Genomic DNA, 47,095 nt, shown 5'->3' on the forward strand with positions numbered 1-47,095 from the left:
GGGGAACTGCGCGACCAAGCCCCACCGGCCCGCGGGTTGATGGATCAGGGGCGCGTCACGTAAGTGGACTAGACCTTTCCCGGGTCCGGGGGCCACACTGTCCCCCGTGAGACATGTCATCGCCCTCGACGTGGGCGGCACCGGGATGAAGGCCGCCCTGGTCGCGGCGGACGGCCGACTGCTGCACCGGGCGCGCCGGGCCACCGGCCGCGAGCGCGGCCCGGACGCCGTGGTCGAGGACGTCCTCGACTTCGCCGCCGAGCTGCGCGCCCACGGCGAGCGCAGCCACGGCGAGCCCGCCGCGGCGGCCGGCGTCGCCGTCCCCGGCATCGTGGACGAGACCCGTGGTGTCGCCGCCTACTCCGCCAACCTCGGCTGGCGCGACGTGCCGCTGCGCGACCTCATGGCCGAGCGGCTCGGCGGGGTGCCGGTGGCCCTCGGCCACGACGTGCGCACCGGCGGGCTCGCCGAGGGCCGGATCGGGGCCGGCCAGGGCACCGACCGCTTCCTGTTCGTGCCGCTGGGCACCGGCATCGCGGGCGCCATCGGCATCGACGGCCGGGTGGAGGCGGGCGCGCACGGCTTCGCCGGCGAGATCGGCCACATCGTCGTACGGCCCGGGGGCGCCCCCTGCCCGTGCGGTCAGCGCGGCTGCCTGGAGCGGCTGGCGTCGGCGGCCGCGGTCAGCGAGGCCTGGGCGGCCGCCTGCGGCGACCCGGACGCGGACGCCGCGGACTGCGCCAAGGCGGTCGCGTCCGGCGACCCCCGTGCCGCCGAGGTCTGGGGCGAGGCCGTGGACGCCCTCGCGGACGGCCTGGTCACCGCGCTCACCCTGCTGGACCCGCGCACGCTGATCATCGGTGGCGGGCTGGCCGAGGCGGGGGAAACCTTGTTCACACCGCTGCGGGACGCCGTCCGGCGGCGCACGACCTTCCAGAAGCTGCCGGACATCGTCCCGGCGGCCCTCGGCGACTCGGCCGGCTGTCTCGGCGCGGGCCTGCTCGCCTGGGACCTGCTGACCGCCGACGGCACCACCGTGACCGACGGCTGACCCCGGCCCGGAACCCCGTCCCCGGCCGGCCCCCATTCGCCCACTCCCCAACCCGCATCGATCCCTCGGAGGTAACCGCCTGATGGCCACAAGGAAGGTGCTCGCCGGCGCCAGGGTGGTACTGCCCACCGGGATCGCGGACGGCGGCCGCGTCGTCGTCGAGGGCACACGGATCGCGGAGGCGGCCCCGGCCGATCCGGCCCGCGCGCGGACCGCGGTCGAGGACACCGCCGCCGCGGACACCCAGGTCGTCGACGTCTCCGGGCACTGGCTCGTCCCCGGCTTCGTCGACCTCCACAACCACGGCGGCGGCGGCGCCTCCTTCACCCTCGGCACGGTCGACGAGGTGCTCACCGGCATCCGCACGCACCGGCTGCACGGCACGACCACCCTGGTCACCTCCACCGTCACCGACGACATGGACGCCCTCGCGCTGCGCGCCGGGATGCTCTCCGAACTGGCCGAGCAGGGCGACATCGCCGGCATCCACTTCGAGGGGCCGTTCATCTCGCCGTGCCGCAAGGGCGCCCACTCCGAGGGCCTGCTGCGCGACCCGGACCCGGCCGACGTGCGCAAGCTGGTCGACGCGGCCCGCGGCCACGCCAAGATGGTCACCCTCGCCACCGAACTGCCCGGCGGCATCGACTCCGTACGCCTCCTCGCCGAGCACGGTGTGATCGCGGCGGTGGGCCACACGGACGCGACGTACGAGCAGACCGTCGAGGCGATCGACGCGGGCGCCACCGTCGCCACCCACCTCTTCAACGCGATGCCGCCGATCGGCCACCGCGCCCCCGGTCCGATCGCCGCACTGCTGGAGGACGAGCGGATCACCGTCGAGCTGATCAACGACGGCACCCATCTGCACCCGGCCGCCCTGGAGCTGGCGTTCCGTCACGCGGGTCCGCACCGGGTCGCGTTCATCACGGACGCGATGGACGCGGCCGGCTTCGGCGACGGCCGCTACATGCTCGGCCCGCTGGAGGTCGAGGTCAGCGACGGTGTGGCACGGCTGGTGGAGGGCGGCTCGATCGCGGGCTCCACCCTCACCCTGGACCGCGCCTTCCAGCGGGCGGTGACCGTGGACGGGCTGCCCGTCGAGGACGTGGTGGCCGCGCTGTCCGTCAACCCGGCCCGCCTGCTGGGCATGTCCGACCGCATCGGCTCCCTGGAGCCGGGCAAGGACGCCGACCTGGTGCTGCTGGACGCCGACTTCGCCCTCAAGGGCGTGATGCGGCAGGGGGAATGGGTGGTCGATCCCCAACTGGGGTGATCCGTCCCGCAGTAGAGCGGCCCGAACGAGACGGCGGCCGGCCCGAGGTCTGGGCCGACCGCCGTCTCTTTGGCATGATCGTGCCTCCGGAAGCGACGACACGCGCCCACCTTCGAGGGAGGTCTGACCAGGTGATCCTCACGGTCACGCTGAACACCGCTCTCGACATCACCTATCGCGTACGGTCCCTGCGGCCGCACGCCTCCCACCGGGTCTCCGAGGTCCTGGAGCGGCCCGGCGGCAAGGGCGTCAACGTGGCGCGGGTACTGGCCGCCCTCGGCCATCCGGTGACGGTCACCGGCTTCGCGGGCGGCGCCACCGGGCAGGTCGTGCGGGACCGGCTGACGCGGACGCCCGGTGTGCTGGACGCGCTCGTCCCGGTGGCCGGCGCCACCCGGCGCACGGTCGCCGTGGTCGACGAACTGACCGGCGACACCACCCAGCTCAACGAGCCGGGCCCGGTGGTCGCCCCCGACGAATGGGCCGCCTTCCAGCGCACCTACGAGGACCTGCTGGCCGCGGCGACGGCGGTCGCCCTGTGCGGCAGCCTGCCGCCGGGGGTGCCGGTCGGCGCGTACGCGGGGCTGGTGCGCTCGGCACGGGCCGCGGGCGTGCCGGTGCTCCTGGACACCGGCGGGGAGCCGCTGCGCCGCGGGGTCGCCGCCCGTCCGGACCTCGTCAAGCCGAACACGGACGAGCTGGCCGAGCTGACCGGTTCGCACGATCCGCTGCGGGCCACGCAGGACGCCCGGCGCCGCGGCGCGCGGGCCGTCGTCGCCTCCCTGGGCGCGCAGGGCCTGCTCGCGGTCACCCCGGAGGGCCGCTGGCGCGCGGCCCCGCCCGCCCGGGTCCCGGGCAACCCGACCGGCGCGGGCGACTCGGTGGTCGCCGGCCTGCTGTCGGCCGAGGCCGAGGGCCTGCCCTGGCCGGACCGGCTGGCGCGGGCGGTCGCCCTCTCGGCGGCGACCGTACAGGCCCCGGCGGCGGGCGAGTTCGACCCCGCGGTCTACGAGAGACTGCTCGGCCGGATCACGGTGACCGACGGCACGGCCGCGGCCTAGGGCGTGTCGGCCCGGGAACGCGGAAGCGTCCCTGGCCGTCTCCGGCAGGGACGCTTCAGGGGCGGCGGTGCTCAGCCGCCGGACTTGACCCAGCCCTTGACCAGCCACACCTGGTCGAGGAGAGCATCGCACTGGTTGCCCTGCTCGCAGGAGATCTTGATGGTGTTGGTGCCCTTGTTGAGCTGGACGTAGTTGTAGGTCCGCGTCCAGCCCTTGGTGTAGTCGCCGTCGGACGCGCCCGCGTAGTTGCGCAGGCTGACCGGGGTGTTGGACGGCGTGCCGTTGACCGTGAGGGTGGCGTTCTGGTCCTTGCCGGGGACGCTGTAGCCGACGTACACGCTGTACTTGCCGCTGTCGGGGATGCCGTCGACCGTCCACGAGACCGACGCACCGGCCTGGTTGAAGCCCGTCACGTAGATCCCGCCGTCGGACTTGGCGCCCTTGACGTCGGAGGACAGGGTGGCGCCGCCGTCGAGGCGCAGGGCCTTCGCGTCGATGGTCGGCAGTTCACCTTCCGCGGACACCGAGCTGGTGCTGGACGGGGTCGGCGAGGCGCTCTGCGACTGCGCCGGGCTGGTGGCGCCGCCGTCGGCCTTCTTGTCGCCGTCGTCGCCGCCGAGCATGGCCACGCTGATGCCGATCACGACCGCCGCGACCACCGCGATCGCGCCGATCAGCAGGCCCTTGGTGTTCGGGCCCCGGCCCCGCCCGCCGCCCTGCTGGGCCTGCTGGCGGGTGGTGGGCGCGCCGCCCGGGTAGGTCTCCGGCGCCTGGTAGTGCGCGTTGGGCTGGCCGTACGGGCTCTGCTGCGGGACGGTCGGGCCGTACTGCGCGGTGGGCGCGGTCGGCGCGGTCTGCTGCGGGCCGTACTTCCGCTCGCCGACGGAGCGCACCCTGCTGACGGCGTTCGGGTAGCCGTACCCGCCGGACGGCGGCTGGGCCCCTCTCGCCTGACCGTCGGCGTAGAGGTAGCCGAACGGGTCGTCGTCCTCGGGCGTGCTCGCGCCGTTGTCGCCGGGCGTCATCCCTTGGTACTCCTCAACAGGTGCGGGCGGATTCAGTACACGTATGAAGTGCGAGCCTACCCGCTCCCGCTGAGCCAAACGGGTGACTCGGCTCGCTTCATCGCACTGACCTGCGCATCAACCCGCGCGACGATGTTGTTTGGGACGAGATCGTTTCTCCACGTACATCCGCTCGTCAGCGGATTTCAATACTTCGTCGGCCGTCATGCCGCAGTGGGCCCAGCCGATGCCGAAACTGGCGCCCACCCGCACCGCCCGGCCCTCGGCCCGGATGGGCTGGATGATCTCGTTCCGCAGCCGCACGGCGAGGTCCTGGGCGTCCGCCTGGCCGAGCCCGTCGGCGAGTATGACGAACTCGTCGCCGCCGAGCCGGGCGACGGTGTCGCCGTCGCGGACGCCGCTCGACAGCCGCCGGGCGACCTCGATGAGCACCGCGTCACCGGCGTTGTGCCCGAACCGGTCGTTGATCGACTTGAAGCCGTCGAGGTCGCAGAAGAGGACCGCGAGCCCCTTGGTGCCGTCGTCCGTCTGGCCCTCGGGCGCGGCGGTGTGCACATGGTGGTCGAAGCCGTCGAAGGACTCCGCGCCCGGCGCGAAGTCGAAGCCGTGGCCCGCCATGCCGAAGGCGGGGTGCCCGTAGGCGGCGTCCAGCGACTCCAGCTCCCCCGCGAGCGCCGACTGCGGGCGCTGGCAGAGCCGGGACGACAGGCGCGAGCGCAGCTCGGCGGAGTTCGGCAGGCCGGTCAGGGAGTCGTGGGAGGCGCGGTGGGCGAGCTGGAGCTCGCGGCGCTTGCGCTCCTCGATGTCCTCGACGTGGGTGAGCAGGAAGCGGGGCCCGTCGGTCGCGTCGGCCACCACCGAGTTGCGCAGGCTGACCCAGACGTAGGTGCCGTCGCGGCGGCCGAGGCGCAGCTCGGCCCGGCCGCCCTCGGCGGAGGTCCGCAGCAGGGTGCCGATGTCCTCGGGGTGGACCAGGTCGGAGAAGGAGTAGCGGCGCATCGCGGACGCCGGGCGGCCGAGGAGCCGGCACAGCGCGTCGTTGGTGCGCAGGATGCGGCCGTGCTGGTCGCCGCCCATCTCGGCGATGGCCATGCCGGAGGGGGCGTACTCGAAGGCCTGGCGGAACGACTCCTCGCTGGCCCGCAGCGCCTGCTGCTCGCGTTCGAGCCGGACCAGCGCGCGCTGCATATTGGCACGTAGACGCGCGTTGCTGATGGCGATGGCGGCCTGGAACGCGTACATCTGGAGCGCCTCGCGGCCCCACGCGCCGGGCCTGCGGCCGTTGCGCGGGCGGTCCACGGACAGCACCCCGAGCAGTTCGCCGTACCCGCCGGAGACGCCGGGCGTGTACATGGGGGCGAACAGCCGGTCCGAGGGGTGCCACTCGTCCTCGAAGCGGGGCGCGGGCCCGTCGGTGTACCACTGCGGGACGTCGTCGTCGTCGAGGACCCAGCCCTCGGTGTGGGGTATGAACCGCAGGTCGCCCCAGGACTCGCCCATGTCCAGGCGCCGGTCCCAGGACTCGCGCGAGCCCACCCGGCCGGTGATGAGGGCCTCGGCGGCGGAGTTCCCGGCGAACGCGGCGACCACGAGGTCGCCGTCCTGGCGCACGAGATTGACGCACGCCAGCTCGTAGCCGAGGCCGTTCACGACGCCGTCGGCAACGGTCTGAAGCGTGTCCGCCAGGCTGCGGGCCGTGTTCATGTCCGCCATGACCTGGTGCAGTTGCCGCAGGGTCGCAAGACGGACATACGGCTCCGACTCGGTCTCCATGCTCGCCCTCCCCCCGAGTCCTCGCAGCGATTCAAGGGTTGTCTTCGGCGCTTGTCTTCCGTGGTGCCCTTGGTGGTTCTTGCGTTCTTCCGTCGTGCCCTGCCGGCTGTCCTCGCCGGTCGTCGCCTGCCGCCCTGCCGGATCTTCCGTCGCGCCCCTGCCGGATCTCCTGAGGCGCCCCCGCGGCCTCCCGCCACTGAATCACAGCGCGCTGCCCACTCGGTACACAGGGTCAACAATTCATGGCCCTTGTGACTCAAGTCACAGCAAAACCTGAACAATTGAGTAGAGATTCCGCGTTTTCCTTGTGCGTTTACTGAACGCGGGTTGTGCGGACCTGACGGCCATGATGCACGAAGTGCTCCTCCGGTGGTCCTAGGTCCTCCCGCCGCCCTTCTCGGCCCGAGGCCCGATGTGCGCCGTGCGGGCCGCAGACTAGCGTTTCCGCGTGCCCCACACCTCCTCCGCCTTCCTCCCCGCCCCCGCCGCGCCCGCTCCCGGGCATATTGAGGGGGTGAGCAACGACGAGTTCCGCGCCGCCATGTCCCGGCTGGCCGCGGGCGTGGTCCTGGTGACCGCCCAGGAGCCGCCGCTCGACCCGGACGACCCCGGCGCCCCCGCCGGCGAGGACGTCGGGATGACGGCGACGGCGTTCCTGTCGGTCTCCCTCGACCCGCCGCTGGTCCTCGTCAGCGTGCGCGAGGGCTCCCGCATGGACGACCTGCTCGCCGAGCAGCCGCTGTGGGCCGTCTCCGTGCTCACCGACTCCCAGCGGCACATCGCGGGCCGCTTCGCCATGAAGGGCCGCATCAGCGACCGGCTGCTCTTCGCGGACCTGCCCGTCACCCGTGGTGAGGCCTCGGACGCGCCTCTGATCACCGACGCCCTCGCCACCCTGGAGTGCCGCACCGAGCAGCGCGTGCCGGCGGGCGACCACACCCTGGTGATCGGCCGGGTGCTGACGGCCCGGGCGCCGGGCGCGGACGGCGGTCCGCTCACGTACTTCCGGGGGCGCTACCGCAACCTGGGCTGACGGCCGCCCCCGCCGCCGGGAAAATCGCGTGGCCCGGACGCGGCGCCGCGCCTACCCTGCCCCGATGACCCGGCACCTGGAAGAGATCACGCCGCACAACCTCGAAGCCGCGCTCGGCATCGAGATCCGCCCCGACCAGCGACACGCCGTCGAGCCCGTGGCGCACTCCCTCGCCGAGGCCTACGTCCGGCCCCCGGGCGTCGCATGGCCCCGGCTGATCGTCGACGACGGCCGCCCGGTCGGCTTCCTGATGGCCTTCCTCGACATCGACTGGTACGGCGACGGCAGCGTCCACCGCTCGGGGCTGTGGCGGCTCAACATCGCCGCCGACGAGCAGGGCAGGGGGCACGGCCGGTTCGCCGTCGACGCGGTCGCCGCGGAGATCGGGCGGCGCGGCGGCCGGGAACTCCACGTCACCTGGCATCCGGGCCCGGACGGCCCCGAGGCCTTCTACCTGCGCCTCGGCTTCCGCCCGAACGGCGAGACGAGCGGCGGGCAGACGGTGGGGGTGCTGGAACTGGGGCAGGCACCCGGCTCCGTGTGACGGGGCGCGCTCGGTGTCGGGGCGCGTTCGGTGTCGGGGCGCGCTCGGTGTCGGGGCGCGCTCGGTGTCGGGGCCCGGCTCGGTGTCGGGGCCCGGCTCGGTGTCGGGGCCCGGCTCCGGGAGGGGGCCCGGCTAGCCCCAGTCGCGGCCCGAGCGGCCGCGCTTGGTGTCCGCGCGCTGCTTCTTCTCGCGCAGGCGGCGTTCGTTGATGCCGCGGGGGATACGGGTGGGCCGGCGCGGCTTGGGCGGCGGTGCGGTCGCCTCCGCGAGCAGCGCGGCGAGCCGGACGGCCGCCGTCTCACGGTTGCGCCACTGGGAACGGTGGTCGGAGGCGCGGACGGTGACCACGCCGTCGGTCAGCCGGGACGCCAGCCGCTCCAGCGCGCGCTCCTTCCACACCGGCGGCAGCGCCTCGGTGTTCGCCAGGTCGAAGCGGAGTTCCACCTGGGAGTCGCTGGTGTTGACGTGCTGCCCGCCCGGTCCCGAGGACCGCGAGAAACGCCACATGAGCTCGGCCTCGGGCAGCGAGACGGAGCCACGGATGGGATAGGGACCGGACATGCCCCCCATGGTCGCGCGGCCGACCCGCCCGCGTCACGCGAAATATCCGCTCACGGCGAACCGGGTAAAGAGAGTAAAGAGACACGGAACCATGCGTACCTCTCCTGACGTTCCTACGGGTGGTTGTAGCTTTCTGCCGTACCGAACCGAGGGAAGGGACTCCCAACAATGGCTGTAAGCCTGTCCAAGGGTGGCAACGTCTCGCTCACCAAGGAGGCTCCGGGCCTGACCGCCGTCACCGTGGGCCTCGGCTGGGACGTCCGCACGACCACCGGCACGGACTTCGACCTCGACGCGTCCGCGATCGCGGTCAACCCGCAGGGCAAGGTCTACTCGGACGCCCACTTCGTCTTCTTCAACAACAAGCAGACGCCGGACAACACCATCGTCCACACCGGCGACAACCGCACCGGCGAGGGCGCCGGCGACGACGAGGCGATCAACGTCAACCTGGCCGGCCTCCCGGCCGACGTCGACAAGATCGTCTTCCCGGTCTCCATCTACGACGCCGAGAACCGCGGCCAGAACTTCGGCCAGGTCCGCAACGCGTACATCCGCATCGTCAACCAGGCCGGCGGCGCCGAGATCGCGCGCTACGACCTCTCCGAGGACGCCGCCACCGAGACCGCGATGGTCTTCGGCGAGCTGTACCGCAACGGCGCGGAGTGGAAGTTCCGTGCCGTGGGCCAGGGTTACGCCTCCGGCCTGGTCGGCATCGCCCAGGACTTCGGCGTCAACGTCTGATCCGAGGCGGACGACCGACGGCACCCGATCCGAGGCGCCCGGTCCGCGTCGCCCGGCCCCGGCCGAGGGGCGCGCCGCGGAAGAGCCCCGGTCCGTCATGGGCCGGGGCTCTCGCGTCCCGCGGGGTACGTTGCCGGGGTGATCCTCGAGCCCCTAGCCCTCCCCCCGGGCCACGACATCCCCGCCCCGCTGCTCACCGAACTCACCGCCCTGTACGCCTCCGACCGTGCGTTCCAGGCGCTCAGCGGCGACTTCCCCGACCCGGACGACATCCGCCCGGACCAGGTGGCGGCCGCCCTCGCGGACGAACTGGCCCACCCGGACGCGGAGGTGCTGCTCGCCCGCAGCCGGGGGCGGCTGACCGGGCTCGCGATCACCCTCGCCCACCACCCCGACCCGGCCGACCCCGACCCCTGGATCGGGCTGCTGATGATCGACGCGACCGTCCAGCGGCAGGGTCTGGGGCGGCAGTTGGCGTCGCTCGTCGAGGACCGGCTGCGCGCCGCGGGCCGCACCGCCGTACGCCTCGCCGTCCTGGACGCCAACCCCAAGGGCCTCGCCTTCTGGCGCGCCCTCGGCTACGACGTGCTCGACCACCGCCCCGACCTGCAACGGGGCCGCCCCTGCACGGTGCTGCGCAAGGTCCTGCGCACGCCCCGCCGCGCCGCCCGCGTCGCCGTCCTCGACCCGCAGGGCGCGGTCCTGCTCTTCCGCTACGACAACGTCGAGGTGGGGATCCACTGGGCGCTGCCCGGCGGCGGCCTGGAGGGCGACGAGGGCCCCCGTGAGGGCGCCCTGCGCGAACTGCGCGAGGAGACGGGCTGGACGGACCTGGTGCCCGGCCCGCTGCTGACCACGTGGGAGCACGACTTCACCCACACCGGCGTCCCCGTCCACCAGCACGAGCACGTCTACGTCACCCGCGGCCCGCACCGCGAACCCGCCGGTCCCCATCTCGCCGCCGCCCATGCCGAGGACGGCATCCTCACCTGGCGCTGGTGGTCCCGCCACGCCCTGACGACCACCCAGGACCCGGTCTGGCCCCCCGGACTGGCCCGCCTGCTGGACGACTTCGAGTCCACCGGGACGTCCCCGTCGCCCGGCCCGGCATCCGGCCCCGTGGGCGGAACCTGACCGCCGTGAACCGGTTCACGGCGCGGGCGGCTTTCCGTCGCCGTACAGCCAGGTCGCCCAGATGTCGTGGAAGTCGGCGCCCGGGACCCGCCGCTCGACGTACGCCGTGAAGTCCGGGGTGCTCGCGCCGGCGTGGCGGCGGGCGGTGGCCCAGCCGCGCAGGATGCCGAGGAACGCACGGTCGCCGGCCCGCTGCCGGACCTTCTGCAGGACCATCGCGCCCCGGTCGTAGACGGGACGTGCGGAGATGTCCGCGGCGCCCGGCGGCGACCCGGGCGGGAACGCCCACAGGTCCGCGCCCGCCCCGGTGCGGTAGAGCCGGTCGAAGGTCCGCTGCGCCGTGGCCCCGCCGTGGTCCTCGGCCCACAGCCACTCCGCGTAGGTGGCGAACCCCTCGTTCAGCCACATGTCCCGCCAGCTCACGGGCGTGACCGAGTCGCCGTACCACTGGTGGGCCAGCTCGTGCACGAGGGTGGTGAGGTCGGGCGGGCCGGGGAAGACCGGCCGGTTCTGTGTCTCCAGCGCGTAGCCCGCGTCCCCCGGCCGGTCCACGATCGCCCCGGCCGAGCCGAACGGGTACGGCCCGAACACGCGCTCCTCCCACCCGAGGACCTCCGGCAGCCGGGCGAGCACCGCGCGGCTCGCCGCCGCCTGGGTGGGGTCGACGGCGACCAGGACCGGCAGGCCGCCCGCGGCCGTGGAGCGGTCGAGGTCGTAGTGGCCGACGGCGACGGTCGCGAGATAGGTCGCCATCGGCTCGGCGACGCGCCAGCGGTAGGCGGTGCGGCCGCCGCTCGTCGTCCGGCCGGTCAGCTCCCCGTTGGACACGGCCTGAAGCCCCTTCGGCACGGTCACGGAGATGTCGTACGACGCCTTGTCGGACGGATGGTCGTTGCCGGGGAACCAGGTCATCGAACCGGTCGGCTCACCCAGGGCCAGCGCGCCGTCCGCCGTCGGCAGCCAGCCCTCCTGCGAGCCGTCCGGGTCGGTGAGGGTGACGGGGCGGCCGGAGTAGCGCACCGCGACGCGGAAGACGCGGCCGTCGCCGAGCGGGCCCGGCGGGCGGACGGTCAGTTCCTGCCCGGCCCGGTGCCAGCCGGCGGAGCGGCCGTCGACGGTGACCGAGCCTACGTCCAGGCCCAAGAGGTCGAGATCGAAGGCGGAGAGGTCCTGGGTGGCGCGGGCGGTGATCACCGCCGTACCGGACAGCCGGGGCTCGGCGGGGTCGTAGGCGAGGGTCAGGGCGTAGTGGGAGACGTCGTAGCCGCCGTTGCCCGCCTTCGGGAAGTACGGATCGCGCAGCCCCTTCGCCCCCGGCGTCCCGTGCGCGCCCCCGCCCCCGCCGCACCCCGCGAGGGCGGGCGCGCCCAGCACGGCCAGCGCCGAGGCGGCGGCCACGGCGGGTCGGACAAACAGCCTGAATCGGGGCACGCCCGCGATCCTATGCGCGGAGCGTGACACCATCGCCTACGTGCTCGACATCGGCTACGCCCTCTCCCACCGCTTCCCCGACCCGCCGCAGGCCGACTACCGCCGCGTGGACGTCCACGCCCTGCGGCACGACCTGTTCTGCGGCGACGTCTACCTCGCCGACACCAAGGCGGACCGGGAGCTGTCCACCGCCTGGGGATGGGTGCCCGTGCTCGACTTCGCGTGGGCCCTGTGCGACATCGCCGAGCGGCTGGACCGCGACCCGGCGGGCTCCCGCGCCTCCCGTCCGCAACACGCGGAGCTGGACTTCACCGAGTCCACCGACCGGATGCTGTTCGAGCGCCGCTTCGGCTGGGTGGACATCGAGTCCGACTGGATGCCGGCCGAGGAACCGCCCCTCACCTTCTCCCACGCCGAACTCCGCAAGGAGGCGCGGGACTTCCTGCACGACCTGATCGCCGACCTGTGCGACCTGCACGAGGACCTGGCGGAGAACCCCGCGATCTGGACCCTGCAGGCCCGCTTCCCCCGCGTGTCCTAGGAGCCTGGCGTCACAGGCCCTCCGTCACCCTGGGGGCCGCCCGAGGCCGCCCCGGGCCCGTGTTCAGTCCTCCACCCTGATCCCCAGCTCCCCCGCCAGCACCGGCGCCAGGTCCAGCAGCTGGGCCGTGCTGATCACCGCGCCGGACAGCCGGTCGACGCCGCGGGCGATCTCCAGGGACGCCGCCCCGCGCAGATCGACGTCCTTGAGCACCGCCGCCGTCAGATCCACCGCCTTCAGGGTGCAGTCCACGAACTCCACCCGCTCCAGCAGCGCGCCCCCGAAGTCGGGCTCCGCCAGCACACAGCCCTCGAACACGACGTCTCTGAGCTTCGCCTTGCGCAGATTGAGATAGTCGATCTTGCCGCCGCGGAAGACCACCCGCTCCAGGACCGCGCCGTGCAGCTGCGTGCCGCCCAGGCGCGCGTCGCGCACCTCCACGTCGCGGAGGGTCGACTCGGCCAGATTGGTGCCGACCCCTCGCGGGGCCGTGAGCACCGAGTCCAGGATCCGCGCGTGCGGCAGGTCCGCCTCGTCCAGCGCGCACCCGGTCAGCGCGCAGTCCATGAACCGCGCGCCCGCCCCGTCCGCGCCGGTGAAGTCCTCGTCCCGGATGTCGAGGCCGTCGTAGTCCCCGTCCGGCTCCAGGCCCCCGCCGCCGTACGCCTCCAGCGCGGGCAGCCGCACCTCCGGCCGCCGCGCCGCCTTCACCCGGCCGGCACCGCCGCCCCGCCCGGTCCCGCCCGCCGTTCCCGCCGCTCTCCTCACCATGCCCCCATGCTGCACCCCGCCACTGACAGTCACCCCCGACCTGCGTGAACGCGACCGCGTCGATTCGTGATGTCACATTCGGGGCCGCCAGACAGTCGTTCATGAGTGAAAGGCGACCCCGAAACAGAGGGAGACCCCCAGCCATGCACCGCATCACCGTCGTCGGCGGCGGCCTCGCCGGACTCACCGCGGCCATCACCGCCGCCGAAGCGGGCGTCAAGGTCACCGTCCACGAGGCCCACCACACCCTGGGCGGCCGCGCGCGCACCACCGAAGGGCCCTACCAGGCCGACGAGGGCCCGCACGCCCTCTACACCGGCGGCCCGCACTGGACCTGGCTCACACAACGCGACCTCGTCGGACCGGTCACCCCGGTGCCCGCCCGGGAAGCGGCCCGGCTGCGGCTGCGCCACCACGGACAGCTCCGCAGGACCCCGCCCTTCGCCCTGCTCAAACTCCTGCGCCGGGGCGCCCGCGACGCGCCCGCCGACACCGACTTCCTCAGCTGGGCCACCGAACAGGCCGGGGCGGAGGGCGCACGGGCCGCCGCCCACTACTCCGCCGTGGCCCTCTTCCACCACGACCCGGGCATCCTCTCCGCCGCCTTCGTGCAGGAACGCCTGCGCCGCGCCGCCCGGCTGCCGCTGGAGGCGCACCACCCGCGCGGCGGCTGGGCCACCCTCGTCGACCGGATGGCCGCCCGTGCCTGGAACCTCGGCGTCCGCATGGAGACCCTGTCCCGCGTCGACACCCTGCCCACCGACACCCCCGTCGTCGTCGCCACCTCCCTGCCCGCCGCCCGCCGCCTGCTCCGCGACGACTCGCTGACCTGGACCGGCGGCCGCACCGCCCTGCTCGACCTGGCCCTGCGCGGCCGGCGGGGCGACCCGTTCGTCCTGTCGGACCTCGACGCGCCCGGCTGGATCCAGCGGACCACCGCGCAGGACCGCACCCTCGCCCCGGCCGGCGAACAGCTGGTGCAGGGTCAGATCCCCATCGCCCCGCACGAGACCAGGGCCGACGGCATCGCCCGCGCCGAGCACCTCCTCGACCTCGCCTACGACGGCTGGCGCGAGCGCGTCACCTGGCGCCGCGAGGCCCTCGCCAACGGCCGTACCGGAGCGGTGGACCTGCCCGGCACCAGCTGGCGCGACCGCCCCGCCGTCGACCGCGGCGACGGCGTGTACCTGGCCGGGGACCAGGTCGCCGCCCCCGGCGTGCTCTGCGAGGTCGCCTTCAACAGCGCCCTCACCGCGGTCTCCCTCGCCCTGGGCAGACACCGGTCCCACCGGCTTGACCTCAAGCGCGCTTGAGGTCGCAGGGTGGAACGCCGGCCGTCCACCGGCCCACCGGAATGAAGCCGGCCCCACCGGAACGAGCCGGTCCCGCGTCAAAGGAGTCCCCATGCACGCCGTCCGCCTGCACGCCTTCGGTCCGCCCGAGAACCTCGTCCACGAGCGGACGACGGACCCGCGCCCCGGTCCGGGCCAGGTGCGGATCGCCGTCGCCGCCGCCGGTGTCCACCTGCTCGACACGGCGCTGCGCGCCGGCCACCGCGGTCCCGCGCCCGAACTGCCCGCCCTGCCCACGATCCCGGGCCGCGAGGTCGCGGGCGTCGTCGACGCGCTCGGCGACGGCGTGGCCCCGCTCTGGCTCGGCCGCCGCGTGGTCGCCCATCTCGGCTTCGCGCCCGGCGGCTACGCCGAACTCGCCGTCACCGACGTCGACCGGGTCCACGACATCCCCGGGAACCTCGACGCCGCCGAGGCCGTGGCCATGATCGGCACCGGCCGCACCGCCCTCGGCATCGCACAGTTCGCCGACCTCGGCCCCGACGCGGTGGCCGTGGTCCCGGCCGCCGCGGGCGGCATCGGCACCCTGCTCGTGCAGCACGCCCGGGGCGGCGGCGCCACCGTGATCGGCCTCGCGGGCGGCCCCGCCAAGACCGCGCGGGTCCAGGCGAACGGCGCCGACCTCGCGCTCGACTACCTCGACCCCACCTGGCCGGACAAGGCCCGTGCCCATCTCGGCGGGCGCGCCGCCACCGTGGTCCTGGACGGCGTCGGCGGCACGGTCGCCCGCGAGGCCGTCGCCCTGCTCGGACCCGGCGGCAGGCACCTCGTCTTCGGCTGGTCCGGCGCGGGCATCGCCGACGGCTCGCCGTACCTCGTCGACGGCGTGTCCGAGGTCGTCGCCGGCCCCGCCCTGCTCGCCCGCACCGGCGGCCCGAACCCCCTGCGCACGCTCGAACTGCGCGCCCTCGCCGAGGCCGCCGCCGGACGCCTCACCCCCGCCCTCACCCGCTACCCGCTGGCCGCGGCCGCCGAGGCGCACCGCGCACTGGAGAACCGGCGGACCACCGGAAAGGTCGTACTCGAACCATGACCAGTAACAAAACGACGCATGGCGCCACAAAGAATGCAATACCCACCAAAACGTGGTCTTCTGGGCGAATGAGCACCACCCGAACAGCTGATCCTGAGACCGGTGTGGACCCCCGCCGCTGGTGGGGCCTGGTGATCATCGCGCTCGCGCAGCTCATGGTGGTCCTGGACGCGACCATCGTGAACATCGCACTGCCCTCCGCCCAGCAGGACCTCGGCATGTCCAACGGCAACCGGCAGTGGGTGATCACCGCCTACACCCTGGCGTTCGGCGGACTGCTCCTGCTCGGCGGGCGCGTCGCCGACCTCGTCGGCCGCAAACGCACCTTCGTCATCGGCCTCATCGGCTTCGCGGCCGCCTCGGCGCTCGGCGGCGCCGCGGTCAACTCCGGGATGCTCTTCGGCGCCCGCGCCCTCCAGGGCGCCTTCGCCGCCCTTCTCGCGCCCTCCGCGCTCTCCCTGCTCACCACCACCTTCACCGACCCCAAGGAGCGCGGAAAGGCCTTCGGCATCTACGGCGCCCTCGCCGGCAGCGGCTCCGCCATCGGCTTCATCGTCGGCGGCGTGCTCACCGAGTACCTCAACTGGCGCTGGTGCCTGTACGTCAACGTGCCCATCGCGATCATCGCCGTCTTCGGCGCCCTCGCCCTGCTGCACGACCGGCCCGGCCGCACCGACGCCCGCCTGGACGTGCCCGGCGTCGTCCTCGGCTGCGGCGGACTCGTAGCCATCGTCTACGGCTTCGCGGAGGCCGAACCCCGCGGCTGGACCGACCCGCTGGTCCTCGCGCTCTTCGCCGCCGGGGTCGCCCTGCTCGCCGCGTTCGTCTGGTGGCAGACCCGCGCGCCCAGCCCCCTGCTGCCGCTGCACATCATCAAGGAACGCAACCGCGCCGGCTGCTTCCTGACCATGGCGCTCGCCGTCATCGGGATGTTCGGGCTGTTCCTGTTCATGACCTACTACCTCCAGGTCATCCTCGGGTACTCGCCCGTCAAGACCGGACTGGCCTTCCTGCCGCTCACGGTCGCCATCATCATCGGCTCGACCCAGGTCTCGGCCCGGCTGCTCCAGCGGGTGGCACCGCGCGCCCTGATGGTGCCCGGCATGGTCCTCGCGGCCGGCGGCATGATCATCCTCACCCAGATGACCGTGGACTCCTCCTACGCCACCGAGATCCTCCCCGCACTGCTCCTGATGGGCTTCGGCATGGGCCTCACCTTCATGCCGGTCTTCGCCACCGCCACCGCGGGCGTCGCCCCCGAGGACTCCGGCGTCACCTCCGCCACCGTCAACACCTCGCAGCAGGTCGGCGGCTCCATCGGCACCGCCCTGCTCAACACCATCGCCACCACCAGCACCACCACCTACATCGCCGCCCATCTGCGCGACCCCGCCCGCAAGGCCCAGGTCGTCGCCGAGGGCACCGTGCACGGCTACACCGTCGCCATCTGGTGGGCCGCCGGGATCATGCTCCTCGCCGGTCTCGTCGCGGGCCTCATGGTCACCACGAAGCCCCCGAAGCACGGCGCACCGGCCCCGGCCCCCGTACCGGAATCCGTCGCCTGACCGCACGGATCACGGATCGCGTCAGTGGCGCCCCGCCACCCGGTCCGCGACCCGCGCCAGCCGCGACGAGCGGACGTCGAACCCCGCGCCCTCGCGCCGGTCCGCGGCCCGATACGTGGCGTACATGCCCTGCACGCCCAGCCACCGCAGCGGCTCCGGCTCCCAGCGGCGCACCTTGTGCCCCACCCACGGCAGCCCCGTCAGCTCCGTCGGCCCGCCCTGCCCGGAATCCTGCTGCACCAGATCGCACAGCGTCCGCCCGGCCAGATTCGTCGTCGCCACGCCCGAGCCGACGTACCCGCCCGCCCAGCCGAGCCCCGTCGACCGGTCCAGGGTGACCGTGGCGCACCAGTCGCGCGGCACGCCGAGCACGCCCGACCAGGCGTACTCCACCCGCACCCCGGCGAGCGCCGGGAAGAAGTCGGTCAGGATGCGCCGCAGCGCCTCCACGGTCGCCCCCTGCGTCCGCCCGTCGCTGTCGGTGCGCGAGCCGAACCGGTACGGCACCCCGCGCCCGCCCAGCGCGATCCGCCCGTCCGCGGTGCGCTGCGCGTACATGTAGACGTGCGCCATGTCGCCGAGGGTCTCCAGGCCGTCCCAGCCGATCGCGGCCCACTGCGCGTCCGTCAGCGGCTCCGTCGCGATCATCGAGGAGTTCATCGGCAGCCAGGTCCGGCGCTGCCCCTTCAGGTCCGCCGTGAAGCCCTCCGTACAGCGCAGCACGTACGGCGCCCGCACGGTGCCGTACGGCGTCACCGCGTGCCGGGGCCGGATCTCCGTCACCGGCGTCGACTCGTGGATCGTGACGCCCAGCGCCTCCACCGCCGCCGCCAGGCCCTTCACCAGCTTCACCGGATGCAGGCGCGCCCCGTGCGGCGTCCACGCCGACCCGACCGCGTCCGCGATCCGGATCCGCTCCGCGGTCTCCCGCGCGCCGTACAGCTCCCGGTCCTTCTCGCCGTACGACAGCTCGTGCTCGTGGAACGCGCGCAGCCGGGCCAGCTGCGCGGGCGTGCGGGCGACCTCCAGCACGCCGCCCTGGTGCAGATCGCAGTCGACGCCCTCCTCGGCGACCACCCGGGCGACCTCGCCCACCGTGCCGTTCATGGCCCGCTGCAGGCGCACCGCGGCCTCGTGGCCGTGCAGCTTCGCGTACCGGTCGCGGCCCGCGATGCCGTTGTAGAGCCAGCCGCCGTTGCGGCCCGAGGCGCCGAAGCCGCAGAACTTCCGCTCCAGCACCGTGATCCGCAGGAAGGGGGCGGCCTTCTTCAGGTAGTACGCCGTCCACAGGCCCGTGTAGCCGCCGCCGACGATCACCACGTCCGCGGACGCGTCACTGGCCAGCGGCTCGCGCACCGCCGGAAGCCCGTCGTCCGCGTACCAGTAGGAGATGCCGCCGTTCACGACCCTGTTCGCCGAGCTGCTCATGGCCGGACGTTAACCCCTGAGAGCGGCCAGTGTCTCCTTCGGATTCCATGGTTTTCCACGCCCCCGGGCCAGCGGAAAGCAGGCCAGACCGATGAGCACGGACACGAAATGACCGAGCGCGGTGAACGTCGGCGAGGCCGCGAACGGCACCCCGTACACGATCAGCACCACCGCCAGATACGGGTACCGCCACGGCGCGGCGATCCGGTACGTCAGCACCCCCACCACACCCGCCAGCGCGTAGCTCACCCCGATGTCCAGGGTGTAGGCGGCCGAGTGCGGCGCCACGCCGTCGTGGATCGCCTTCAGCAGCGCGCCCTCGCTGATCAGGGTCGCCAGCACGTGCGCGGCCACGCACACGGCCAGCCAGCGCAGCGTCCCGAGCCACCGCTCGGCCTGCGCGTGGAAGACCGTGTAGAGCACCGCGTACGGCAGCCAGTACCCGCCGTCGATCCACATGGCGCTGGTGATCAGCACCCGCACCGGGTCCCGCGACAGCTCGTGGATGTTGGTCGACCGCTGACGCAGGAAGTCCTTCTCGAACTCGGGCGACATGTGATGCAGGGCGACGGTGGTGACGAAGAGGACCGCGAGCCAGACGTACGTGCCCAAAGCGCTGCGGACGTACGCCCAGATCCGCCCGAGGACCCGTTTCACCCACATCCCCAGATTGACGCACGCCGTCGGCGGGGGTGGCGACCGACATCCCGGGGGCGGAGGGCGCAAGAAACCGGAAGGGCGGAACACCACTCGTTATTCACTACCGCAAAGATATCCAAGGTGCTTCTACATCCACCCCGACCTGCAATGGAGCCCCCTGTCGGATTCGAACCGACGACCTGCTGTTTACAAGACAGCTGCTCTGGGCCGGACTGAGCTAAGGAGGCATCACGCAACCAAACGCGCGCGAAAGCGGCTCCACTGTACACACACCCCGTTTCCCGGAGCCACGAAGTTCCGCACCCGTCGCTCCCCGAAAGCCGCGCGTAACCAGTCGCGCATCCGTTCGTTGATCGGGCTGAGGTTCTTTTGTGGCGATCAGATCATCGGGGGCGTTCGTGGGAGATCACATCGGGGTGCCGACGGCCGAGGACAAGGCGGCGTCGCCGCCGTCAAGCGGGAAGTGCTCGGCATCGGCGGCCGCCGCAAGCACCACGCCCGCGAGGCGGCGCCGTTGCGGCCTCACGCGAAGGACTCCGAGGCCCGGCACCGTCTCTACCGCTACCGCTTCTATCCGACCGCCGAGCAGGCCGAGCAGTTGAACCGCACGTTCGGCGCGTGCCGGTGGGTCTACAACGAGGGGCTGGCCCTGCGGTCCGGTGCCTGGGAGCGGTACCGGCTGCGGGTGGGGTTCGCGGAGACGTGCCGGGCGTTGACGGGCTGGAAGCTGGTGGCGGGCACGGCCTGGCTGAAGGAGGTGTCGTCGACCGTTCTTCAGCAGTCGCTGCGCCATTTGGATCAGGCGTTCGGCCGCTTCTTCAAGGGTGAGGGGTGCTGTCCACGGCGGAAGCGCAAGGGCCGGTCGCGGGATGCGGCTGTCTATGTGCGCACCGGTTTCCGGTGGGTGGAGGATCCGGGCCGGCCTGGCACGGGTGTGATCACGTTGGCCAAGCAGTCGCAGCCGTTGGACGTGCGGTGGTCGAGGGCGTTGCCCGCGGGGGTGGTGCCGGTCCGGTTGTCGGTGACGCGGGACCGTGCGGGGCGGTTTTTCGTCTCGGTACTGGTCGAGGAGCGGATTCGGGCGTTGCCGCCGGTCTTCGAGTCGGGCTCGTCGGTGCCGAAGGCCGTGGGGCTGGATCTCGGTCTGGCTTCGCTGGTCACCCTTGACGACGGGACGAAGGTGGGTCATCCGCGGCTGTTGAAGCGTCATGCGGGGAGGCTGGCGCGGTTGCAGCGGGAGCTGCACAGGAAGGTGAGGGGTTCGAGGAATCGTGAGAAGGCGAGGGGGAGGATCGCGCGGCTGTACGCGTTGATCTCGGACGTGCGCAAGGACCTGTTGGATCAGTTGACCACCCGCCTCGTGCGCGAGAACCAAGTGCTCGTGGTGGAGGACCTGTCCGTGGCGTCCTTGGTGCGTGCGGCGCGGGGTGGCTCACGGCGCAGGAAGGCGCGGCTGAACGAGGCGATCTGTGACGCGGGGTGGGGTGAGCTGTTGCGGCAGTTGCGTTACAAGTGCGAGTGGTACGGGCGGACGCTGGTGATCGTGGACCGGTTCTTCCCGTCCACCCGACGGTGCTCGTCCTGTCACGCGAAAGGCCCGCGGATAGACGTGTCGGTCCGTGAGTGGACCTGTGGCGAGTGCGGTGCGGTGCATGACCGGGATGTGAACGCGGCCGTGAATCTGCGGGACGAGGGGATGCGCCTGTACTGGTCGGTGGCGGCCGGGCTGCCGCCGGGCAGGAGGGTCCCGGCGGTGATCAAGGCGTCGGAGGTGGAGAAGATCCTGTCGGTCGGGTAGGCGGCCGGTGCGGTACGGACCGATGGGTCGTCGGTCGTCATGCCTGTGGAGTCCGTGTAAGACCTGCCGAGCGCTGCTCTCCGAAGCGGTGTCCGGTGGGCGGTGGGCGATGAAGCAGGAAGCCCGTGGGCAGGACCAAAAGTGCGTTGCTCTGCCACCCCGAGCGGAGTGCGCCGCGAATTTCACAGCCCTCCAGGTGCTGACAGAGCCGTGAACGCCAGGTACCGTCCTGACCCAGTTCACTCGTGTGGACTACATCAACCACCTTCCTACTCGGATCGTCCGGCACGTTCCTGCCGGTAGAAGGGGGCCCATTCACATGGCCACTGTCACGTTCGACAAGGCGACCCGGATCTACCCGGGTTCCACCAAGCCCGCCGTCGACGGTCTCGACATCTCGATCGAGGACGGCGAGTTCCTCGTTCTGGTCGGCCCGTCCGGCTGCGGCAAGTCCACCTCGCTCCGGATGCTCGCGGGGCTCGAGGACGTCAACGGCGGTCAGATCCGCATCGGCGACCGTGACGTGACCCACCTGCCGCCGAAGGACCGGGACATCGCGATGGTGTTCCAGAACTACGCGCTGTACCCGCACATGACGGTCGCCGACAACATGGGCTTCGCGCTCAAGATCGCCGGCGTCAACAAGGCGGAGATCCGGCAGAAGGTCGAGGAGGCCGCGAAGATCCTCGACCTGACCGAGTACCTCGACCGCAAGCCGAAGGCGCTCTCCGGCGGTCAGCGCCAGCGTGTGGCCATGGGCCGCGCGATCGTGCGTGAGCCGCAGGTCTTCCTCATGGACGAGCCGCTGTCCAACCTGGACGCCAAGCTCCGTGTGTCGACGCGTACGCAGATCGCCTCGCTCCAGCGCCGTCTCGGCATCACGACCGTCTACGTCACCCACGACCAGGTCGAGGCCATGACGATGGGCGACCGGGTCGCGGTCCTCAAGGACGGTCTGCTGCAGCAGATCGACACCCCGCGCAACATGTACGACCGCCCGGCGAACCTGTTCGTCGCCGGCTTCATCGGCTCGCCGGCCATGAACCTGGTCGAGGTGCCGATCACCGACGGCGGCGTGAAGTTCGGCAACAGCGTCGTCCCGGTCAACCGCGAGGCGCTGAAGGCCGCCGCCGACAAGGGCGACACCACGGTCACCGTCGGCGTGCGCCCCGAGCACTTCGACATCGTCGAGCACAACGGCGGTGCCGCGGCCTCCCTGACGAAGGACTCGGAGGACGCGCCGGCCGGTCTGGCCGTCTCCGTCAACGTCGTGGAGGAGCTCGGCGCCGACGGTTACGTCTACGGCACCGCCGAGGTCAGCGGCGCGGTCAAGGACCTGGTCGTCCGTGTCAACGGCCGCCAGGTGCCGGAGAAGGGCGCTCAGCTGCACGTCGTGCCGCGCGCGGGCGAGACCCACGTGTTCTCGACCTCCACCGGCGAGCGTCTCTCCGACTGAGGTTCCGGGCGGGTTCGGCCCCGGAGAAAATCCCGGGTAATTCACCCACGTTGACGAAGAGGGCCCCGCGGGCGACCGCGGGGCCCTCTTCGCTGCCGCCCAACACCCCACCAGAACCGGTCATTTCGAGCAGTGTGCGTCAACCCCCCACCCGGGAAAGGGCGCCACTTCGTCCCCCGAACCGGTGACTAAATGTCGCCAAATCATCACCGGGCGCTACCCTCACACGCGTGAAGCACTCCACCACCCCTCAGACGCGACGCGGCCAGGGCGGCCCCGCCCGCCGGATCGGCCGCTCCCTCGCCCTCGTCCTGCCCGTCGTCCTGGTGCTCTCCGGGACCCTCGCGGTCACCCGAGTCAACTGGTCGGGGAATTCCTCGAGCTCGGTGCTCACCGCGTCGGACACCCTCTCCTCCCGGACCGCCGCCCGCGCCCCGCAGGACGTCCTGCGCGACCAGCTGGTGACCGAACTCCAGGAGAAGAACCCGGGCGTGGCCCTGACCCACCTCCAGGAGGCCGTGAACGGGCACCCGTCGCTGGCGAAGCACTGCGTCGCCATCGCGCGCGCCCTGGGCCAGGCGGCGGTGCGCAGGTACGGGCCGACCAAGGCGCAGTCGTACGCCCGGCCCGTCTGCGACACCGCGTTCGCCTCCGGCGTCATGGCGGCGAACGGCTGACACCCCGACCGGCCCTGGGCCGTGGAAGCCAGGCGCGGGGCGCCACGTACAGTTCGGGCATGACCCATCCGAACGCGGCGTCCCGCCCCACACAAGCCGTCATCCTGGCCGGTGGCCAGGGCTCTCGGCTGCGCCCCTACACCGACGACCGGCCGAAGCCGATGGTCGAGATCCCGGGTACCGGTGTTCCGATCATCGGCCACCAGCTGACCTGGCTGGCCGAGGAGGGCGTGACGGACGTGGTCGTCTCCTGCGGCCACCTCGCCGAGGTGCTCCAGGAGTGGCTGGCGTCGTCCGCGCTGCCGGTGAAGGTCACCACCGTCGTGGAGACGGAGCCGCTCGGCCGTGGCGGCGGCCTGCGGTACGCGGCCGCGCATCTCCCCCACCCGGACCGGGCCTGGTACGCCACCAACGGCGACATCTGGACCCGGTTCTCGCTGCGTGACATGGCCGACTTCCACACCGAGCGGGACGCCGTCGCGACGCTCGCGCTGGCCCGGCCGCGCATCCCGTGGGGCGCCGTGCAGACGGACGGGTTCGGGCACATCACGGACTTCATCGAGGCCCCGCCGTCGACCTTCGAGATCAACGCCGGCGTGTACGTGTTCTCCCCCGAGTTCGCCTCGCTGCTCCCGGAGATCGGGGACCACGAGCGCACCACGTTCCCGGGCCTCGCGCGTGAGCGCCGGCTGGCCGGGTTCCCGCTGCCCCAGGGGTCGTACTGGCGGGCCATCGACACCGCGAAGGACCTCACCGAGGCGGCCAAGGAGCTGGCGGCGCTGGGGCGCTGAGCCCGAGCCCGCACGACCGGCCCCGCACGGGCGGCCCCCCACAACCGGCCCGCACGGGCGGCCCCCAACAACCGGCCCCCGCAGGCGGCCCGCACGCACGGCCCGCAGGACCCCGCACCATCGGCCCGCACACCCGGCCCGCACGCGCGTGTTCCCCGCTCCCCTTCCGGGGTGCGGGGAACACGTGTATCGGCGCGATGTCAGCCGGTGGGCCCGCCGAGGATCTCGCCCACCGGCTTGGTTACCCCAACAGGCCGCCCACCAGGCCCGGTTGGCCGGAGGACGAGCCCCCGCCGGTGGAGCCGCCGCTCGAAGTGGATCCGGTGGTCCCGCCGTTGCTCGGTCCCGTGGTGGTGCTGGGGGCCTGTTCGGCGGGCGTGGTCTGCTGCGGCGGGGCCTGGCCGCCGCCGGTGCTCTGGCTCTGGCTGGGCGCGCCCGTGGTGGCCGTACCGGAGGACTGGGTGGTGCTGCCGGGGGTGGTCGCCGCGCCGGAGGGCGTGCCGGCCGTGGTGGCGCCGTGGCTCGGGGCGGTGGAGGCCACCGGGGCCTTGCGGTGCCGGGTGCCGGGCTGCTGCGGGAGCGGGGAGCCGGGCAGTTCGTTGCGCGGGGCCTCGCCCGGTCCGGGCACGACCACCCGGCTGGCGTCGCGCACGGCGCCGCCGAGCAGGGAGCCGATCAGCAGCGTGAGACCGACGACGACGGCCGTCACCAGGGCGCCGCGGCGCAGCACGTAGGCGCGCAGGTCCCAGATGTCGGAGCGGGGGCCGAGGCGCCGCCAGGCGGCGGAGGCGAGGCGGCCGTCGAGGGAGTAGACGGGGGCGCCCGCGATGATCAGCGGGGACCAGGCGGCGAGGTAGATGATGTCGGGCGTGTCGTAGACCGGGACGGTCTTCCAGCTGACGGTGACGATGAGCGCGGCCGAGAGCAGGGCGCCGACGACCGCGGCGACCCGCTGCCAGCAGCCGAGCACGGTCAGCACGCCGACGACGACCTGGAGGAAGGCGATGACGAGTCCGGCGCCGACGGGGTGCTGGAGGGCGAACTGGCGCAGTGGCTCGGCGACTTCCCAGGGGTGCAGGGTGTTGAGCCACTTGACCATGGAGCCGCGCTTGCCGCCGTCGAAGTAGACGGGGTCGCAGAGCTTGCCCATGCCGGCGTAGATGGAGATGAAGCCGAGGAAGATGCGCAGCGGGAGCAGGACCACGCCGAGGTGCATCCGGCGGCCGGGGTAGTAGGCGTGCCGGGCCGGGTCGTCGCCGTGCCGGCGCGCGGCCCGGGTGGTCGGCTCGGGGGTGCCCGCCGTGTCCTCGGGGTCGTCGTAGGCGCCATAGTCGTCGTACCCGTCCGCGAACTCCTCGTCGCCGTAGGCGGGTCGGGCGAAGGCGGGCTCGTCGTAGGCGCTGCCGACGGTGCGCATATGGGGCAGCAGGCGGGCGCCCGGCGCGTCGCCGGGGCCGCGCTGGGCGCCGACGACGGGGCTCTCGACGGTCCGGCCGGGCTCGTCGGGGCCGCCGAGCTCGATGCGCGGGATGACCTGGGTGGCCCCGGCGTCGGCGGCGGCCTCCTCGGTGTGCGGGACGCTGCTGCCCCGCACGGCCTGGAGCAGCCGGTGGGCGCCGGTGTCGTCGGGGGCCGAGCGGCCGCTCCAGACGACGGGGCGGCGGCGGGCGGCCGGCTTCCCCGCCGCGCCGCCCGGGACCCGGGCGGTGTCGTCGCCGGCGCTCAGGTGTCGGGCGAGGCGCGGGGATTGGGCGCGTCGTCGCGTCGACGCGCCCAGCTGCACGCGGAAGCTCGCGTGATTGACGATGACCTGCGCCGGATCGCTCGGCACCTTCACCATGCTCAGCGCGGGAGCGTCGTCGAACCCCGACGAGCGGTCCCCCGTGGGTGTGCGGGGTGTTCTGGTGTCCACACTCATCTAACCGAGTGACGTGGAGTTAGGACACTGTCTTGACCCAGCGGAAGTGTCCGGACCGCGTCAAGGTTGCCCTGGCCGCCGGGTTTGACCCGCTCGGGTGACGGAACCGGACGGGTGTCCAGCCGTCGGCCGGGGCGTCGGCCGGCGCTCCGGCCCCGGCGCGGGGCGCCGGGGCTCGCGCGTCAGCCGCGGCGGCGGGCCGCCTCGTAGAGCACGATGCCCGCGGCCACACCGGCGTTCAGCGACTCGGTGCCACCCGGCATCGGGATCCGCACGCGGACGTCGCAGGTCTCGCCGACGAGGCGGGACAGGCCCTTGCCCTCGCTGCCGACGACGATCACGACGGGCCCGGAGAGGGCTTCGAGGTCGTGCAGGTCGGCCTCGCCGTCGGCGGCCAGGCCGACGACCACGATCCCGGCCTTCTTGTACGCCTCCAGGGCGCGGGTGAGGTTGGTGGCGCGCGCCACCGGCGTGCGGGCGGCCGCGCCCGCGGACGTCTTCCAGGCACCGGCGGTCATCCCCGCGGCACGCCGCTCCGGCACGAGGACGCCGTGGCCGCCGAACGCGGAGACGGAGCGGACGACCGCGCCGAGGTTGCGCGGGTCGGTGACACCGTCGAGGGCGACGATCAGCGGGTCGGCGCCCTCGTCGTAGGCCGCCTCGGCGAGCTCCTCGGGGTGCGCGTACTCGTACGGCGGGACCTGGAGGACGAGGCCCTGGTGGTTGAGCCCGTTGGTCATGCGGTCGAGCTCGGGGCGGGGGGCCTCCATGAGGTTGATCCCGCCGCGCTCGGCGGCGAGCTGGAGGGCCTCGCGGACGCGCTCGTCGTTGTCGATGAACTGCTGGACGTAGAGCGTGGTGGCGGGCACGCCCTCGCGCAGCGCCTCGACGACCGGGTTGCGGCCGACGACCAGCTCGGAGGAGCTGCGGCCGCCGCCGCGGCGCTGCGGCGGCCGGCCCTGGGCGCGGCGGACCTTGGCGTTGGCGGCACGCTGCTTGGCGTGGCCCTTGCGCATCTCGGCGGGCGGGGTCGGCCCCTTGCCCTCGAGGCCCCGGCGTCGCTGGCCGCCACTGCCGACCTGCGCGCCCTTCTTGCCGGACATGCGGCGGTTGTTCGCGGCCATGACCTGCCTGTTCTGTGCGGAAGCGCTGCGGGAGCGCTTCGGCGGTCCCGCGGACTGCTGCGGGACCGCTACGGGACTGCTGCGGAAAAACTGCGTGTACGTCTATGCAGTGTGCCGCCCGGAGGGCCGGGCGGCACAATCGATCAAGGGACGGCCCCGGGGCGCCGGCCCAGGGGCGCGGGCCCCGGGACGCCGGACGGGTCTAGCGCGGACCGAGCGTCCAACGGGCGCCCTGGGGGCTGTCCTCGATGGTGAGGCCGGACTGGTTGAGCTGGTCGCGGATGGCGTCGGCGGTGGCCCAGTCCTTGCGCTCGCGGGCGCCCTGCCGCTGGTCGAGGACCATGCGGACCAGCGTGTCGACGACGCCGTGCAGATCCTCGCCGCGGTCGGTCTCGCCGGCCCAGTGCGGGTCCAGCGGGTCCAGGCCGAGGACGCCGAGCATGGCGCGCACCTCGGCGAGGCGGGCGACGGCGGCTTCCTTGTCGTCGGCGGCGAGGGCGCTGTTGCCCTGCCGGACCGTGGTGTGCACGACGGCGAGGGCCTGCGGCACGCCGAGGTCGTCGTCCATGGACTCGGCGAAGGCGAGCGGCACCTCGGCGGCGGGTTCCACCGGGCCGGCCTTCTCCACCACGCGCTGGACGAAGCCCTCGATGCGGGCGAAGGCCGACTCGGCGTCGCGCAGGGCCTCCTCGCTGTACTCGATCATCGAGCGGTAGTGCGGGGTGCCGAGGTAGTAGCGCAGCACGATGGGGCGCCACTGCTTGACCATCTCGGAGACGAGCACGCTGTTGTTGAGCGACTTGGACATCTTGTCGCCGGCCAGGGTGACCCAGGCGTTGTGCACCCAGTACTGGGCGAAGTCGTCGCCGAAGGCCTTGGCCTGGGCGATCTCGTTCTCGTGGTGCGGGAAGATCAGGTCCAGGCCGCCGCCGTGGATGTCGAAGGCGGAGCCGAGGTACTTGTGCGCCATGGCCGAGCACTCCAGGTGCCAGCCGGGACGGCCGCGGCCCCAGGGCGTGGCCCAGGTGGGCTCGCCGGGCTTGGCGGACTTCCACATCGCGAAGTCGCGCGGGTCGCGCTTGCCCGTCTCGCCGGTGCCGGACGGCTGCTGGAGGTTGTCGAGCTCCTGCCGGGACAGCTCCAGGTAGCCGGGGAAGGAGCGCACGTCGAAGTAGACGTTGCCGTCGGCCTCGTAGGCGTGGCCGCGCTCGATGAGGCCCTGCATCATCTCGACCATCTCGGTGACGTGGCCGGTGGCGCGGGGCTCGTACGTGGGCGGCAGGCAGCCGAGCGCGGTGTAGCCGTCGTTGAAGGCGCGCTCGTTCTCGTAGCCGATGGACCACCAGGGGCGGTTCTGTTCCGCCGCCTTGGCGATGATCTTGTCGTCGATGTCGGTGACGTTGCGGATGAACGTGACGTCGTAGCCGCGGTAGGCGAACCAGCGGCGCATGATGTCGAAGTTCAGGCCCGAGCGGATGTGCCCGATGTGCGGTGCCGACTGCACGGTGGCCCCACACAGGTAGATCGAGACGCAGCCCGGCGTGAGCGGGGTGAAGTCGCGGATCTGCCGGGCGTTGGTGTCGTACAGCCGAATAGTCACGACTCCAGGGTAGTGGTCGCGCACCACTGCATCGCACCGGTTCGGGAACAACCGGATCGCCCCGTTTCGGGAGCGACCCGGCCGGTGGGGGCCGGGTTGCGGAGGGGGCGGCCGGGCCGCGGTCGCGGGTCGTACCGGAGGGCCGCGTCGTACCGGAGGGCCGCGTCGTACCGGAGGGCGGGGCCCCGCCGGGCCGGGTCTCCCCGGCCCGGCGGGGCGGCGGGTCAGCCCGGGTGGGCGACCAGTGCGGTGGCGACGGCCATCAGGCCTTCGCCGCGGCCGGGGAAGCCGAGCCCGTCGGTGGTGGCCCCGGAGACGGTGACCGGCGCGCCGGCCGCCTCGGAGAGGACCTTCTCCGCCTCCGCGCGACGCTTGCCGATCTTCGGACGCGGTCCTACGACCTGGACGGCGACGTTCCCGATGACGAACCCCGCCTCGCGGACGATGCGGGCGGCCTCGGTGAGGAGGGTGACGCCGGAGGCGCCGGACCACTCGGGGCGGCCGGTGCCGAAGTGCTGTCCGAGGTCGCCGAGGCCCGCGGCGGAGAACAGGGCGTTGCAGGCGGCGTGCGCGACGACGTCGGCGTCGGAGTGCCCGGCGAGCCCGGGGCCCTCCCCTTCCCACTTGAGGCCGGCGCACCACAGGTCGCGGCCTTCCTCGAAGGCGTGGATGTCGGTGCCGATGCCGACGCGGGGCAGCGGCGGGAGGGACCGCCCCGCGGCCGGGGTGGGCTCAGAAGCCATCGTTGAGCCTCCGGCGGGCGAGGACGGCCTCGGCGAGGACGAGGTCGAGCGGCCGGGTCACCTTGAACGCCTCTTCGTGGCCGGGTACGACGACCACGCGCTCGCCCATCCGCTCGACCATGCCGGCGTCGTCGGTGATGTCGCCGGTGACGGTGTCGTGGGCGCGCAGCAGGGTGGCCCGGTCGAAGCCCTGCGGGGTCTGCACGGCGCGCAGCCGGGCCCGCTCGGGGGTGGCGAGCACGGGCTCGGGGTCGCCGGGGCGGTCGGCGGGCTCGACCTCCTTGACGGTGTCGGCCAGCGGCAGCGCGGGGACGACGGCGGGCGCCCCGTCGCGCACGGCCTCGATGACGGCGTCGACGGTGTCGACCGGCACGAGGGGGCGGGCGGCGTCGTGGACGAGGACGACGTCGTAGTCGGGCGGGAGCGCGTCGAGGCCGAGCCGGACGGACTCCTGGCGGGTGTCGCCGCCCGGGACGACGACGAAGTCGGTGCGCTCGGGCAGCGCGTGCACGTCGAGCAGGGACTTGACCTCGGCGGTGCCGTCGGGCGGGGCGACGACGATGACGAGGGAGACGGCGCGCGAGGCGGCCATCGCGCGCACGGCGTGGATGAGCATCGGGGTGCCGTTGAGGGTGCGCAGCGCCTTGGGGGCGCCGGGGCCGAGACGTACGCCCCGGCCGGCGGCCGGGATCACTACGGCCGTACGGGCGTTCGGACCGGCCTCGGCGGGCGAAGGACGCGATTCGTCAGACATCGGTTCCTGTCAGGTTTGTGTGCTCGGCGAAGGTGGGTATGGCCTCGGAAGTGCCGGGTGCGACACCTTGACCGGACCCTTCCGTGACACCGGTCGAGTCGACTGCCCGGACCCGGCACACCAAGTATCGGGGGACACCACCCCGGCGCACGGCAGGATACGAACATGCCGCAGCGCCCGGCGACGTCGGATACGTCATCGGGCACCGCGGCATTTCACTGCGCTGAGCGGAGCGGGGGCACTGCCTGCGTCAGGACGCGAGCAGGAGCACCACTGCCTGTGTCAGGACGCGAGTACCTCGTCGAGCAGGGCCTCGGCCTTGTCCTCGTTGGTGTTCTCCGCGAGGGCGAGCTCGCTCACCAGGATCTGGCGAGCCTTGGCGAGCATGCGCTTCTCACCGGCGGAGAGTCCGCGCTCGCGCTCGCGACGCCACAGGTCACGCACGACTTCCGCGACCTTGATGACATCGCCGGAGGCGAGCTTCTCCAGATTTGCCTTGTAACGACGCGACCAGTTCGTGGGCTCCTCGGCGTACGGAGCGCGCAGCACCTCGAAGACACGGTCCAGCCCGTCCTGACCGACCACATCACGCACGCCGACGAACTCCGCATTGTCCGCTGGCACACGTACCGTCAGGTCACCCTGGGCGACCTTCAGCACCAAGTAGGTCTTGTCCACGCCTTTGATCTGGCGAGTTTCGATGGCCTCGATCAGCGCGGCCCCGTGATGGGGATAGACCACGGTGTCGCCAACCTTGAACGTCATGTGACAGGTACCCCTTCCGTGGCTATCCAGGGTAACACGGAAACGGCGGGTTCTGAATGGCGTTTTCGCAGGTCAGGGCATATCTCGGGGCTTGACAACAGCAACAGGAACGTGCTGCGCGGGGCGAGCGGAACGAGGTATTCGCAGGTCGGAGCAGCTCTCCGGGGCAAGCGAAACCCGCACGTTACACGCATACGGAGGCGTCCGACCACGGCCGAACATCCCGGTTTGTCCACTTCCAAGCGATCGACTTCCGCTACTCCGTTCGATGCCGGGGGCCGGGTACGAGACGAATCCCGGAATTGATCACGCGGCCCCGCCAAGGGCGTGACTCACGGCCCGGTGATCCATTTTCCGGGGCGTTCCGGATTACGTCCCTGATCACCCCGGGATCGGCCGCGAAAATGCCGTGATGCGCCCACCGCGCTATGCCGTCCCGGCCTTATGTGAATGTCGGACAAGTGCGTGGCGAAGGGGGTCGGCGGGCCACTTGCTCGACGTGCGGCTCGGCCGGCCGGAGGGAACCACGCCCTAGGGGGAGGGTCGGGTGCGGCGGTGCGGGAACGGCTCGGTAACCTAAGGCCGCTGACAGACACTTAGGGCGGCTTTATCAAGGACGTCGCCCGTGCGTTCAAGGAGTTGCCGCCGCCGTGAGCAGCAGCCTTCGACGCGGCACTCTCGCCGCTACCGCCCTCGCGTTCTCGATCGCCACGCTCGCCGCCTGCGCAGCCGGCAACGACAGCCAGACCCTGGAGATCAAGCCGGACAACGCCGCGACCACGGTCGGCGACATCAAGGTCCAGAACGCCCTCGTCATCACGCAGCCCGACACCAAGACCACCGGCCCGGCCGTGATCTCGGCGACGCTGTTCAACAACGGCTCCACCGCCCAGACGCTCGACGCGGTCAGCGTCGACGGCGACGGCTCCGCGACCCTCAGCGCCGCCAAGGGCAACGGCAAGCTGACCGTTCCCGCGCACGGCTCCCTGGTGATCGGCGGCAAGGGCAACGCGTCCGCCGCGCTGGCCGAGCCGGGCGCGAACGTCCAGAACGGCAACGCGCAGAAGGTCACCTTCACCTTCAGCAAGACCGGCGCCGTGAGCCTCCAGGCCTTCGTCGTCCCGGCCGAGCACTACTTCACCAAGTGGGGCCCGAGCGAGATCCCGACCCCGTCGGCCACGCCGAGCTCCTCGGAGAGCACCGCCACCGAGAGCGCCTCCCCCTCCGCCACGGAGTCGACGAGCGCCTCGCCGACGGACTCCGCCTCGGCGAGCGCGACGACGGGCCAGTAGCCCGGCACCACGACCGGCCAGTGGCAGGCGGGCCTCCTGGGCCGCCTGCCGGTCCGGCAGCAAGGACAGACGCCGAGGGCGGGCATCCTCCGGGATGCCCGCCCTCGGCGTCTGTCGCTTCGCCCTTCGGTCTACGGCTCGAACTTGTAGCCGAGGCCGCGCACCGTCACCAGGTAGCGCGGCGCGCCCGGGTCGGGCTCGATCTTGGCGCGCAGCCGCTTGACGTGGACGTCGAGGGTCTTGGTGTCGCCGACGTAGTCGGCGCCCCAGACCCGGTCGATCAGCTGCATACGGGTCAGCACGCGGCCGGCGTTGCGCAGCAGCATCTCCAGCAGGTCGAACTCCTTGAGCGGGAGGTCGACCTTGGAACCGGAGACCGTCACGACGTGCCGGTCGACGTCCATGCGGACCGGACCGGCCTCCAGCGCGGCCGGGGTGACCTCCTCCGGCTCGCCGCGGCGGCGCAGCACGGCCCGGATGCGGGCGACCAGCTCGCGCGAGGAGAAGGGCTTGGTCACGTAGTCGTCGGCTCCTATCTCCAGGCCGACGACCTTGTCGATCTCGCTGTCCTTGGCGGTCACCATGATGACCGGGACGTTGGAGCGGCCGCGCAGCTGACGGCACACCTCCGTGCCGGGCAGCCCCGGCAGCATCAGGTCGAGGAGGACGAGGTCGGCGCCGTTGCGCTCGAACTCGTCGAGTCCGTCGGGGCCGGTCGCCGCCACGGCGACCTCGAAGCCCTCCTTGCGGAGCATGTACGACAGGGCGTCGGAGAAGGACTCCTCGTCCTCGACGACGAGCACTCGGGTCACGGAAGGACCTCCGGGGAGGGAAGCGTTGCGTACGCGGTGGAGTCAGGGGCTGGGGGGTGGGTCTCATGCGACGGACGGGCAGGTCGCCCGGCCCGGCCGTCCTCGTCGTCTTCGTCGAGGTCGGGGTGCTGATGCGCGCGGTCGCGGGCGGAACCCGCCTCCGGCAGTCTGAGGGTGAACGTGGAGCCCTGTCCCTCGGAGCTCCACACCGAGACCTCGCCGCCGTGCGAGGCGGCCACGTGCTTGACGATGGCGAGGCCGAGTCCGGTCCCGCCGGTGGCGCGGGAGCGGGCGGGGTCCACGCGGTAGAAGCGCTCGAAGACTCGCTCCTTGTCCTTCTCCGAGATGCCGATGCCCTGGTCGGTCACGGCCAGCTCGATGAAGTCGCCGCCGGGTGCGCCGACCCGGCGGGCGGCTATCCCGACCCGGGTGCGGGCGGGCGAGTAGTTGACGGCGTTCTCGACCAGGTTGCCGAGGGCGGCGGCGAGCTGGCCGCGGTTGCCGTAGACGTGCAGGTCGGCGGTGCCGCCGGCGGCCATGGTGATCTGCTTGGTGCCGGCCGCGTGGCGGCAGCGGTCGACGGCCTCGGCGACGAGTTCGTCCACCCGTACCGGCTCGGCGTCCTCGAGGGGGTCGTCGTTCTGCACCCTCGACAGGTCGATGAGCTCCTGCACCAGGTTGGTCAGCCGGGTCGCCTCGATCTGCATCCGCCCGGCGAACCGCGTCACGGCCTCCGGGTCGTCGGAGGCGTCCATGACGGCTTCGGAGAGCAGGGAGAGCGCGCCGACCGGGGTCTTCAGCTCGTGGCTGACGTTCGCGACGAAGTCACGCCGTACGGCCTCGATGCGGCGGGCCTCGGTGAGGTCCTCGACCAGCAGCATCACCAGCCGGGAGCCGAGCGGGGCGACCCGGGCGGAGACGGCGAGCGCCTCGCCGCGGCCGGTGCCCCGGCGCGGCAGGTCGAGCTCGACCTGCCGTATCTCGCCGTCCCTGCGGGTGTCCCGGGCCATCTGGAGCATCGGCTCCACGGCCAGCCGACCGCCGCGCACCAGCCCGAGGGCGTACGCGGCGGAGCTCGCCTTGACGACGGCGTCGGCCTCGTCGAGGACGACGGCCGAGGATCTGAGGACCGACAGCACGGTGTCGACGCCCGGCGGGAGCACGGCGTCGGTGTGCAGAGAGGTCCTGGTGGGGCGTTTCAGGTCGCGTTCGCTCCAGCGGAACGCCAGCATGGCGATGACGCCGGTGAGCACCCCGGCGATCGCTGCCGCTGCGGCGACCGCCGCGTTCACGTCCATGCAGACAGGTTAGGCATGGGATACCTCCTGACCACAGCCGTCCGGGTGCGACCTCGAACACTCGTCGCCCAGAGTTCACCTTGATGCCGGGGATGGTTCATTTGCGATGACGGAAACGGACGCGTACGACCCGGAACGTGGGAGCGTGGGGTTCGACGCCGGTTCACAGGGCCAGCCATCCGGAACCCCGAGGCAGACGTAAGAGAGGGACCCCAGAGATGCGGGACGCGTACCACGAGGAACTTGACTCGATCGGAGACAGCCTGGTCGAGATGGCCCGGCTCGTCGGGTCGGCGATCGGGCGCGCCACGACGGCGATCCTCGACTCCGACCTGAAGCTGGCCGAGAGCGTCATCGAGGCCGACAAGAAGGTCGACGAACTCCAGCACGACCTCGAGGCCCAGGCCATAGCCCTGCTCGCACGGCAGCAGCCGGTCGCCACGGATCTGCGGATCGTGGTCACCTCGCTGCGCATGTCGGCGGACCTCGAGCGCTCCGGCGACCTCGCCCAGCACGTGGCGAAGCTGGCCCGGCTGCGGTTCCCGGAGCGGGCCATTCCGCACGACCTGCACGCCACCATCCTGGAGATGGGGCAGCTGGCGCAGCGCCTGATGGCGAAGGCGGCGGAGTGCATCATCACCAAGGACGTCGACCTCGCGCTCCAGCTGGAGCAGGACGACGACGAGATGGACCTGCTGCACCGCACGCTCTTCCAGCACCTGATCGACGACCGCTGGAAGCACGGCATCGAGACGGCGGTCGACGTGACGCTGCTCGGCCGTTACTACGAGCGCTTCGCCGACCACGCCGTGGCGGTCGCCAAGCGCGTGGTGTTCCTGGTGACGGGCGAGCACGCGGACGAGCTCCAGCAGGACATCCAGCCGGTGACGGGCGTCGAGGGCGCCTGACGTCCCGCTTCCGGCGGGTGTCGACGGCACTGACGCCTCGCTCCTGGCGGGCGCGAAGGGACCGACCGGGGCGCGAACAAGCCTCCGTGCGCCGTTGATGCGCGGGCCGGGGCGGGCATCCAATGGGCAGCAGCAGTGGGCACCCCTAGGAGGACCGATGGCCGAATCCCCCACCACCACGCCCGACCCCGCCCGGCAGGCCCCGACCGAGCAGCCCGCCGAGCCCAGAAACCTCCCGCTCTTCGGCGCGTGCGGCTGCGGCTCGGGCTGCGGCTGCGGCTGCCAGTCGGGCAACCCGTGCCAGTGCGGCTGACGGCACCCCGACAGGACGGCTGAGGGGCCCGGTAATCCGATCACTCGGGTACCGGGCCCCTCGGCCGTCGTCACGGCGACCACCGAACCGAAACGCCTGGACCGCGGCCCCCGGGGCCACGGGGCGTGCGCCGTCCGGTTGATGTCGTTGCGCGGCAGCCGGCGGAGGCGGTCCGCCGCTGGCACGATGCCCCCATGGCAAACGGGGTGGGAACATCCGAAGGGCCGTCCCCGAAGCGCCTGGTCCTGCTGACGCTCGCCCTGGGGCAGTTCCTGATGGCGCTCGACAGCTCCGTCATGAACGTGTCGATCGCCACCGTCGCCGACGACATCGGCACCACGGTGACCGGGATCCAGGGCGCGATCACCGCGTACACGCTGGTCATGGCGATGCTCATGATCCCTGGCGGCAAGGTCGGCGCGCTCGTCGGCCGCAAACGCGCCTTCGTGATCGGCTCCCTCGTCTACGGCTGCGGTTCGCTGACCACCGCCCTCGCCCCGAACCTCACGGTGCTCCTGATCGGCTGGTCGGTTCTGGAGGGCATCGGCGCGGCCCTCATCCTGCCCGCGATCGTGGCGCTGGTCGCCGGCAACTTCGCCGCCGAGCGCCGCCCCGCCGCCTACGGGCTCGTGACGGCGGCGGGAGCCGTGGCGATCGCGCTGGGACCGCTCATCGGCGGCATCGCGACGACGTACTTCTCCTGGCGCTGGGTGTTCGCCGGCGAGGTCGTGATCGTGCTCGGCATCCTGGTGCTGGCCCGCGGCGTCGCCGACGCGCCGGCCGAGGCCCGCAGCCGCCTCGACCTCGTCGGTGCCGTGCTCTCCGCGGCCGGCCTCGGCACGTTCGTCTACGGCGTCCTGCGCTCCGACGAATGGGGCTGGTTCGTGCCCAAGCCCGACGCCCCGTCCTGGCTGGGCGTCTCGCTCGTCGTATGGCTGGCGCTGGCCGGACTGCTGCTGCTCTGGCTCTTCCTGTGGTGGGAACGATTCCAGGTCCGCCGCGGGCGGGAACCCCTCATCGACCCGGACATGCTGCGCAACCGCCAGCTCACCGGGGGCCTGACGATGTTCTTCTTCCAGTACCTCGTGCAGATGGGCGTGTTCTTCGTCGTACCGCTCTATCTCTCGGTCGCCCTGGGCCTGTCCGCCCTGTCGACCGGCGCGCACATCCTGCCGCTCTCGCTGACCCTGCTGGCCGCCGCGGTCCTGATCCCGCGTCTGCTGCCCGACGTCTCCCCCCGCCGGGTGGTACGGCTCGGCGTGCTGGCCCTGCTGGCCGGGGCGGTCGCGTTGATGGCGGCGCTCGACGCGGACGCGGGCGGGGAGATCGTCACCCTGCCCCTCCTGCTCATCGGACTCGGCATGGGCGCGCTGGCCTCACAACTGGGCTCGGTGACCGTGTCCGCGGTACCGGACGCGCGGAGCGCGGAGGTCGGCGGGGTCCAGAACGCCGTCACCAACCTGGGCGCGTCGATCGGAACCGCCGTCGCCGGTTCCCTCCTGATCGCGGCCCTGACGACGTCGTTCCTGACCTCCGTCGAACAGAATCCGGCGATCCCCGCCGAGGTCAAGAACCAGGCGGCCACCGAACTCCAGAGCGGCGTGCCCTTCCTGTCCGACGCACAGCTCGAGGACGCCCTCGACGAGGCGGCCATCAGCCCGGAAGTGACCCAGGCGGCCCTCGACGCCAACACCGAGGCCCGCCTGGACGGACTGCGCGCGGCCCTGGCCGTCCTCGCGGCAACCGCCGTCCTCGCCCTCTTCTTCACGCACCGCATCCCGACGACCCAGCCCAAGTCGGCCAAGCCCTAGCCGGTCAAGCCCTGGCCGGTCAAGCCCTGGCCGGTCGAGCCCTGGCCGGTCGCGAAAAAGCCCCCCGCCGGCGAAGAAGACGCAGGCAGGGGGCTGACGCAGACGGGCTTACTTCTTCTTGCCCTGGTTCTTGACCGCCTCGATGGCGGCCGCCGCGGCCTCCGGGTCGAGGTACGTGCCGCCGGGGGTGACCGGCTTGAAGTCGGCGTCGAGCTCGTAGGACAGCGGGATGCCCGTCGGGATGTTCAGGCCCGCGATGTCTTCGTCCGAGATGCCGTCCAGGTGCTTGACCAGGGCGCGCAGGCTGTTGCCGTGGGCGGCGACCAGGACCGTGCGGCCGGTCAGCAGGTCCGGGACGATGCCGTCGTACCAGTACGGCAGCATGCGGACGACGACGTCCTTCAGGCACTCCGTGCGCGGGCGCAGCTCCGGCGGGATGGAGGCGTAGCGCGGGTCGTCCGACTGGGAGAACTCCGTGCCGTCCTCGAGCGGCGGCGGCGGGGTGTCGTAGGACCGGCGCCAGAGCATGAACTGCTCCTCGCCGAACTCCGCGAGGGTCTGCGCCTTGTCCTTGCCCTGGAGCGCGCCGTAGTGCCGCTCGTTCAGCCGCCACGAGCGGTTGACCGGGATCCAGTGGCGGTCCGCCGACTCCAGCGCGAGCTGCGCCGTGCGGATGGCGCGCTTCTGGAGGGAGGTGTGGACCACGTCGGGCAGCAGGCCGGCGTCCTTGAGCAGCTCACCGCCGCGGACCGCCTCCTTCTCGCCCTTCTCGTTGAGGTTGACGTCCACCCAGCCGGTGAACAGGTTCTTCGCGTTCCACTCGCTCTCGCCGTGGCGGAGGAGGATCAGCTTGTACGGTGCGTCGGCCATGCCTCAGAGCGTAATCGACCGACTCGCAGCCCCGCTCGCGCGACCGAGGGTCGGACGGTTGACGGGATCCGTTAATCGAGTGGCCCGAGACACCCCCGTCTCCGTAAGTTGTGGACACTTACCGCGCCGCTTACATTCCGGGGGATCGTCATGTCCGTGGACTCGCTCAGACGTGCCGCGAAGGAGTCCGTCTCGGGCCTTCCCGGCGCGTTCTGGTGGCTGTGGACGAGCACCCTCGTCAACCGGCTCGGCGCCTTCGTCGCCACCTTCATGGCCCTGTACCTCACCCTCGACCGCGGCTACAGCGCCTCCTACGCCGGTCTCGTCGCCTCGCTGCACGGCCTCGGCGGGGTGATCTCCTCCCTCGGCGGCGGCGTGATGGCCGACCGGTTCGGCCGCCGGCCCACCCTGCTTCTGGCCCAGACCTCCACCGCCGTCGCCGTCGCCGCGCTCGGCTTCGTGCACGATCCCGTCGCGATCGCCGGCGTCGCCTTCCTCGTCGGCATGGCGAGCAACGCCTCGCGGCCCGCCGTGCAGGCGATGATGGCCGACATCGTGCGGCCCGAGGACCGGGTGCGGGCCTTCTCCCTCAACTACTGGGCCGTCAACCTCGGTTTCGCCGTCTCCTCCATGGGTGCCGGCTTCATCGCCGAGTACAGCTACCGCGCCGGCTTCCTCATCGAGGCCGGCATGACGCTGGTCTGCGCGATCGTCGTCTATCTCAAGCTGCCCGAGTCCCACCCGGCCGCCCCCGCCGACCGCGGCACGCGCGCCAAGGACGACGTCGGGCTCGGCACCGTCCTGCGCGACCGGCGCTTCATGGCCGTGGTCACCCTGTCCTTCCTCGTCGCGCTGGTCTTCCAGCAGGGTGCCGTGGGCCTGCCCGTCGCCATGGGCCGCGCCGGGTTCACCTCCGCCGACTACGGCAGCGCGATCGCCGTCAACGGCTTCCTGATCGTCGCCCTCCAGATCCCGCTGACCCGGGTCATCGAACACCGCGACCCGCGCCGGCTGCTCGTGTTCTCCTCGCTCCTCGTCGGCGTCGGCTTCGGACTCACCGCCTTCGCCGGGTCGGTCGGCGTCTTCGCCCTCACCGTCTGCGTGTGGACCGTCGGCGAGATGATCAACGCGCCCACCCAGACCGGCCTCGTCGTCCGGCTCGCCCCGGCCCAGGGCCGCGGCCGCTACCAGGGCTTCTACACCCTGTCCTGGGCGGTCGCCGCGCTGGTCGCCCCGCTGATGTCCGGCGCCGTCATCGACCACCTCGGGGCCGGCTGGCTCTGGGCGATGTGCGCCGCCGTCGCCGTGGTCGCGGCCCTCGGCTACGGCCTCCTCATGCGGCGCGTTCCCGCGGGCAGCGGCGCTCCGGCGGCCACCGCGGCCGCCCGCGCCGAGGAGGTCGGCGCGGGCTGACCCCCTCGCATCCGGCGCCCCTCAGGGATGCATCCGCGCGCCCTTCAGGACCTTGTCCACCGCGTTGCGCGGGCCGTACACCGCCATCCCCACCAGGTCCAGGTCGTGCGTGGCGACGGCCTTGACCGCCGCCCGGTTGTCGCGGTCGTTGCCCGTCGCGAACAGGTCCGAGGTGAAGACCGCGCACGGGAGCTGCCGCGACAGGGCCCGGCCGTGGGCCGCGGTCAGCGTCTCCTTGCCGCCCTCGAAGACGAGCACCGGCTGCCGGAACATCGGCAGGTACGGCACCCCGTCCGCGTCCTCGTACGGCTCCCCGACCACCTCGGGGGCCCGGCTGCCCAGGCCGCTGACCAGGAAGGCGGTGACGTTCAACCGCTGCCACGGCTCCAGGTCCTCGCGCAGCAGTACGGCGATCTTGGTGTCGAAGCGGACCGGGGCGGGCGCCGCCACGGCGGGCTCGGCGTGCACGGAGAGGGGCTCGGCGTGCACGGAGAGGGGCTCGGCGTTCGCTGAAGAGGACTCGGCGGTCACGGAATCAGGCTCGGCGTTCATGCAATGAGACTCCCGCCCGCCCCCCGACCCCGTCTTGTACGTTCTTTGCATGGCCGCCCAGCGTGAGGTCTCCGCCTGGCGTCCGCGCGTCGCGGGCGTCACCGAGGTCTTCCACGCCCGTTTCACCGAGTACGCCTACCCGATGCACGTCCACGAGTCCTGGACGCTGCTGATCGTCGACGACGGCGCCGTACGGTACGACCTCGACCGGCACGAGCACGGCACCCCGCACGACACGGTGTCCCTGCTCCCGCCGCACGTGCCGCACAACGGCTCCCCCGCCACCGCGCACGGCTTCCGCAAGCGCGTGGTCTACCTGGACTCCACCCGCCTGGACGACTCCCTGATCGGGCCCGCCGTCGACAGCCCCGACCTGCGCGACCCGGTGCTGCGGCAGCGCGTCGCGCACCTGCACGCGGCGCTCGTCCGGCCCGGTGACGAGCTGGAGGCCGAGAGCCGGCTGACCCTGGTCGGGGAGCGGCTGCGGGGGCATCTGCGGCACCGGCTGGGCGAGCGCGCCGACCGCCCCGACCCCGCCCTCGCCCGCCAGGTGCGCGAACTCCTCGACGCGCGCCTCGTCGACGGCGTCACCCTCGACGAGGCCGCGGCGATCGTGCACGCCCATCCCGCCCACGTGGTGCGGGCGTTCACCCGCGCCTACGGCATCGCCCCACACCAGTACCTGACCTCGCGCCGGGTCGACCGCGCCCGCCGGCTGCTGCTCGACGGCCGGGCACCGGGCGAGGTCGCCGCGGCCACCGGGTTCTACGACCAGGCCCATCTCACCCGGCACTTCAGGAAGCTCGTCGGGGTGCCGCCCGGCCGCTACCGGACCGCCGCCCGGGACCTCAGTCCGCGGGGCGCTCGACGAGACGGCTGAACGCGTCCAGGTTCCGGGTCGGCTCGCCCCGGGACACCCGCCACGCGTACTCCCGCCGGATCGCGGAGGCGAACCCCAGCTCCAGAAGGGTGTTGAACGCCCCGTCCGCCGCTTCGAGCACCTGCCCGAGCAGGCGGTCGACCTCGTCGGGGACGACGGCGGTCAGCGGCAGCTTGCCGGCGACGTAGATGTCGCCGAGCGGGTCGACGGCGTAACCGACGCCGTACAGCTTGAGGTTGCGCTCCAGCAGCCAGCGGTGGACGCCCGGCTCGTTCTCGTCGGGGTGGCGGATGACGAAGGCGTTCAGCGAGAGCGAGTGGCGGCCGACGAGCAGCGAGACGGTCGTCGACAGCTTGCGGGTGCCGGGGAGTCTGACGACGTAGTGGCCCGCCTCGGGCGACTCCCACTCGAGTTCGGCGTCCTTCAGGGCGGCCTCGACGACCTGCGCCGCCCTCTGCTGCTCCGCGCGATCACCCATGGTGGGAGCGTACGCGACGGCGGTGGGCCTGCGTCGCGGCCGTGTACACGTCCGCCGTGGCGGCGGCCGAGGTGTCCCAGCCGAAGGACTGCGCGTGCCGGGCGGCGGCCGCGCCCATGGTGTCCGTGAGCCCCGGTTCGTCGGCGAGGCGGCGCAGCACGCGCGCGTAGTCCGCCGGGTCGTGGCCCTGCACGAGGAATCCGGTCTGCCCGTCGCGCACCGCCACGGGCAGTCCGCCGACGGCCGCGGCGAGGACCGGCGTCCCGGCCGCCTGCGCCTCTATGGCGACCAGCCCGAAGGACTCGCTGTACGACGGCATGACGAGCACGGAGGCGGCCCGGAACCAGTCCGCGAGCTCCTCCTGCCCGACCGGCGGGTGGAACCGTACGACGTCGGCGATGCCGAGCCGCGCGGCGAGCTTCTGCAGGCCCTCGGGCTTGGCGAGGCCGCTGCCGCTGGGGCCGCCGACGACCGGCACGACGACGCGGGAGCGCAGGTCGGGGCGCTCGTCGAGGAGGACGGCGACCGAGCGCAGCAGCACGTCGGGGGCCTTCAGCGGCTGGATGCGCCCGGCGAACAGCGGGATCAGCGCGCCCTCGGGCAGGCCGAGCCGGGCGCGGGCGGCGGCGCGGCCGTCCGCGGGGCGGAACCGGCCGAGGTTGACGCCGGGATGCACGACGGCGACCTTGCCGGGGTCGGCGGAGTAGTGCCGTACCAGCTCGTCGGCCTCCTCCGCGGTGTTGGCGATGAGCCGGTCCGCGGCGGAGACGATCTGCATCTCGCCGATGACGCGGGCGGCGGGCTCGGGGGTGTCGCCGTCGGCGAGGTTGGCGTTCTTGACCTTGGCCATGGTGTGCATCGCGTGCACGAGCGGGACGCCCCAGCGCTGCGCGGCGAGCCAGCCGACATGGCCGGAGAGCCAGTAGTGCGAGTGGACGAGGTCGTAGTAGCCGGGGCGGTGCCCCGCCCAGGCCTGCATCACACCGTGCGTGAAGGCGCACAGCTGGGCCGGGAGGTCCTCCTTGGCCAGTCCCTCGTAGGGGCCCGCGTCGACGTGCCGGACCAGGACGCCGGGCGCCAGCTCGACGCAGGGCGCCAGGTCGCCGGCGGTGGCGCGGGTGAAGATCTCCACCTCGATGCCGATCGCGGCGAGGCGCTGCGCGAGCTCGACGATGTAGACGTTCATACCGCCGGCGTCGCCGGTGCCGGGCTGGTGCAGCGGTGAGGTGTGCACGGAGAGCATCGCGACGCGCCGGGGGCGGCGGTGCAGCCTGAGCCGCGAGGGGGCCGCCGGAGAGCGACGCCCGAGCCTGCTGACGTACTGGCTCACGTGGGCTTCCTCCTTGGCTGCGGGCACGCCGGACGCGGGGCACGCTGCGCCCCTCAAGGGGGTGCAACAGCGGAGGCCCTCCCTCCCATTCCGGTCGGGCGCGATTTTGCCCAGCCATTACGGAGAGGCGCTCAACTGTTCGAGCGCCGGATGCGTCCTACGACGGGTGCCTTGAATCGCCCCGCCCGCCCTGGTACCCCGGCCGGGCGCCGGTTATGACAGCCTCGTAGGCATGACAGCCCGCGCCGCGACCCGCCCCGTGGGAAACGTGACGCGCGGGACCACCAACCCCAACCGGCTGCGCCGCATGGACCGCTGGATCGCGGCCACGCTCGGCGCCGCGCTGCGCCGCGCCGACGACCCGGTCGCCGTCGACCTCGGCTACGGCGCCGCCCCGTGGACCGCCGTCGAACTGCTCGCGCGGCTGCGGACGGTGGCGCCGGCCACCCGGGTCGTCGGCATCGAGATCGAGCCCGCCCGGGTCACGGCGGCCAGGCCCTACGAACGCGACGGGCTGGCCTTCCGGCACGGCGGCTTCGAAGTCCCGGTGCCGCAGCGGCCGATGCTGATCCGCGCGGCCAACGTGCTGCGCCAGTACGACGAGACGGAGGTCGCCGCGGTCTGGCGGCGGCTGTGCGGGCGGCTCGCGCCGGGCGGGCTGCTGGTGGAGGGCACCTGCGACGAGATCGGCCGGCGGCACGTGTGGGTGGCGCTCGGGCCCGAGGGCCCCCGCACGGTCACCCTCGCGACCCGGCTGGGCTCCCTGGAGCACCCCTCCGACCTGGCCGAACGGCTCCCGAAGGCGCTGATCCACCGCAATGTGCCGGGGGAGCCGGTGCACGCCTTCCTGCGCGACTTCGACCGCGCGTGGGCGGCGGCGGCGCCGTACGCGTCGTACGGCGCCCGGCAGCGCTGGATCCGCGCGGTGCGCGACCTGCGGGCCGACTGGCCGGTGACGGACGGCCCGGCGCGCTGGCGGCAGGGCGAGGTCACGGTGGCGTGGGAGGCGCTGGCGCCGCGGGGGTGACGGGTCGCGCCGCGGGGTGACGGGTCGCGCCGCGGGGGTGACGGCGGGCGGCGTGGCGGGGTGACGGGCCCTGCGACCTGCGGGGAACGATCATCGTGAGTCGTTCGTCACAGAAGCGGGGAGATCGTCTTGCCACGGTCCGGAAGGGGGGAGGTTCGCGGCACGGCCTCTGTCACTTTTCGGCACGGCATGGCACGATCCCCCACGCGTACGTAAGTTACTGACGGTAAATCAGTTGGGGGGCAGGGGTATGGGCACGGGCAAGCGCGGCCTCGTCGCGACCGCCGTCACCGTGGTCTGCGCGGTCACCGTCCTGGCCGCACCGGGCACCGCGTTCGCGGGCACCGCGCCGAAGGCCACGAAGTCGCCCTCCCCGAGAAGCCAGGAGTCCGCGTCGGCGAAGCCTTCGTCGAAGGCGTCCTCGAACGCGTCGGCGAACGCGTCGGCGAAGGCGTCGACGAAGAACACTTCGAAGAAGTCGTCCAAGGGGGCGTCCCCTTCGGCTTCCGCGTCGGCCTCGGCATCGGCATCCCCGTCGCCCTCCGCCTCCGTGTCGGCCCCGCCGGACAAGGACCTGGAGGCCGTCCGCAAGAAGCTGGACAAGCTCTACCACGACGCGGCCGTGGCCACCGACGCCTACAACGCGGCCGAGGAACAGGCCGAGAAGCAGTCGGAGCAGATCGTCGACCTGGCCAAGAAGATCGTGGCGGGCCAGGAGAAGCTGGCCGAACTGAAGGACCGGGCGGGCGCCGCGGCCCGCGCCCAGTACCGCGGCGGCGGACTGCCGGACGAGGCGCAGCTGCTGCTGAGCGACAACCCGCAGGAGTTCCTCGACGGGGCGGGCATGGCGCTCCAGGGCGAACGCGCCACCCGACATCTGCTCGACGAAATGGCGCGCACGCAGAAGGACTTGAAGGAGTACACGGCGGGCGCCTCCGCGCGCTGGCAGGAGCTGGACACCGAACGCAAGGCGAAGGCGGCGGCGAGCAAGAAGGTCAAGCAGCAGATCGCGGCCGCCAAGAAGCTCGAATCGCGGCTGGAGAAGCGGCAGAAGGAGCGACTCGCCAAGCTGGAGGAGCAGGCCGCGCTGGACGCGCAGACCAAGTGGCTGGACTCCGGCGTCCTCAAGGACATCGACGGCCACGCGTCCGCGGCGGGCAAGAAGGCGGTGGCGTTCGCCACGGACCAACTCGGCAAGCCGTACGTGTGGGGCGCGGAGGGCCCCGACTCCTACGACTGCTCGGGGCTCACGTCGCAGGCCTGGGCGGCGGCCGGGGACCCGATCCCGCGGACCTCGCAGGAGCAGTGGAAGCAGCTGAAGCACGTGGACATCGAGGACATGCGCCCCGGCGACCTCATCATCTACTTCGACGACGCGAGCCATGTGGCCATGTACATCGGCGACGGCGCCATCATCCACGCCCCGCGCCCCGGGCGGACGGTGACGATCGCGGGGGCGGGGTCGATGCCGATCCTGGGGGTCGTACGCCCCGACGCGTGACGCCTGCGGCGGGCTTGGCGGTCCCGGGGCGCGGGGGGCCGCACGCCCAGCCCCCACCGGCCCGCGGTCATGTGGACCCGCGGGTCCGTCGTGGCTGGTCGCGCCGTTCCCCGCACCCCTGAAGGGCACCTGACCGTCAGCCCCCCTCGGGGGCGCGGGGAACTGCGCGCTCAGCCCCCACCGGGCCGCGGTGATACGGACGCGCGAGTCCGTCGTGGCTTGCCGCGCAGTTCCCCGCACCCCTGGGGAGTGGCGCGGCCGGGTACCTCTTCAGGGGCGCGGGGAACTGCGCGAACAGCCCCACCGGGCTCGCGCGGTGCCCCCGCGGGCCGGTGACCGCGGCCACGTGACCGACCGCACGTCCCTCTCGCCCCGAACCGCCCTCGGACGTGAGCTTCGTCATCCCCCCGACCGCGGCGACCTGTCCAACTGCGCTACATATCGCGGCATATGACAACGGTCTGCGCCAACGCGACAGGCCTCACACCATTCCGCTGCGGGCGCCCCACCCGCTATGGTCCCCGTCGGTGGAGCGAGGTCCCTCGCCCCGCCGCGCCCTCGGGGGGAGGGAAGGAAACAACGACAATGCCCGCACCCATACCGCGGCAGAGAGCGATCCCGGCCGTGGAAAGTGGTCAGGCTCCGGCCGCGTCCGTCGGCGGCACCTCGAAGGAAGAAGTTCCGCGCAAGGACGGCACGACAGACACCGCCCATACGACGCTCACGCTGCTGCTGATCGAGGACGATCCCGGCGGCTCGCCGATCGTGCCCGAACTGCTCGACGCCTCCGGCAAGCCCATCCGGGTCCGCACCGCCCGCAACCTCACCGAGGCCGAGCGGCTGCTCACGGACGACGTGCACTGCATCCTGCTCGACCTCGCGCTGCCCGCGCCGGGCCGCGCCGCCGACACCGACGAGCTGGCCGTACTGCGGCACATCCTGCGGCTCGCGCCCCGGCACGCCGTCCTCGCGCTCACCGCCTCCGGCGACGCCGAGCGCGCGGCCGAGGCGGTGCGCGTGGGCGCCCAGGACTACCTCTTCCGCGACGAGCTGGACGGACGGCTGCTCAGCCGCGCCATCCGCTACGCCGTCGAGCGCAAGCGCTCCGACACCGCCGAGCGCCGGCTCGCGGAGGGCAGGCTGCGCGCCCAGGAGAACGCCCGGCTGGAGCGGGGCCTGCTGCCCACGCCCCTGCTGGAGGGCTCCTCGCTGCGGTTCGCCGCGCGCTACCGGCCCGGCCGCTCGCGCGCCCTGCTGGGCGGCGACTTCTACGACACCGTCCGCACGCCCGACGGCACCGTGCACGCCATGATCGGCGACGTCTGCGGGCACGGCCCCGACGAGGCCGCCCTCGGCGTGGAGCTGCGCATCGCGTGGCGGGCGCTGACGCTGGCGGGCCTGTGCGGGGACGAGCTGCTCGGCACGCTGCAGCAGGTGCTGGAGCACGAGCGCGGCGACGACGAGATCTTCGCGACGCTGTGCACGGTCGACATCGCGCCGGACGGCCGCCGTGCGGGCCTGTGCCTGGCGGGGCACCCGTCCCCGCTGCTGGCCCGGCCGGGGCGGCCCGCGCAGCTGCTGCCGTACGACAACAACGGCCCCGCCCTCGGCCTGCTGCCCGGCGCCCGCTGGCCGCGGATGCAGGTGGAGCTGGGCCGCGAGTGGAGCCTGATGCTCTACACCGACGGTCTGATCGAGGGCCGCGTCGGCACGGGCGGGGAGCGCCTCGGCCAGGACGGCATGGTGGAACTGGTCCGCCGGCAGCTCTCCGAGGGGCTGCGGGGGGAGGACCTGCTGCGCGCCGCGGTCAACGAGGTCCGCGACCTGAACGGCGGCGAGCTGACGGACGACGTCGCGGTACTCCTCCTGGACCGCGTCCCGTAACCCCCCGCCGGGGTGCCTGGTCCCGCACGGTTCCCGACCGCGGGCCGGTGGGGCCCGATCGCGCAGTTCCCCGCGCCCCTGAAAAGCGCCCGGCCGCAGCCCCCTCAGGGGCGCGGGGAA

The 47,095-nt window shown here is 72.7% G+C and carries 43 protein-coding genes and 1 tRNA gene; 24 read left to right on the forward strand and 20 right to left on the reverse strand.

Going from position 1 to position 47,095, the window contains the following annotated elements; translation table 11 throughout:
• Positions 1-106: 106 nt before the first annotated feature.
• From WN71_RS33500 to WN71_RS33510, 3 genes are all read left to right on the forward strand, one after another.
• Positions 107-1,051, forward strand: coding sequence for an ROK family protein (locus tag WN71_RS33500; protein WP_046592253.1), 945 nt, complete (start codon positions 107-109; stop codon positions 1,049-1,051).
• An 82-nt stretch (positions 1,052-1,133) separates the two neighbouring features.
• Entirely contained in the window at positions 1,134-2,324 is a 1,191-nt protein-coding gene (gene nagA, locus WN71_RS33505; protein ID WP_046592252.1) for an N-acetylglucosamine-6-phosphate deacetylase, read from the forward strand.
• Between the two features lie 131 nt (positions 2,325-2,455).
• Entirely contained in the window at positions 2,456-3,385 is a 930-nt protein-coding gene (locus WN71_RS33510; protein WP_046592251.1) for a 1-phosphofructokinase family hexose kinase, read from the forward strand.
• A 71-nt stretch (positions 3,386-3,456) separates the two neighbouring features.
• Here WN71_RS33510 and WN71_RS33515 read toward each other — a convergent pair whose 3' ends face one another.
• Together WN71_RS33515 and cdgB are read right to left on the reverse strand one after the other, a co-directional pair.
• A complete protein-coding gene (locus WN71_RS33515) occupies positions 3,457-4,410 on the reverse strand; it encodes a CBM35 domain-containing protein (protein WP_046592250.1) in 954 nt (317 codons plus the stop codon).
• Positions 4,411-4,527: 117 nt separating this feature from the next.
• Positions 4,528-6,183: a diguanylate cyclase CdgB gene (gene cdgB, locus WN71_RS33520; RefSeq protein ID WP_046592249.1), complete on the reverse strand. Its 1,656-nt coding sequence runs from the start codon at positions 6,181-6,183 to the stop codon at positions 4,528-4,530.
• Positions 6,184-6,724: 541 nt separating this feature from the next.
• Here cdgB and WN71_RS33525 point away from each other — a divergent pair.
• Both WN71_RS33525 and WN71_RS33530 read left to right on the forward strand, forming a co-directional pair.
• Positions 6,725-7,216, forward strand: coding sequence for a flavin reductase family protein (locus WN71_RS33525; RefSeq protein WP_167382986.1), 492 nt, complete (start codon positions 6,725-6,727; stop codon positions 7,214-7,216).
• Positions 7,217-7,280: 64 nt separating this feature from the next.
• Positions 7,281-7,760, forward strand: a complete 480-nt coding sequence (locus tag WN71_RS33530; RefSeq protein WP_046592247.1) for a GNAT family N-acetyltransferase — start codon at positions 7,281-7,283, stop codon at positions 7,758-7,760.
• Positions 7,761-7,892: 132 nt separating this feature from the next.
• Here WN71_RS33530 and arfB read toward each other — a convergent pair whose 3' ends face one another.
• Complete coding sequence (arfB, locus tag WN71_RS33535) at positions 7,893-8,321, reverse strand: alternative ribosome rescue aminoacyl-tRNA hydrolase ArfB (protein ID WP_046592246.1); 429 nt, start codon at positions 8,319-8,321, stop codon at positions 7,893-7,895.
• Positions 8,322-8,489: 168 nt separating this feature from the next.
• Here arfB and WN71_RS33540 point away from each other — a divergent pair, with 168 nt between their 5' ends.
• Positions 8,490-9,065, forward strand: a complete 576-nt coding sequence (locus tag WN71_RS33540) for a TerD family protein (protein WP_046592245.1) — start codon at positions 8,490-8,492, stop codon at positions 9,063-9,065.
• 138 nt (positions 9,066-9,203) lie between these two features.
• Positions 9,204-10,199, forward strand: a complete 996-nt coding sequence (locus WN71_RS33545; RefSeq protein WP_046592244.1) for a bifunctional GNAT family N-acetyltransferase/NUDIX hydrolase — start codon at positions 9,204-9,206, stop codon at positions 10,197-10,199.
• Positions 10,200-10,214: 15 nt separating this feature from the next.
• On the opposite strand, the gene WN71_RS33550 is transcribed toward WN71_RS33545, so the two are convergent.
• Positions 10,215-11,663, reverse strand: coding sequence for a M1 family metallopeptidase (locus WN71_RS33550; RefSeq protein WP_079178315.1), 1,449 nt, complete (start codon positions 11,661-11,663; stop codon positions 10,215-10,217).
• Positions 11,664-11,670: 7 nt separating this feature from the next.
• Here WN71_RS33550 and WN71_RS33555 point away from each other — a divergent pair, with 7 nt between their 5' ends.
• Entirely contained in the window at positions 11,671-12,171 is a 501-nt protein-coding gene (locus WN71_RS33555) for a hypothetical protein (RefSeq protein ID WP_046592242.1), read from the forward strand.
• A gap of 63 nt (positions 12,172-12,234) precedes the next feature.
• Here WN71_RS33555 and WN71_RS33560 read toward each other — a convergent pair whose 3' ends face one another.
• Positions 12,235-12,942: a pentapeptide repeat-containing protein gene (locus WN71_RS33560; RefSeq protein ID WP_079178316.1), complete on the reverse strand. Its 708-nt coding sequence runs from the start codon at positions 12,940-12,942 to the stop codon at positions 12,235-12,237.
• A 143-nt stretch (positions 12,943-13,085) separates the two neighbouring features.
• On the opposite strand from WN71_RS33560, the gene WN71_RS33565 reads away from it, so the two are divergent.
• The 3 genes from WN71_RS33565 (at position 13,086) to WN71_RS33575 (ending at position 16,892) form a co-directional block, all read left to right on the forward strand.
• Positions 13,086-14,255: an NAD(P)-binding protein gene (locus WN71_RS33565; protein WP_046585836.1), complete on the forward strand. Its 1,170-nt coding sequence runs from the start codon at positions 13,086-13,088 to the stop codon at positions 14,253-14,255.
• Positions 14,256-14,346: 91 nt separating this feature from the next.
• Entirely contained in the window at positions 14,347-15,327 is a 981-nt protein-coding gene (locus WN71_RS33570) for a zinc-binding dehydrogenase (protein ID WP_046585837.1), read from the forward strand.
• 68 nt (positions 15,328-15,395) lie between these two features.
• Complete coding sequence (locus WN71_RS33575; protein WP_046585839.1) at positions 15,396-16,892, forward strand: MFS transporter; 1,497 nt, start codon at positions 15,396-15,398, stop codon at positions 16,890-16,892.
• 21 nt (positions 16,893-16,913) lie between these two features.
• Here WN71_RS33575 and WN71_RS33580 read toward each other — a convergent pair whose 3' ends face one another.
• From WN71_RS33580 to WN71_RS33590, 3 genes are all read right to left on the reverse strand, one after another.
• Positions 16,914-18,320 (reverse strand): NAD(P)/FAD-dependent oxidoreductase, encoded by a 1,407-nt coding sequence (locus tag WN71_RS33580; RefSeq protein WP_206300215.1) that lies wholly within the window; start codon positions 18,318-18,320, stop codon positions 16,914-16,916.
• A 9-nt stretch (positions 18,321-18,329) separates the two neighbouring features.
• On the reverse strand, positions 18,330-18,983 hold the full coding sequence (locus tag WN71_RS33585; RefSeq protein WP_206300216.1) for a rhomboid-like protein: 654 nt from the start codon (positions 18,981-18,983) through the stop codon (positions 18,330-18,332).
• A 145-nt stretch (positions 18,984-19,128) separates the two neighbouring features.
• Positions 19,129-19,207: transfer RNA gene (locus WN71_RS33590), tRNA-Thr, on the reverse strand.
• Positions 19,208-19,443: 236 nt separating this feature from the next.
• Here WN71_RS33590 and WN71_RS33595 point away from each other — a divergent pair.
• The 4 genes from WN71_RS33595 to WN71_RS33610 all read left to right on the forward strand — a co-directional run bounded on the left by WN71_RS33595 (position 19,444) and on the right by WN71_RS33610 (position 23,702).
• The gene (locus WN71_RS33595) at positions 19,444-20,778 is read left to right on the forward strand and encodes an RNA-guided endonuclease InsQ/TnpB family protein (protein ID WP_107469840.1); all 1,335 of its coding nucleotides are present in this window, start codon (positions 19,444-19,446) and stop codon (positions 20,776-20,778) included.
• A 319-nt stretch (positions 20,779-21,097) separates the two neighbouring features.
• Positions 21,098-22,234 (forward strand): ABC transporter ATP-binding protein, encoded by a 1,137-nt coding sequence (locus WN71_RS33600; RefSeq protein WP_046585841.1) that lies wholly within the window; start codon positions 21,098-21,100, stop codon positions 22,232-22,234.
• Between the two features lie 230 nt (positions 22,235-22,464).
• Complete coding sequence (locus WN71_RS33605) at positions 22,465-22,911, forward strand: hypothetical protein (protein ID WP_046585843.1); 447 nt, start codon at positions 22,465-22,467, stop codon at positions 22,909-22,911.
• A gap of 59 nt (positions 22,912-22,970) precedes the next feature.
• A complete protein-coding gene (locus WN71_RS33610) occupies positions 22,971-23,702 on the forward strand; it encodes a nucleotidyltransferase family protein (RefSeq protein WP_046585845.1) in 732 nt (243 codons plus the stop codon).
• Positions 23,703-23,943: 241 nt separating this feature from the next.
• Here the strand turns inward: WN71_RS33610 and WN71_RS33615 are convergent, their stop codons facing one another.
• The 6 genes from WN71_RS33615 to WN71_RS33640 all read right to left on the reverse strand — a co-directional run bounded on the left by WN71_RS33615 (position 23,944) and on the right by WN71_RS33640 (position 30,606).
• Positions 23,944-25,620, reverse strand: a complete 1,677-nt coding sequence (locus WN71_RS33615) for a DoxX family membrane protein (RefSeq protein WP_079178317.1) — start codon at positions 25,618-25,620, stop codon at positions 23,944-23,946.
• A gap of 182 nt (positions 25,621-25,802) precedes the next feature.
• Positions 25,803-26,744 (reverse strand): 23S rRNA (guanosine(2251)-2'-O)-methyltransferase RlmB, encoded by a 942-nt coding sequence (gene rlmB, locus WN71_RS33620; RefSeq protein ID WP_046585850.1) that lies wholly within the window; start codon positions 26,742-26,744, stop codon positions 25,803-25,805.
• Positions 26,745-26,946: 202 nt separating this feature from the next.
• A complete protein-coding gene (cysS, locus tag WN71_RS33625; RefSeq protein WP_046585852.1) occupies positions 26,947-28,344 on the reverse strand; it encodes a cysteine--tRNA ligase in 1,398 nt (465 codons plus the stop codon).
• 224 nt (positions 28,345-28,568) lie between these two features.
• The gene (gene ispF, locus WN71_RS33630) at positions 28,569-29,087 is read right to left on the reverse strand and encodes a 2-C-methyl-D-erythritol 2,4-cyclodiphosphate synthase (protein ID WP_046585854.1); all 519 of its coding nucleotides are present in this window, start codon (positions 29,085-29,087) and stop codon (positions 28,569-28,571) included.
• Positions 29,077-29,841, reverse strand: coding sequence for a 2-C-methyl-D-erythritol 4-phosphate cytidylyltransferase (ispD, locus tag WN71_RS33635; RefSeq protein WP_046585856.1), 765 nt, complete (start codon positions 29,839-29,841; stop codon positions 29,077-29,079). Before ispD ends, ispF begins: the two co-directional genes overlap by 11 nt.
• A gap of 282 nt (positions 29,842-30,123) precedes the next feature.
• The gene (locus WN71_RS33640) at positions 30,124-30,606 is read right to left on the reverse strand and encodes a CarD family transcriptional regulator (protein ID WP_003953493.1); all 483 of its coding nucleotides are present in this window, start codon (positions 30,604-30,606) and stop codon (positions 30,124-30,126) included.
• Positions 30,607-31,256: 650 nt separating this feature from the next.
• Here WN71_RS33640 and WN71_RS33645 point away from each other — a divergent pair.
• Complete coding sequence (locus WN71_RS33645; protein ID WP_046585859.1) at positions 31,257-31,898, forward strand: copper chaperone PCu(A)C domain-containing protein; 642 nt, start codon at positions 31,257-31,259, stop codon at positions 31,896-31,898.
• A 131-nt stretch (positions 31,899-32,029) separates the two neighbouring features.
• Here the strand turns inward: WN71_RS33645 and phoP are convergent, their stop codons facing one another.
• Together phoP and phoR are read right to left on the reverse strand one after the other, a co-directional pair.
• Entirely contained in the window at positions 32,030-32,701 is a 672-nt protein-coding gene (gene phoP, locus WN71_RS33650) for a two-component system response regulator PhoP (protein WP_018568744.1), read from the reverse strand.
• Between the two features lie 5 nt (positions 32,702-32,706).
• Positions 32,707-34,008 (reverse strand): two-component system sensor histidine kinase PhoR, encoded by a 1,302-nt coding sequence (gene phoR / locus WN71_RS33655; RefSeq protein ID WP_046585862.1) that lies wholly within the window; start codon positions 34,006-34,008, stop codon positions 32,707-32,709.
• Between the two features lie 218 nt (positions 34,009-34,226).
• On the opposite strand from phoR, the gene phoU reads away from it, so the two are divergent.
• From phoU to WN71_RS33665, 3 genes are all read left to right on the forward strand, one after another.
• Positions 34,227-34,916, forward strand: a complete 690-nt coding sequence (phoU, locus tag WN71_RS33660) for a phosphate signaling complex protein PhoU (RefSeq protein ID WP_046585864.1) — start codon at positions 34,227-34,229, stop codon at positions 34,914-34,916.
• Between the two features lie 157 nt (positions 34,917-35,073).
• Positions 35,074-35,229, forward strand: a complete 156-nt coding sequence (locus tag WN71_RS42070) for a hypothetical protein (RefSeq protein ID WP_167382985.1) — start codon at positions 35,074-35,076, stop codon at positions 35,227-35,229.
• A gap of 194 nt (positions 35,230-35,423) precedes the next feature.
• Positions 35,424-37,040 carry an MFS transporter gene (locus WN71_RS33665; RefSeq protein ID WP_046585866.1) on the forward strand — a complete coding sequence of 539 codons (1,617 nt, stop codon included), beginning with the start codon at positions 35,424-35,426 and terminating at the stop codon, positions 37,038-37,040.
• Between the two features lie 108 nt (positions 37,041-37,148).
• On the opposite strand, the gene WN71_RS33670 is transcribed toward WN71_RS33665, so the two are convergent.
• Positions 37,149-37,910 (reverse strand): phosphoglyceromutase, encoded by a 762-nt coding sequence (locus WN71_RS33670; RefSeq protein WP_046585868.1) that lies wholly within the window; start codon positions 37,908-37,910, stop codon positions 37,149-37,151.
• A gap of 150 nt (positions 37,911-38,060) precedes the next feature.
• On the opposite strand from WN71_RS33670, the gene WN71_RS33675 reads away from it, so the two are divergent.
• Positions 38,061-39,323 (forward strand): MDR family MFS transporter, encoded by a 1,263-nt coding sequence (locus WN71_RS33675; protein ID WP_046585869.1) that lies wholly within the window; start codon positions 38,061-38,063, stop codon positions 39,321-39,323.
• Between the two features lie 21 nt (positions 39,324-39,344).
• Here WN71_RS33675 and WN71_RS33680 read toward each other — a convergent pair whose 3' ends face one another.
• Complete coding sequence (locus WN71_RS33680) at positions 39,345-39,875, reverse strand: DUF2000 domain-containing protein (protein WP_079178318.1); 531 nt, start codon at positions 39,873-39,875, stop codon at positions 39,345-39,347.
• Between the two features lie 49 nt (positions 39,876-39,924).
• Between WN71_RS33680 and WN71_RS33685 the strand changes: the two genes are divergently transcribed.
• Positions 39,925-40,755, forward strand: coding sequence for a helix-turn-helix transcriptional regulator (locus WN71_RS33685; RefSeq protein WP_046585872.1), 831 nt, complete (start codon positions 39,925-39,927; stop codon positions 40,753-40,755).
• Here the strand turns inward: WN71_RS33685 and WN71_RS33690 are convergent.
• Positions 40,724-41,233: a type III secretion system chaperone family protein gene (locus WN71_RS33690; RefSeq protein ID WP_046585874.1), complete on the reverse strand. Its 510-nt coding sequence runs from the start codon at positions 41,231-41,233 to the stop codon at positions 40,724-40,726. The genes WN71_RS33685 and WN71_RS33690 overlap by 32 nt on opposite strands.
• Positions 41,226-42,563 carry a D-inositol-3-phosphate glycosyltransferase gene (gene mshA / locus WN71_RS33695; protein WP_046585876.1) on the reverse strand — a complete coding sequence of 446 codons (1,338 nt, stop codon included), beginning with the start codon at positions 42,561-42,563 and terminating at the stop codon, positions 41,226-41,228. Before mshA ends, WN71_RS33690 begins: the two co-directional genes overlap by 8 nt.
• Positions 42,564-42,795: 232 nt before the next feature.
• Between mshA and WN71_RS33700 the strand changes: the two genes are divergently transcribed.
• The 3 genes from WN71_RS33700 (at position 42,796) to WN71_RS33710 (ending at position 46,975) form a co-directional block, all read left to right on the forward strand.
• Positions 42,796-43,590 carry a class I SAM-dependent methyltransferase gene (locus tag WN71_RS33700; protein WP_046585878.1) on the forward strand — a complete coding sequence of 265 codons (795 nt, stop codon included), beginning with the start codon at positions 42,796-42,798 and terminating at the stop codon, positions 43,588-43,590.
• A 250-nt stretch (positions 43,591-43,840) separates the two neighbouring features.
• On the forward strand, positions 43,841-45,091 hold the full coding sequence (locus WN71_RS33705) for a C40 family peptidase (protein WP_079178319.1): 1,251 nt from the start codon (positions 43,841-43,843) through the stop codon (positions 45,089-45,091).
• Positions 45,092-45,676: 585 nt separating this feature from the next.
• Positions 45,677-46,975 carry a PP2C family protein-serine/threonine phosphatase gene (locus tag WN71_RS33710; RefSeq protein ID WP_046585880.1) on the forward strand — a complete coding sequence of 433 codons (1,299 nt, stop codon included), beginning with the start codon at positions 45,677-45,679 and terminating at the stop codon, positions 46,973-46,975.
• The last annotated feature ends 120 nt before the right edge of the window (positions 46,976-47,095 follow it).

Origin of the sequence: Streptomyces mangrovisoli (genome assembly GCF_000974985.2) — a bacterium.
In the GTDB taxonomy this organism is placed as follows: Bacteria; Actinomycetota; Actinomycetes; order Streptomycetales; family Streptomycetaceae; genus Streptomyces; species Streptomyces mangrovisoli.

What these genes read in the sequence shown, in the direction of transcription:
- WN71_RS33710 (WP_046585880.1), top strand. Translation starts at nt 45,677, where the DNA reads ATGCCCGCACCCATACCGCGGCAGAGAGCGATCCCGGCCGTGGAAAGT.
- WN71_RS33685 (WP_046585872.1), top strand. Translation starts at nt 39,925, where the DNA reads ATGGCCGCCCAGCGTGAGGTCTCCGCCTGGCGTCCGCGCGTCGCGGGC.
- arfB (WP_046592246.1), bottom strand. Translation starts at nt 8,321, where the DNA reads ATGTCCGGTCCCTATCCCATCCGTGGCTCCGTCTCGCTGCCCGAGGCC.
- WN71_RS33610 (WP_046585845.1), top strand. Translation starts at nt 22,971, where the DNA reads ATGACCCATCCGAACGCGGCGTCCCGCCCCACACAAGCCGTCATCCTG.
- WN71_RS33550 (WP_079178315.1), bottom strand. Translation starts at nt 11,663, where the DNA reads ATGGTGTCACGCTCCGCGCATAGGATCGCGGGCGTGCCCCGATTCAGG.
- WN71_RS33530 (WP_046592247.1), top strand. Translation starts at nt 7,281, where the DNA reads ATGACCCGGCACCTGGAAGAGATCACGCCGCACAACCTCGAAGCCGCG.
- phoR (WP_046585862.1), bottom strand. Translation starts at nt 34,008, where the DNA reads ATGGACGTGAACGCGGCGGTCGCCGCAGCGGCAGCGATCGCCGGGGTG.
- WN71_RS33525 (WP_167382986.1), top strand. Translation starts at nt 6,725, where the DNA reads ATGTCCCGGCTGGCCGCGGGCGTGGTCCTGGTGACCGCCCAGGAGCCG.
- WN71_RS33560 (WP_079178316.1), bottom strand. Translation starts at nt 12,942, where the DNA reads ATGGTGAGGAGAGCGGCGGGAACGGCGGGCGGGACCGGGCGGGGCGGC.
- WN71_RS33680 (WP_079178318.1), bottom strand. Translation starts at nt 39,875, where the DNA reads ATGAACGCCGAGCCTGATTCCGTGACCGCCGAGTCCTCTTCAGCGAAC.
- WN71_RS33670 (WP_046585868.1), bottom strand. Translation starts at nt 37,910, where the DNA reads ATGGCCGACGCACCGTACAAGCTGATCCTCCTCCGCCACGGCGAGAGC.
- phoU (WP_046585864.1), top strand. Translation starts at nt 34,227, where the DNA reads ATGCGGGACGCGTACCACGAGGAACTTGACTCGATCGGAGACAGCCTG.
- WN71_RS33540 (WP_046592245.1), top strand. Translation starts at nt 8,490, where the DNA reads ATGGCTGTAAGCCTGTCCAAGGGTGGCAACGTCTCGCTCACCAAGGAG.
- ispD (WP_046585856.1), bottom strand. Translation starts at nt 29,841, where the DNA reads ATGTCTGACGAATCGCGTCCTTCGCCCGCCGAGGCCGGTCCGAACGCC.
- WN71_RS33565 (WP_046585836.1), top strand. Translation starts at nt 13,086, where the DNA reads ATGCACCGCATCACCGTCGTCGGCGGCGGCCTCGCCGGACTCACCGCG.
- WN71_RS33665 (WP_046585866.1), top strand. Translation starts at nt 35,424, where the DNA reads ATGGCAAACGGGGTGGGAACATCCGAAGGGCCGTCCCCGAAGCGCCTG.
- WN71_RS33640 (WP_003953493.1), bottom strand. Translation starts at nt 30,606, where the DNA reads ATGACGTTCAAGGTTGGCGACACCGTGGTCTATCCCCATCACGGGGCC.
- WN71_RS33575 (WP_046585839.1), top strand. Translation starts at nt 15,396, where the DNA reads ATGAGCACCACCCGAACAGCTGATCCTGAGACCGGTGTGGACCCCCGC.
- WN71_RS33700 (WP_046585878.1), top strand. Translation starts at nt 42,796, where the DNA reads ATGACAGCCCGCGCCGCGACCCGCCCCGTGGGAAACGTGACGCGCGGG.
- WN71_RS33675 (WP_046585869.1), top strand. Translation starts at nt 38,061, where the DNA reads ATGTCCGTGGACTCGCTCAGACGTGCCGCGAAGGAGTCCGTCTCGGGC.
- WN71_RS33705 (WP_079178319.1), top strand. Translation starts at nt 43,841, where the DNA reads ATGGGCACGGGCAAGCGCGGCCTCGTCGCGACCGCCGTCACCGTGGTC.
- WN71_RS33570 (WP_046585837.1), top strand. Translation starts at nt 14,347, where the DNA reads ATGCACGCCGTCCGCCTGCACGCCTTCGGTCCGCCCGAGAACCTCGTC.
- cdgB (WP_046592249.1), bottom strand. Translation starts at nt 6,183, where the DNA reads ATGGAGACCGAGTCGGAGCCGTATGTCCGTCTTGCGACCCTGCGGCAA.
- WN71_RS33515 (WP_046592250.1), bottom strand. Translation starts at nt 4,410, where the DNA reads ATGACGCCCGGCGACAACGGCGCGAGCACGCCCGAGGACGACGACCCG.
- WN71_RS42070 (WP_167382985.1), top strand. Translation starts at nt 35,074, where the DNA reads ATGGCCGAATCCCCCACCACCACGCCCGACCCCGCCCGGCAGGCCCCG.
- rlmB (WP_046585850.1), bottom strand. Translation starts at nt 26,744, where the DNA reads ATGGCCGCGAACAACCGCCGCATGTCCGGCAAGAAGGGCGCGCAGGTC.
- WN71_RS33615 (WP_079178317.1), bottom strand. Translation starts at nt 25,620, where the DNA reads ATGAGTGTGGACACCAGAACACCCCGCACACCCACGGGGGACCGCTCG.
- WN71_RS33580 (WP_206300215.1), bottom strand. Translation starts at nt 18,320, where the DNA reads ATGAGCAGCTCGGCGAACAGGGTCGTGAACGGCGGCATCTCCTACTGG.
- WN71_RS33585 (WP_206300216.1), bottom strand. Translation starts at nt 18,983, where the DNA reads ATGTGGGTGAAACGGGTCCTCGGGCGGATCTGGGCGTACGTCCGCAGC.
- WN71_RS33600 (WP_046585841.1), top strand. Translation starts at nt 21,098, where the DNA reads ATGGCCACTGTCACGTTCGACAAGGCGACCCGGATCTACCCGGGTTCC.
- nagA (WP_046592252.1), top strand. Translation starts at nt 1,134, where the DNA reads ATGGCCACAAGGAAGGTGCTCGCCGGCGCCAGGGTGGTACTGCCCACC.
- WN71_RS33690 (WP_046585874.1), bottom strand. Translation starts at nt 41,233, where the DNA reads ATGGGTGATCGCGCGGAGCAGCAGAGGGCGGCGCAGGTCGTCGAGGCC.
- ispF (WP_046585854.1), bottom strand. Translation starts at nt 29,087, where the DNA reads ATGGCTTCTGAGCCCACCCCGGCCGCGGGGCGGTCCCTCCCGCCGCTG.